Raw genomic sequence first — 56,751 nt, 5'->3', positions numbered from 1 at the left:
GCCGGTGCATCGCTGCCGGCATCGAGCGCCTCCAGCGTGAACAGCGCCTGCGGCAGGCGCTTGAACTGGTCGGCCAGGTCCATCAGGAAGTCGTTCATGGCCGAGCTGCGGCGCCAGATCATGGCGATGCGGCGGCTGGGACGGCCTTCGCCGGTGAAGTCGAGCAGGCGGATGTTGTTCGAGCGCGGCACTGGCGGCTGCACCGACAGACTCGGCAGCAGGGTGATGCCGACGTCGGCGGCGACCATCTGCCGCAGCGTTTCCAGGCTGGTGGCGCGGAACTCGGACTTCTCGTTGGCGCCGAACAGGCGGCAGACTTCCAGCGCCTGGTCGCGCAGGCAATGGCCGTCCTCCAGCAGCAGCAGCTTCTGCGTGGCCAGTTCCTGCACGTCCAGGTGCTCGCGACGTGCCAGCGGGTGGCGACCGGAGACGGCCAGCAGGAACGGTTCCTCGAACAGGAACTCGGCATGCAGCTGTTCGTCGATCACCGGCAGCGCCAGCAATGCAGCGTCGAGCTTGCCTTCGCGCAGGCGGTCCAGCAGCACATCGCTCTTTTCCTCGACCAGCAGCAGTTCCAGCTCCGGGAAGCGCTCGCGGATGCGCGGGATCACATGCGGCAGCAGGTACGGGCCGAGGGTCGGGAAGATCCCCAGGCGCACCGTACCGGCTTCCGGATCGCGGCTGCGTCGCGCCGCTTCCTTCAGCTGTTCCACTTCGGACACGATCACCCGCGCCCGTGCGGCTGCTTCCTGGCCGGCCGGGGTCAGCATCACCTTGCGCGGTGCGCGTTCCACCAGCGGCAGGCCGAGCTCTTCCTCCAGCTTGCGGATCTGCGTGGACAACGTCGGCTGGCTGACAAAGCAGGACGCGGCAGCCCGGCCGAAATGCTTGTGGTCGGCCAGGGCTACCAGGTACTTCAGATCACGTAGGTTCATCCTTACACCCCAGGGGTAACGGACCGGCTGACGGCGTGGTTACCCGACAGGCAGACAATGTTCCCGGTGATCTGGGAACGGTGGATCAGGCCGCTTCAGCAACGGCACCGCTGCTGTTGCTCACCGACGAGCGGATCAGGTGGTCGAACGCACTCAGTGCGGCGGTCGAGCCGGCGCCCATGGCGATGATGATCTGCTTGTAGGGCACCGTCGTGCAATCGCCAGCAGCAAACACACCCGGCAGGTTGGTCTGGCCGCGGTCGTCGATGACGATCTCGCCGCGCGGCGACAGCGCCACCACATCCTTCAGCCACTCGGTGTTGGGCAGCAGGCCGATCTGCACGAAGATGCCTTCCAGCTCGACGCGGTGGGCATCGCCGCCGATGCGGTCCTTGTAGACCAGGCCGGTGACCTTGCTGCCGTCGCCGAGCACTTCGGTGGTCTGTGCGCTGGTCAGCACGGTGACGTTGCCCAGGCTGCGCAGCTTCTTCTGCAGCACTTCGTCGGCACGCAGGCTGGAATCGAACTCCAGCAGGGTTACATGCGACACGATGCCGGCCAGGTCGATGGCCGCTTCCACACCGGAGTTGCCGCCGCCGATCACCGCCACGCGCTTGCCCTTGAACAGTGGACCATCGCAGTGCGGGCAGTAGGCCACGCCCTTGTTGCGGTACTGGTCCTCGCCCGGCACGTTCATCTGCCGCCAGCGCGCGCCGGTGGACAGGATCACCGAACGCGACTTCAGCACCGCGCCGTTCTCCAGCTGCACCTGCACCAGGCCGTCTTCGCCGGCCGGCACCAGCGCACTGGCGCGCTGCAGGTTCATGATGTCCACCTCGTACTCGCGCACGTGCTGCTCCAGCGCCGTGGCCAGCTTCGGGCCTTCGGTCTCCTTCACCGAGATGAAGTTCTCGATGGCCATCGTGTCCAGCACCTGGCCACCGAAACGCTCGGCGGCGATGCCGGTACGGATGCCCTTGCGCGCGGCGTAGATCGCCGCTGCAGCACCGGCCGGGCCACCGCCCACCACCAGCACGTCGAAGGCGTCCTTGGCGGCGATCTTCTCGGCATCGCGCTTGCTGGCATTGGTGTCCAGCTTGGCCACGATCTGCTCCAGGGTCATGCGGCCCTGGTCGAACACTTCACCGTTGAGGTACACGGTCGGCACCGACATGATCTCGCGCTTCTCGACTTCGTCCTGGAACAGGGCGCCATCGATGGCCACGTGCTGGATGCGCGGGTTGAGCACCGCGGCCAGGTTCAGCGCCTGCACCACGTCCGGGCAGTTCTGGCAGGACAGCGAGAAGTAGGTTTCGAACCTGTACTCGCCTTCCAGGTTCTGCACCTGCTCGATCAGCTCGGCGGTGGCCTTGGAGGGGTGGCCGCCGACCTGCAGCAGGGCGAGCACCAGCGAGGTGAACTCGTGGCCCATCGGCAGGCCGGCGAAGGTCAGGTGGATGTCCTGGCCCGGCGTGCCCAGGTCGAAGGACGGCACGCGGCCCTGGCCATCGCGCAGGACCTGCAGCGTGATCTTGTCCGACAGGCTTTCCAGGGTCTGCAGCAGTTCCAGCATTTCCTGCGACTTGGCGCCGTCGTCGGCGTGCGCGGTGATCTGGATCGGGCGGGTCACGCGCTCCAGATAGGTCTTCAGCTGCGACTGCAGGTTGGCGTCCAACATCGGGTCATCTCCTGGCTTCAGGCAAACAGGGGGCGTGGCACCGCTGTAGAAGGTAGCGGACCAGCAGGGGGTAGGGGTGAACCCAAGACAGCGACCGTGGAAGGGGCTGGCTGGCCAAAGCTGGCGCGCGTTGGCTGTCTTGGGTTCACCCCCACGCCGGCGGGGGGACCGGCACGGGGATGAAGGGCGCGCCGTGGCGTGGGGCCACGGCAGGCCGGTACTGCCTTAGATCTTGCCGACCAGGTCCAGCGACGGGGTCAGGGTCTTCTCGCCTTCCTTCCACTTGGCCGGGCAGACCTGGTTCGGGTTGGCGGCGGTGAACTGGGCAGCCTTCAGCTTGCGCAGGGTCTCGGACACGTCACGGGCGATCTCGTTGGAGTGGATCTCCAGGGTCTTGATCACGCCTTCCGGGTTGATGATGAAGGTGCCGCGCAGGGCCAGGCCTTCTTCCGGAATGTGCACGCCGAAGGCGTTGGTCAGCTGGTGGGTCGGGTCGCCGACCAGCGGGAACTGGGCCTTGCCGACGGCCGGCGAGGTTTCGTGCCACACCTTGTGCGAGAAGTGGGTGTCGGTGGTGACGATGTAGACCTCGGCGCCGGCCTTCTTGAACTCGGCGTAGTGGTCAGCGGCGTCTTCGATCTCGGTCGGGCAGTTGAAGGTGAAGGCGGCCGGCATGAAGATCAGGACGGACCACTGGCCCTTCAGGCTGGCGTCGGAAACCTTGATGAACTCGCCGTTGTGGTAGGCGTTGGCTTCGAACGGCTGGATCTGGGTATTGATGAGGGACATCATTTTTCCTCTGGTGAAGGGGAGTGGGTGAATCGACAGGAGCTAGGTTACCCATTCGCTCGCGATAAGAACAATCCATTGATTGCATCTATTTGATAGATGTAGTCTATCAAAAGGCCGTGAGCCAGCACTGAACCATGCCGCTCCCATCCTGCAACTGCTTGTGTGGCAAGGAAAATTGCCCGGGATGTGTGAAGAGGGCTGATAGCCCCTCCTTATACCCTCTGGCGAAACCTGAACGGATTCCAGCTTTTTTGTAGCGTCGAGCCATGCTCGACGGTGGATCTGTAGAGCCGAGCCGATGCTCGGCTGTTCCAGCAGCAGCCGAGCATCGGCTCGGCTCTACAATTGAGACATGTCTTTCCAACCCGAACCCACTCTGCGTCAGGTCGTAGCCGACGCCAGTGCCCGCTTGGGCGGTGTCGACGCCCGCCACGAAGCCGAACTTCTGCTGCTGCATGTACTGGACCGCCCGCGCAGCTGGCTGTTCGCCCATGCCACCGATCCGCTGGCCGCCAATGACCAGGCCGCCTTCGAAGCCTTGCTGGCTCGCCGTGTGGCCGGTGAGCCGGTTGCCTACCTGACCGGGCGCCGCGGTTTCTGGACGCTGGACCTGGAGGTCGACCCGGCCACGCTGATCCCGCGCCCGGAAACCGAGCTGCTGGTCGAGTTGGCGCTGGAGCGACTGCCGCCGGACCAGGCGTTGCAGCTGGCCGACCTCGGTACCGGCAGCGGTGCGATCGCACTGGCACTGGCCAGCGAACGGCCCCGGGCACAGGTGCTGGCCACCGATGCCAGCCCGGGCGCGCTGGCCGTGGCCGCGCGCAATGCCGCCCGCCATGAACTGGACAACGTCCGTTTCGCCGAGGGCGGGCACGACTGGTATGCGCCGCTGCAGGGCGTGCGCTTCGACCTGATCGCCAGCAATCCGCCGTACATCGCCAGCAACGACCCGCACCTGGAACAGGGCGACCTGCGCTTCGAACCGTCTACCGCGCTGGCCTCGGGCATGGACGGCCTGGATGACATCCGCCGCATCGTCGAGGGTGGCCAGGCCCACCTGCGGCCCGGCGGTTGGTTGCTGATCGAGCACGGTTGGGACCAGGGCGCCGCGATCCGGGCACTGTTCGAGGCGACGGGATTTGCCGAGGTGCAGACCGTGCAGGACCTGGAGCAGCGCGACCGCATCACCCTGGGCCGGCGTCCGGCCTAGAATGGAGGTTCTCCTGCCCCGGCAGGGCATCACCCTGGAGCTGCAAGCATGCGTACGCTGTACCCCGCCATCACCCCCTACGACGTCGGCACCCTGAAGGTCGACGACCGCCACACGCTGTACTTCGAACAGTGCGGCAACCCGGAAGGCAAGCCGGTGGTGATGCTGCATGGTGGCCCGGGTGGCGGCTGCAGCGACAAGATGCGCCAGTTCCACGACCCATCCAAGTACCGCATCATCCTGTTCGACCAGCGCGGTGCTGGCCGTTCCACCCCGCACGCGGATCTGGTGGACAACACCACCTGGGACCTCGTCGCCGATATCGAGAAGCTGCGCGAGCACCTGAAGGTTGATCGCTGGCAGGTGTTCGGTGGCAGCTGGGGCTCGACCCTGGCCCTGGCCTATGCCGAAACCCACCCGCAGCGCGTGACCGAACTGGTCCTGCGCGGCATCTTCATGCTGCGTCGCTGGGAGCTGGAATGGTTCTACCAGGAAGGCGCCAACCGCCTGTTCCCGGATGCGTGGGAGCACTACCTCAAGCCGATCCCGTCGGTGGAGCGTCATGACCTGATCTCGGCCTTCCACCGCCGCCTGACCAGCGACGACGAAACCACCCGCCTTGAAGCGGCCAAGGCGTGGGCGGTGTGGGAAGGCGCGACCAGCTTCCTGCACGTGGACGATGACTTCATCAACAGCCACGAAGACCCGCATTTCGCGCTGGCGTTTGCCCGCATCGAGAACCACTACTTCGTCAACGGCGGTTTCTTCGAAGTGGAAGACCAGCTGCTGCGCGACGCGCACCGCATCGCCGACATCCCGGGCGTGATCGTGCACGGCCGCTACGACGTGGTCTGCCCGCTGGCCAATGCCTGGGACCTGACCAAGGTGTGGCCGAAGGCGAAGCTGGAAATCACCCCAGCTTCGGGCCATTCGGCGTTCGAGGCCGAGAACGTGGACGCGCTGGTGCGCGCCACCGATAGCTTCGCCTGACCGGTAGTGCCGGCCGCTGGCCGGCAACGCCGCACCGGTAGCGCCGGGCATGGCCCGACGCTGCCAACCCCATCCACGCATGGCGTGGATCTACCGCAGTCCACACGTGAAACGTCTGGATTTGCAGGCGCCGGCCAGCGGTCGGCGCTACCAGTCCCCAGCCAGCAACGCGTCGGCCAGTACCTGCAGCTTCGGCGAATGCTGGCGCGACGGTGGGTAGATCAGTGACAGCGCGCGGCTGCGGCCTTCAAACGGCTGCAGCACGCGCAGCAGGCGGCCGTCGGCCAAGGCGTCGGCCACCGCGAAATCCATCACCTGCACGATGCCGATGCCGGCGATCGCCGCTTCCACCAGCGGATCGCCGCTGTCGAACACCATCCGCGCCGGTGGCGTGAAGTCGTGAAGCTGGCCGTCCTGCAGGAACTGCCAGTCCACTAGCCGGCCACTGCGCAGGTTGCGCACCGCCAGGCAGGCATGATCCCGCAAGGCGGCCACATCGTCGGGCGCGCCACAGCGGTCGAGGTAGTCCGGGCTGGCCACCGTCACCCAGCGCAGCGGCCGCAGTGGCCGCGCGACGATGCGCTGGTCGGCGATGACGCCGGTGCGCAGCGCGGCATCGAAGCCTTCCTCGACCAGATCGACCAGGCGGTCGTTGAGCACGGCTTCCACCTGCAGTTGTGGGTGCTGCTGCAGCATCGGCCCCAGCAGCGGTACCAGCACCTTGCGCCCGAACATCGAGGGCGCACTGATCTTCAGGGTGCCCGAGGGCGTGCACGGACGGTCGGCCAACTGGCGTTCGGCGTCTTCGAGACCGCACAGCAGGGGCGCGACCTGATCGACGAACTGGCGACCATCCGGGGTCAGTGCCACGTTGCGGGTGTTTCGCTGCAGCAGCTTCACCCCCAGCGTGGCCTCCAGCCGACTGATCGCGCGCGACAGGCCTGACTGGCTCAGGCCCAGCTGCCCGGCGGCGACGGTGAAACTGCGTGCTTCGGCCACCTGCACCAGCATGCGCACGGCATTGAGGTCCATCGAGGTTCCATTCATGCTGAAAATCATGACAGATATGGCCGGAAAGGGGTTTATTGATAGCTCTGCATCAATGAGACTGCGCTCCCCCACAGCACCGGACCGTCGATGCCTCCCCTCAAGTACCCGCGCTGGGCGCTGGCCCTGCTGGCCACCGCCCAGCTGATCATCGCCCTGGACGCCACCATCATCTTCGTCGCCCTGCATGACATGGGGCGCGCGCTGGAGATCAACGCACAGCAGCTGCAATGGGTGGTCAGTGCCTACACCGTGGCCTTTGGCGGCAGCCTGCTGCTGGGGGGCCGTGCCGCCGACCTGATCGGCCGTCGCCGCTTCTACCGGCTGGGCATGCTGCTGTTCGCACTGGCGTCGCTGCTCGGCGCGCTGGCGCCGAACGCCACCCTGCTGATCATCGCGCGTGCGGCGCAGGGCATCGGCGCGGCATTGCTGTTCCCGGCCACGCTGGCGCTGATCAACACGTTGTATGCGGAAGGTCCGGTGCGCAACCGTGCACTTGCGATCTGGAGCATGGCCAGCGCGGTGGGCCTGGCGCTGGGCACGCTGCTCGGTGGCGTGCTGACCCAGGCGTTCGGCTGGCCGGCGGTGCTGGCGGTGATCGTGCCGCTGGCCACCACCTGCGCGGTGGCTGCGGGTGCGTGGTTGCCGGCCGATGGCCCGCGTGCGCAGGGCCGCTCGTTCGATCTGGCCGGCTGCATCACCGTCACTGCCGGCGGCAGCCTGCTGGTCACTACCCTCGTGCAAGGGCCGGAGTGGGGCTGGACTGCGCCGGCCACGCTGGGCTGCCTGCTGCTGTCGGTGCTGCTGCTGGTGGCGTTCGTGCAGATCGAACAGCGCAGCCGCGATCCGCTGATGCAGTTCGCGTTGCTGCGGCTGCCCGGACTGCGCGCGGCACTGGGCCTGACCTTCGCCTTCATGAGCAGCTATGGGGTGCAGTACTACTTCATGGCGCTTTACTTCCAGGACGGCTACGGCTGGAGCCCGCTGCAGGCCGGCCTGGCGTTCCTGCCCGCCACTGCGGTGTGCACGGTCGGCATCCAGCTGGCCGAGTGGACGCTGCAGCGCTGGAGCGCGCGCAAGGTGCTGGTGATCGGGCAGCTGGCCGGCGCCATCGGTATCGCCTGGGTGGCCGCGACGCTGCCGCACGGCGCGAACTTCTGGCCGCTGCTGCCGGGCGTGGTAGTGCTGAGCATCGGCCAGGGCATGACCTGGACCTCGATGTGGATCGTGGCCGGGCAGGGCGTGCCGTCCGCACAGCAGGGTGTTGCATCTGGCATGGCGGCGACCGCGCAGCAGATCGGTGGTGCGCTGGGCCTAGCCGTGCTGGTGATGGTGGCCAATGCCGATGCCGGTACAGCCGGTTCGCCGAGTGCACTGGCCGGGCTGGTGCGCGCCGAATACGGTGCCGCCTTGTTTTCACTGTTCGGCGTGGTGATCGCGCTGGGCCTGCGCCCGGCACCGGCCGAATCGGCCGCCACCGTCTGCCCGGCCAACGAGGCATGATTGAAGGGGTTGCCGTGGGGGGATGTGCCGCGCCTGTGGTAGTGCCGGCCGCTGGCCGGCAATCTCGGGGTGGTTGGATCACTGAGGTTGCCGGCCAGCGCCCGGCACTACCGATACGGGATGGAACCACGCGCGTTCAACCCAGCGCCAGCAACTCCGGTTGCAGCGCGCCGAAGATCCGTGCCAACCGCTCGGCCCACGCCTGCTGCCCTGTCATATCGGCAATGAGGTCCTGGCGGATCTCCAGTTCCACGTGCACCAGCCCGCGGCCTTCGCCATGCACCGGCACCGCGTAGTCGCTGGTACTGCTGACCGAATACGGTTCGTTGTCCCCCACCACCAGGTCGCCTTCTTCGCGCAATGCCTGCAGCAGGGCATGGGCAAAACGCATGTCCTGGTGGTACAGCACGCCGGCGTGCCAGGGCCGCTGCGTGCCGTTCATCACGGGGGTGAAGCTGTGCATCATCACCAGCAGGGTGGGCTGGCCGGCATCACGGCGCGCATCAAGCTCGGTCTCGATGCGTGCATGGTACGGCGCGTGGATCGCATCGATGCGCTGCTGGCGCTGCGCCGCCGACAGCCCGGCATTGCCCGGCACCACGGTGTGGTCGCTCACCTCCGGAATCAGCGTCGGTGAGGCCAGTGGGCGGTTGCAGTCGATCAGCAGCCGCGAGTACGTCTGTTCGATCGCCCAGGCATCGAGCCGTTCGGCCAGTGCACGGGTGGTGCCGGCGATGCCGATGTCCCAGCCGATATGGCGGTCCAGCTCGGCCTGGGGCAGGCCGAGCCCGGTCAGCGCACGCGGCACCTGCTGGCCGGCGTGGTCGGCAAGCAGGAGGTAGGGCGAGACGCCCTGCGCCCGGTGGATCGTGTAGATCGCCGGGTCGTCGGCGCCGAGCAACGCAGGCAGCCTGTGCAGGTCAGCGTCAGCCACGCGGGCGCCCGTCCAGGTGGTGCTCGATCATCCACAGCCCGGCCCAGAGCTTGGCGTCCAGCTCGTAGCCTTCGCCCATCTTCTGCACCAGCCACGCTGCAGCCTCATTGCGTGGAATCTCGTGCACGGTGATGTCCTCGCTGTCATCACCGCCCCCTTCGCCGATGCGGCGCAGGCCGGTGGCGCGCACGAAGGCGATCTTCTCGCTGCTGGCGCCGGAAGACGTCGGGCCGATCATCAGCACTTCGGCGTGATCGGCGGTCCAACCTGTTTCTTCTTCCAGTTCACGCACCGCCGAGACTTCGATCGATTCGCCGGCGTGGATGTCGCCGACCAGGCCGGCCGGCATTTCGATGGTGGGCGCCTGCAGCGGTACACGGAACTGTTCGACGAACAGCACCTTGTCCTCCGGGGTGACGGCGATGATGATCGCGGCCAGGCCACCGGCATGGGTGCGTTCGCTGTATTCCCAGGTACCGCGCACCAGCATGCGCTGGTACTTGCCTTCGTAGACGACGCGCGGGGCTTCGGTATTGCGCTGGCTCATGCGGGCTCGCTGTGGGAGGGAAGAGGATCGGCCACGCCGGCGGCGTCGAACAGCCGGCGGCGGGTCATCGGGCCGAAGCGCAGGGTCTGGCACAGGCCACCGAGCAGCTCTGGATCGGCCGATTGGCGCAGCAGTCCGGGCTGGCTGCCCTCCAACGGCGCGTCCAGCGCGATTGTGGTCAGCTGGCGCCAGAGCTGGGCGTGCTCGCGCTGCTCGCGCAGCCGCACTGCCATCTGTGCAGCGCCACGCAGGCGCAGGAACGGCACTTCGTCCAGTCGTTCGAACAGCGCATCCATGCTGCCGAAATGGGCCAGCAGCACGGCGGCCGATTTGCTGCCGAGGCCACTGACACCGGGAATGTTGTCCACCGCATCGCCACACAGCGCCAGGTAGTCGGCGATCTGGTGCGCGTGCACGCCGTGCCGCGCCTTCACCCCGGCCACGTTCCAGCGCTGGTTGCGGGCGTAGTCCCACTGCTCGTCATGGTCGACCAGCAGCTGCGACAGGTCCTTGTCGGCGGAGATGATCACCCCGCGATGGCTGCCCCGGTGTACGTGCAGGGCGCTGCCGATCAGGTCGTCGGCCTCGTAGTCGTGGTGGGCCAGGACCGCAAGGCCCAGCGCCGCGCACAGCGCCTTGCAGTGCACGAACTGGCGCTTGAGCGCCTCCGGTGCCGGCTCGCGGTTGGCCTTGTAGGCCGGATACAGCCGGTGGCGGAAACCGCTGTCGAGCGCTTCGTCGAAGGCGATGGCGATGTGCCGCGGGCGCTCGCGCTCGAGCAGGTCCAGCAGGAAGCGGGCGAAGCCGTGCACCGCATTGGTGGGCCAGCCCTGTGCGTCCTGGAACTGGTCTGGCAGTGAATGCCAGGCACGGAACACGTAGATGCTGGCATCAACCAGGTACAGCGACGGCGGGGCGGCCGGCAGGGTCATGCCGGGGGCGTCCAGTCGCGCAGCAGGGCCGCCGGGTCGGGGCGCTCGCGCTCGGGTACGTCGGCCTTGGGCGTACCGATGTGGATGAAGCCGGCGATGCGTTCGCCGTCGACCAGGCCCAGGTGGGCCTGCACGGCTGGATCGAAGGCCATCCAGGCGGTCAGCCACTGTGCGCCGAAACCCAGCGCCTGCGCGGCCTGCAGCAGGGCGAAACAGACGCAGCCGGCGGTCATCAGCTGTTCCTGTTCGGGCACCTTCGGGTCCGGCCGCGGGCTGGCCACCACCACGATCACCAGCGGTGCGTGGCTGAAACGCTGGCGGTCCTTCTCGAACACGGCCTCGCCCGCATGTGGGTCGCGCTGGCGGCTGCGTTCAGCCAGGAACTCGCCCAGAGTGTGACGTGCATCGCCTGCGATTTTCAGGAAGCGGAACGGCACGCGCTTGCCGTGGTCGGGCACGCGCACCGCCGAGGCCAGCATCCGCTGCAGGGTGGCCGGGTCCGGCCCGGGCTCGCCCAGTTGCCGCGAGGGCACCGAGCGGCGGGCATCCAGGGCGAGCAGGGCAGCAGGATCGGGCATGGAGTCTGAACCGGTCATCACGGGCGTTTGATTATAGTCGGGGTGGTCAATGACGCCGTTTGTGTCGCGTCCGGCCCTTGAATACCAAACTGTGATGAACATCATGCCACTGGCGGGAAACGGACAGCCGCTTCCCCTCGCCTCGTGGGCCTTGCACGGCTTACGATATCTGTCTTGCCGGGCCGCCGGTCATGAGGTTTGAAGTGAGGACTGTTTCACTGTCCGTGACGGGCTGGCCGGCCTACCATCGACGTTCCGGTACATGGGGTGTGCCGGAAGCCGCGATGTCCATGCTGTCTGTCGTACCAGAGAAGGTGGGGAGCCTTCCCGAATGATGAGCGTGCCCACACCGATGGGATCGCCGGGCCGTGACCCGGCCCAGCTCCAGCGTGCCCGGGACATGGTCCTGCCCGCGCTGTGCCAGGCCTTCGGGGCGGCACTGGCGCGTTTCGACGATGCCCTGTTCGACCGCGCCGGCAATGCCGGCTCGTCGCAGTTGCTGTTCCTGGACGCGATGCGCGAACTGCGCCGGCGCCGTGAGGACATCGCGGCCGCTTTCGCAGGCCACCTGCAGCAGGCCTGGGCCGCATTGGAGGCTGGTGAGCCGCTGTCAGCCGAGGCGACCCTGTCCGGGCCGGCCGAGGATGGGCTCAGCCTGCTGGCCGAGCATGTGCTGGAATCCCGGTTGGCGGTGCGCAATTTCGCCACTGTGTTGCTGCGTGACTTCAAGCCGGTGCTGGCGCGGCTGGATCGCCGCCTGGGCCGGTTGATCGGCGGCGCGGAACTGGACGCCGACCACAATCCGATCAGCCCCGAACACCTGGGCGTGGCCATCCACGAGGCCTTTGCCGGCTGTGAACTGGCCCCGGAAGTGCATCTGGTGCTGATCAAGCTGTGCGAGCGCGACCTGCGTGCACCAGTCGGTCGCATCTACGAGAAGCTGGACGAGCAGCTGGCCGCAGCCGGCGTGATGTCGCAGATGGGGGCTCCGCAGCGCCCACAACCGCCGGCACCGGATCCGCGCATGGCCGGGATGCTGGATGACCTGGTCGAGCATCGCCACGGCGTGGGCGTCGATCCGGGGTTCAGCGATGACGAGCAGGCCGCACCGGCCTGGGCGCAGCGCTTCGCCGCCCGCTGGTCCGAGCGCCGCGGGCATATGCAGCAGCACCTGGGCGGCGATGACGGCGCCACCGGCGAGGCCTACGCTGGCCAGCAGGGCATGCTGCTGGAAGCGCTGCACGAACTGCTGCAGCAGACCCGCCACGTGCGTGAGGATGCCACGTCTGCGGCGCAGGTGGCGGTTGGCCAGCAGCGCCCGCTCAGCCAGCGCGAAATGATGTCGGTGCTGTCGCTGCTGCAGGCCACGCCCAGCGCCACCCTGCGCGCGGCCATCGGCGAGGACGGCGAATCGCTGGCCCAGCGCCTGAAGAGCGAAGTGCTGTCCAGCGCCACCCAGCTTGGCGTCGATCCGGGCCAGACCCGGCTGGACCCGCAGGATGAGGACGCCATCGACCTGGTCGGCATGCTGTTCGACGTGATGCTGGACGAGCGCGAACTGGAAGGCCGCTCGCGCGAACTGATCGGCCGCCTGGTGGTGCCTTTCGTCAAGGTCGCCATGCTCGACCGCCGCATGTTCGTGCAGAAGACCCACCCGGCGCGCAAGCTGCTCAACTCGCTGGCCGAGGCCTGCGAGGGCAACACCGGCGAGAGCCAGGCCGAGCGCATGCTGATGGCCAAGGTCGAAGAGATCATCGAGCGCCTGGTGGCCGAGTTCAACGAGAACCTGGCGATCTTCCTGACCCTGGAAGAGGAATTCCGCGAGTTCCTGGTGCAGCATCGTCGCCGGGTGGAAATCGCCGAGCGCCGTGCCGCAGAAACGCAGCGCGGCCAGGAAAAGCTGGAGATGGCCCGCAGCCGGGCCGGTGCGGAACTGGACCGCCGCATCGGTGACGCCACGCTGCCGCCGGCCATTGCCGAGTTCCTGCGCCAGCCGTGGCAGCATCATCTGACCCTGGCGCTGCTGCGCGAGGGAGAAGAAGGCGCGTCGGTGGCCGAGGCATTGAGCCTTGGCGATGGCCTGCTTGAGGAAGTGGCCGAGGCCCGCCGCCAGATCGTCGGCAAGCCGTGGCTGCAGGCCTGGCAGCCGGTGCTGGCCAAGGTGTTTGCCAGCGTCGGCGTGCACGGCGATGCGGCCACCGCCGCCATTGATGCCCTGCATGACACCCTGCAGGGCATCGCCGAATCGCGGCCGGAACTGCAGCGTGCGCTGCCGGAGCTGCCGCAGGTTGCCTTGCCGGCGCCGCCAGTGGCTGAATCGCCGGCGGTTGAGCTTGGCGGGCAGATTGACGCCGACGATTTCGACAACGCCGATGCCGACCGCTTCCGCCGCATGGAAATCGGCAACTGGCTGGACTTCATCGACAAGGATGGCAAGGTGCAGGCGGGCAAGCTGTCCTGGGTCAGCCCGATTTCCTCGCGCCTGCTGTTCGTCAACCGTCGCGGCGTGCGCTTCTGCGTGGCCTCGCCTGAAGAGCTGGCGGTGATGATGCGGCTGGGCCGCCTGCGTGCCCACGTTGATGATGGCGCCTTCGACAGCGCCATGCAGGGCGTGATCGATCGCCTCGACCCGGGCAGCGCCACGCTGCACTGAGCGGGTGCCGCCTGCTAGGATCGGGAAACTCACCGATCAGCGGGGATCTGCATGGCCGTGGCGTTGCTGGGGATCAAGGAGACCGCGCCGGGCGAACGGCGCGTGGCACTGACGCCGGAGACCGCGCGCAGGCTCGGGGCCTTGGGCATTGCCGTCTGGTATGAGGCGGGCGCGGGTCTGGCCGCTGGTTTCACCGACGCCGCCTATGACGATGCCGGTGCACGCGTCTTCGACGCGGGCCGCTGGGCTGAGATCGATATCCTGCTGTGCGTGCAGGCCCCCCCTGCGGCGGTGCTGGAACAGCTCAAGCCCGGCGCCAGCGTGGTCGGCCTGCTGGCCCCGGCCAGCGATCCGGCGCTGGCCGCGCTGGCGGCCGATGGTCGCCTGCAGCTGTTCGCGCTGCAGCAGCTGCCGCGCACCACCCGTGCGCAGGCGATGGATGTACTCAGTTCGCAGGCCGGCATGGCCGGCTACAAGGCGGCGCTGATCGCCGCCGAACGCGCGCCGCGCTTCTTCCCGATGCTGACCACTGCTGCCGGCACCGTGCGGCCGGCCAAGGTGCTGGTGATCGGTGCCGGCGTGGCGGGCCTGCAGGCCATCGCCACCGCGCGCCGCCTCGGTGCACAGGTGGAAGGCTTCGACGTGCGCCCGGAAACCCGCGAGCAGATCCAGTCACTGGGCGCACGCTTCCTCGACCTCGGGGTCAGCGCGGCGGGCGAGGGAGGCTATGCGCGGGCGCTGACCGATGACGAGCGCGCCGAGCAGCAGCGTCGGCTGGCCGACCACCTGCGCAGTGTGGACGTGGTGATCTGCACGGCTGCGGTACCGGGCCGCCCGGCACCGACCATCGTGACCGCCGCGATGGTGGAAGGCATGGCCACCGGCAGCGTCATTGTTGATCTGGCGGCGGAAAGTGGCGGCAACTGCGCACTGACCCTGCCGGGGCAGTGCATCGAACACCAGGGCGTGACCATCGACGGTCCGCTGGGCCTGGCCAGCCGCGGCGCGACCCAGGCCAGCGAGATGTATGCGCGCAACCTGCTCAACTTCGTTGCGCTGTTTGTGCGCGACGGGCAGCTCGGTTTCGATTGGGACGACGAGCTGCTGGCGAAGACGCGCTGGCAGGGGTGAACCTCATTGCCTCCTGTAGAGCCGAGCCCATGCTCGGCTTGCGCAGGCGCGATAGAGCAGCAGAGCGTGGGCTCGGCTCCACAAAGGGTTGAACGTTGCCTTTACCGCGGCTTCGCCGGCGGCGGATTCTCTCGCACCCAGTCCTTGCGTTGCTCCGGCGTCATCTGCGACCAGCGCTCGCGCAGTGCGTCGCGCTGCGCGGGCGGCAGATCCCGCATCTGACCGAACAGGGCCCGGGCCTGCTCACGCTGTTCCGGGCTCATGTGCTCGAAGCGGCGCAGGCCGCGGCGGGCCTTGTCGCGTTCCTCCGGGCTCATCGATTGCCAGCGCTGGCCATGCGAGAGCATCCGCTGGCGCTGGCCGGCATCGGCGCTGTTCCAGCGGTCGCGCAGTGGCGCCAGCAGCGATTCCCGCTGCGCTTCGCTCAACTGTTCCCAGGCCGGCAGCGGCGTGGCCGGCGCAGGGCGCGCCGCAGGGGCGGGCGCGGCGCTCTGCGCCAGCGCCGGGAGGGCCGGCAGCAGCAACAGGGTCATCAGCAGGGGCAGGGTGTGCAGTCGGGACATGATTCACTCCATCGCCAGGTCGGTATCGCCCAGCCACAGGTACAGATCGGGATTTTCGTCGTACAGCGCGCTGTTGTCTTCCATCGAGGCCAGCACCGGTGCCGGCACGGCGGGCGACAGGGGGCTGTGGCCGCTGAACTGCAGGCCGACCCCCAGCGCCACCACCAGAGAACAGGCGCTGGCCAGCCACCAGCGCCAGCGCCCGTGACGGGCCGCTCTGGCGCCGTGGCGCGCCAGGCGCAGCCGTGCCAGCGTGGCCGGCGACAGCGCCTGCAGCGACTGCGCGTGCAGGTCGCGCAGGGTGTCATCGGAAGGCAGGGAGCGGTTCACGGGTGGGTCTCCAGGTAGTCCTGCAGCGCCTGCCGGGCGCGTGCCAGATGGGTTTTTACCGCGCCTTCGCTGCAGCCCATGGCGCGGGCGGTGGTGGCCCCGTCCAGGTCCTGCAGCACGCGCAGGGTGAAGGCCTCGCGCTGGCGTGCGGGCAGGGTACGCAGCGCCTGCACCAGTTGCTGGTACTGCTGGCGCTGTTCGTGCGCCTGCGCCGGGTCCGGGCCGGGGTCGGCCCAGTCGATCCCGACTCCGTCGGCGTCCTGGTTGTCGCGCCAGAACGGCAGGCGGAAACGGCGCCGGCGCTGCAGGTCGATCACACGGCGGCGCAGGATGCTCCAGAACAGGGGCGCCCATTCGGCCGCTGGCTTGTCTGCGTAGTCCAGCATGCGCATCAGCGCGTCCTGCACCGCGTCCATGGCGTCTTCGCGCTGGCGCAGGCCGGCCTCGGCGAAACGGAACGCGCGCGGGCCGACGCTGGCCAGGAACGCCTCCAGCGATGCCGGCAGGGCATCGGTGTCGGCGCTCGGGGGGACGGGGCTGCTCACCAGCACAGGGTACGGTTCCTCGCTCGGGCTCACCATCGACAACGCGTGAGCGTCGCCGCGGTTGACGCCGGGTGCGCGCCGGGTTCAGCCCGTGGTTATGATGGGCCGACGAAGACAGAGCGGGAGCGTTGCCAGTGAGTGACGGGTTCGTAGCGCTGTACATCTTCATGCTGGCGGCCATCGCCGGCCACGTGATCATTTCGCGGGTGCCGGTGATCCTGCATACCCCGCTGATGTCGGGTTCCAACTTCATCCACGGCATCGTGCTGATCGGCGCGATGGTGGTGCTGGGGCACGCGCAGACGCCGCTGGAAAAGGCGCTGGGCTTCCTTGCCGTGGTGCTCGGTGCCGGCAATGCCGCCGGTGGCTACGTGGTCACTGCGCGCATGCTGGAGATGTTCAAGCCGAGCGCGCCCAAGGGCGGCAGGGACGAACCGAAGGAGCCACAGGCTTGAACATCAGCACCGTCGAACTGCTCGACTGGCTGGTCAAGGCCAGCTACCTCGTCGCCGCCACGCTGTTCCTGCTGGGTCTGCAGCGCATGGCTTCGCCGCTGACCGCGCGCAGCGGCATCCGCTGGGCCGGGCTGGGCATGCTGCTGGCCACGGTGGCGACCTTCTTCCTGCCTGAACTGCACAACGTGCCGCTGATCCTGGTCGCACTGCTGCTGGGCGCGGGCCTGGCCTGGTGGTCGGCCGGCAAGGTGGCCATCACCGACATGCCGCAGATGGTGGCGTTGTACAACGGCATGGGCGGTGGCTCGGCGGCGGCGATCGGTGCGGTGGAACTGCTGCGCTATGCCTTCCTTGCCAACCGCGATACCCGCCATTGGAGCGAGCAGGCGCTGGCCGACCTGGCCGCGCGCCAGCCCTCGGGCATGGTGCTGCTGCTGGCGGTGGTCGGCGCGGCGATCGGTGCGGTCTCGCTGTCCGGTTCGGTGATCGCCTGGGCCAAACTGGACGGACGCCTGGACAAGCGCGTGACCTGGCCCGGCCAGCAGCTGATGAACCTGATGGTGGCACTGGCGGTGGCGGTGCTGGCGATCATCGCGGCCAGCACGCTAAACACCTCGGCAATCGTCGCCTTCTTCGTGCTGGCGCTGGCACTGGGCGTGCTGATGACGTTACCGATCGGTGGCGCCGACATGCCGGTGGTGATCTCGCTGTACAACGCATTCACCGGCCTGGCGGTGTCCTTCGAAGGTTATGTGCTGGGCAATGAGGCGCTGATCATCGCCGGCATGATGGTCGGCGCGGCCGGCATTCTGCTGACCCGGTTGATGGCCAAGGCGATGAACCGGCCGATCCGCAACGTGCTGTTCTCCAACTTCGGCGGCGGTGCCGGAGGCGAGGCACAGGCGATCACCGGCGCGCAGAAGCCCATCGAAGCGTCGGACGTCGCGGCGATGATGGCCTTTGCCGAGCGCGTGGTGATCGTGCCCGGCTACGGCATGGCGGTGGCGCAGGCCCAGCACAAGATCTGGGAACTGGCGCAGCGGCTGGGCCAGCGTGGCGTGAAAGTGAAGTTCGCGATCCACCCGGTGGCCGGGCGCATGCCCGGGCACATGAACGTGCTGCTGGCCGAGGCCGGCGTGCCCTACGATCTGATCGCCGACATGGACGACATCAACCCCGAGTTCGCCAATACCGACGTGGTGCTGGTGATCGGTGCCAACGACGTGGTCAATCCGGTGGCGCGGACCGACCCGGCCAGCCCGATCTACGGCATGCCGGTGCTGGACGTGGTCAACGCGCGCAACGTGGTGGTGATCAAGCGTGGCAAGGGCACCGGTTTTGCCGGCATCGAGAATGCGCTGTTCTACGCCGACAACACCCGCATGCTCTATGGCGACGGCGCCGAAGCGGCGGCCTCGCTGGTGAGTGAACTGAAGGCGCTCGACGGCGGGCATTGAGTTGAGGACCGGGGTCGGATCCCTTTCCGCAGGAAAGGGCTCTGCCCCCCTTGCCGGCCAGCGGCCGGCACTACCCCATCCGCGCGTGGTGGCTGCAGCGGGTAGGTGCGGTCCCTGGTCCGCACGCCTTTGCCGGCCAGCGGCCGGCACTACCGAATCCAAGAATCTCTACGCGCTCAGCGCGCCAGCCAGGCACCTACGGCCACGGCCACGGCCAGCCACAGCCATTCCACCGCGCCGTTGGCCAGGCTGATCAGGGTCCAGGCCAGGTGCGGGCCCATCCGCGTGGTGGCATCCCACAGGTCCAGTCCGATCGAGCCGCCCATCCAGGCGCTGGCGATGGCCCAGTTGGCCACGGCGGCCACCAGCAGGGTGCCGAGCACGACCAGGGCGACGCGCAGCCGGCCTGGGCCCAGCGTGCCCAGGCGCAGCATGAACACCAGTTCCAGGGCGGCCAGCACCGCCATCCAGCCGACCTGCCGGCCGGTCATCAGCGCCAGGACCATCCAGGCGAGGGGAGCGACAAACAGGCCCAGCAGCAGCATGAGGGGCCAGAGCCAGGTCACGGTCCTGGCACGCGCGGCATTGGAGGACATCGAAGCTCCCAGAAGATCACCCACAGGATACTGTGGTTTGCCGCAGTGCACCGGCGGTGCGGGGGCGGCTGGGCTAGAATGCCGTCTTGCGTGGCCTCGGCCACGGCCCCATATCGGTCCCCATGTATTCCCGTAGCAGCGAACCTGTCCACTTCGAACGCGATTGCGAGGCCGTGATGGTCCCGCAGGGCGACACCGTGACCCTGCCTGCCGGCAGCTATGGGTACATCACCCAGGCGCTGGGCGGCAGTTATTCGGTGTTCGTCGAGGGCAACCTGTTCCGCATCGCCGGCAAGGACGGCGATGCCATCGGCAAGGAGGCACCGGCGCCGCTCGAGTTGCCGGCCGACGCCACCGATGAACAGGTGGAGCAGCTGGTGTGGCAGCAGCTGCGCACCTGCTTCGATCCGGAAATTCCGGTCAACATCGTGGAACTGGGCCTGGTCTATGAAGTCGAGATCAAGCACCTGGATGAGGGCAAGCGCGAGATCGACGTGAAGATGACCCTGACCGCCCCGGGCTGCGGCATGGGCGAGATCCTGGTCGACGACGTGCGCAGCAAGCTTGAAATGATCCCGACGGTGGCCGAGGCCGACGTCGACCTGGTGTTCGACCCGCCGTGGAACCAGCACATGATGTCCGAGGCGGCCCGGCTAGAGACCGGCATGCTTTGACCCAGGGCCCGCAGTGACGCGGGCCCGGCACTACCCGCAACCAGAACAGGAATCCTCCGGTGTCCCAGTCCATCCCCAGCTTCGCCGTCACCCGTTCGGACCACCCGCGCAGCGCTGAAGAGCGCGCCAAGATCCTGGAGAAGCCGGGCTTCGGCCTGCACTTCACCGATCACATGGTGGAAGTGCGCTGGGACAAGGATGCCGGCTGGCACAATGCCAATGTGCGCGCCTACGGCCCGCTGCAGCTGGACCCGGCCGCCGCCGTGCTGCATTACGGCCAGGAAATCTTCGAAGGCATCAAGGCCTACCGCCACGCCGACGGTTCGATCTGGACCTTCCGCCCGGATGCCAACGGCCGTCGCCTGCAGCGTTCGGCGCAGCGCCTGGCGTTGCCGGAACTGCCGGTGGAGATCTTCGTCGAATCGCTGAAGCAGCTGATCGCCGTCGACAGTGACTGGGTGCCTTCGGCCGATGAGTCGAGCCTGTATTTCCGCCCGTTCATGATCGGCGACGAGGCCTTCCTCGGCGTGCGCGGCGCGCACAAGGCCGGCTACTACGTCATCGCCAGCCCGGCCGGCCCGTACTTCGCCAAGGGTGTTGCCCCGGTGTCCATCTGGCTGTCCACCGAGTACGCGCGTGCGGCCAAGGGCGGCACCGGTGCCGCCAAGTGCGGTGGCAACTACGCTGCCTCGCTGCTCCCGCAGCAGAAGGCGCAGGCGCAGGGCTGCTCGCAGGTACTGTTCCTCGACCCGGTCGAAGGCAAGTACCTGGAAGAACTGGGCGGCATGAACGTGTTCCTGGTCTACAAGGACGGCACGCTGGTCACCCCGGAACTGTCGGGCAGCATCCTCGAGGGCATCACCCGCGAGAGCATCCTGCAGCTGGCCCGCGACCGTGGCATGAAGGTCGAAGAGCGCAAGGTCAGCATCGACGAGTGGAAGGACGGCGTCGCCTCCGGTGCGATCAGCGAAGTGTTTGCCTGTGGCACCGCCGCGGTGGTCACTCCGATCGGCCAGCTGAAGGGCGAGGGCTTCTCGGTGGGCGACATCAACGCGCCGGCCGGCGAAGTGACCATGTCGCTGCGCAAGGAACTGACCGATATCCAGTACGGCCGCCTGCCGGACCGCCACAACTGGCTGGTCAAGCTGGGCTGATCGCCCACATCGAATCGTAGAGCCGGGCCCGCGCCCGGCTGCGCTTCTGGAAAGCCCGTCCCCGCGACGGGCTTTCTGCGTTTCGAGCCAAGGGGGCAGATCCCTTTCCGCGTGAGAAAGGGATCTGCCCCGGATCGGTGGACGCCGATGTCGGCAAAGTCATTCCAGGACACGTGACGACCCAGTCAGGTCTGTGCAGGACACGAGAAAGTTCCTTCACCTTCACAAACCCTCGACCCAAAAAGTCTCAGAACGAACATTTCATCTTGCTGAAAAGACGCTGAAAATCTTGTGGTGTCCGGTTTCGGCCATTAGCGTCATATGTACGGCGGATCGTTAGGGGGATCCGCTGACTCATCGGACTTCGAACCTCGCCAACGCAAGCCAGCCCAGGGTTCGGGCCGGTGCTTCTGCCGATTCCGGCATTCACACCACAAGAAAGGGAAATACGATGTCCCAGGTAACGCAACCGCGTGTGCGTCGAGTGTGGGTGGTCCTTGGTGCGTCCGTTCTGTCATCGCTGCTGCTGGCCACGCCTGCGCTGGCCGGTGACGTCCAGCTCAGCGGCCTGCAGTCCGCGCCGACGCACCAGCGCTTCATCGTGAAGTACCGCGACGGCAGTGCGCCGGTGGCCAACACCACGGCACTGGCCTCTTCTCTGAAGACTGCCGCCGCCGGCCTGGCCAGCAGCCAGGGCCGCGCGCTGGGCCTGCAGGAGGTCCGCAAGCTGGCCGTTGGCCCGACCCTGGTCAAGACCGATCGCCCGCTTGACCAGGCCGAATCCGAGCTGCTGATGCGCAAGCTCGCCGCCGACCCGAACGTGGAATACGTCGAAGTCGACCAGATCATGCGTGCGACGCTGACCCCGAATGACACCCGCTTCAGCGAACAGTGGGGCTTCGGTACCTCCAACGCGTCGATCAACGTGCGGCCGGCCTGGGACAAGGCCACCGGCACCGGCGTGGTGGTGGCCGTGATCGATACCGGCATCACCAACCATCCCGATCTCAACGCCAACATCCTGCCTGGCTATGACTTCATCAGCGATGCCGCGATGGCGCGCGATGGCGGTGGCCGCGACAACAACCCGAATGACGAGGGCGACTGGTACGGCGCCAACGAGTGCGGCTCGGGCATCCCGGCCTCCAACTCCAGCTGGCACGGTACCCACGTCGCCGGCACCGTGGCGGCGGTGACCAACAACAGCACCGGCGTGGCCGGTACTGCGTTCAATGCCAAGGTCGTCCCGGTGCGCGTGCTGGGCAAGTGCGGCGGTTACACCTCCGACATCGCCGACGCGATCGTGTGGGCCTCTGGCGGCACCGTCAGTGGCGTGCCGGCCAACGCCAACCCGGCCGAGGTCATCAACATGTCGCTGGGTGGTGGCGGCACCTGCTCGGCCACCTACCAGAACGCCATCAACGGCGCGGTCAGCCGTGGTACCACCGTGGTGGTCGCCGCCGGCAACAGCAACACCAACGTGTCCTCGTCGGTGCCGGCCAACTGCGCGAACGTGATCGCGGTGGCGGCCACGACCTCGGCCGGTGCGCGTGCCAGCTTCTCCAACTACGGTGCCGGCATCGACATTTCCGGCCCGGGCCAGAGCATCCTGTCCACCCTCAACACCGGTACCACCACGCCGGGCAGCGCCAGCTACGCGTCGTACAACGGCACCTCGATGGCGGCGCCGCATGTGGCCGGCGTGGTTGCGCTGATGCAGTCGGTGGCGCCGAGCGCACTGAGTCCGGCGCAGGTCGAAAGCATCATCAAGAGCACTGCACGCCCGCTGCCGGGCGCCTGCTCCGGTGGCTGCGGCGCCGGCATCGTCGACGCCAACGCGGCCGTGGCTGCGGCGATCAACGGCGGTGGCAACCCGAACCCGGGTGGCAACGTGCTGCAGAACAACGTGCCGGTGACCGGCCTGGGCGCTGCGACCGGTGCCGAGCTGAACTACACCGTCGCCGTTCCGGCCGGTAGCAGCCAGCTGCGCGTGACGATCAGTGGCGGCAGCGGCGATGCCGACCTGTACGTGCGCCAGGGCAGTGCCCCGACCGATACCAGCTACACCTGCCGTCCGTACCTGAGTGGCAACAGCGAGACCTGCACCATCAACAGCCCTGCCGCTGGCACGTGGTATGTGCGGGTGAAGGCCTACAGCACCTTCTCGGGCGTGACCCTCAACGCCCAGTACTGAGCCCAAGTCCCTCTCCAAGGGCACGCCCTGGCTTCGGCCGGGGCGTTCTTGCTTCTGTGGGGCCGAGCCCATGCTCGGCTGCTCTGGCTGCGGACCGTTGTGCCGCGCTGGCACGCGGTTGCCGAGCATGGCTCGGCACTACAAGCGCAGCGCTCTGGCAGGTGCCGAGCTTGGTCGGCGCGCGGTTCCTCAGACCGACTCGAAGCGGTTCGCGGCCACGTTCTTGCGCACGTGCTGCGGGTCGAAGATCCGCCCGTTCATCGCGATGTACACGCCGCTCGGCAACGACTGCACCGCACCGATCGCACAGCCGATGTTGAACTCCGCATCCGAGCCGCGGAAGCGTGCCGGGCTCAGTGCACCGGTCATCACGATGGTCTTGTCGGGGATTGTCGCCAGCACCTTGCCGGTCTGCACCATCGAGTCGGTGCCGTGGGTCACCAGGACGTGCCGGGTCGGTTGCGCGGCGATGGTGGCGCGGATCAGCTCGCGGTCCTCATCGTTGATGTGCAGCGAATCCTTGCGCAGGATCGGAATCACGTTGAAGCGGAACGTCACGCCCAGCTCGCGCAGGATCATGCCGATCTGCGGATCGCCGATCTGGTAGTCCGACTTGTCGTCGAAGTAGATCTTGTCGATCGTGCCACCGGTGGTGACGACCAGGAGCTCTTCCATCATGTGCATGCGCGAAACCAGGACAGGTACTGCGGCGCGGGGCCAGGAATGCAGATGATACGACCCAGCGGGCGCAGCGTCAGCGTTGCTTGCCGAAGCGGGCGCGCAGGCCGGGCAGGCTGGCGCTGAAGATCACCAGGAGGGCCAGCGCGATCTCGATCAGCGCCAGCCAGCGCGTTTCCGGGTGGCTCCAGGCGCTCATCACGCCGTGGCTGAACCAGCCCAGCGCCAGTACCGAGGCCCAGAATCCGGCCTTGCGCCAGCCCAGGCGCACGGCGATGGCCAGCGCCAGCGGCGGCGCGGTGAACACCAGCTGGGTCGCCAGCCAGTGCTTGTCATTGATGAACCAGCCCGCGAACAGCGCGGCCAGCCCCATCAGGGCCAGCAGCAGGACCGTGCGCGGCGCGGCGCTCATCGGGCCAACCGCTGCGCGATGCCGGCCACCCGGCGCCCCAGCGCGCGCGCCAGCACGGCTTCGTCGTCGGTCGGCTGCGGGTCGTCGGCGGCACCGGCGACGTGGCTGGCGCCGTAGGGCGTGCCACCGCTGGTGGTGTGGCTCAGCGCCGGTTCGGTGAACGGAATGCCGACGATCACGCAGCCATGGTGCAGCAGCGGCACCTGCATCGACAGCAGGGTCGATTCCTGCCCGCCATGCATGGATGCGGTGGACGTGAACACGCCGGCCGGCTTGCCAGAGAGGGTGCCATTGACCCATTCGGCGCCCAGCCCATCCAGGAAATGCTTCACCGGCGCGGCCATGTTGCCGAAGCGGGTCGGGCTGCCGAGCAGCAGGCCCTGGCATTCGACCAGATCCTGCACGCTTACATAGGGGGCGCCATCGTCGGGTACCGGCGGCTGCGCGGTCTGGGTCACTGCGGCCACCGGCGGCACCGTGCGCAGGCGCGCGGTCATGCCCGGCACTTCGCCGATGCCCCGCGCGATCTGGCGCGCCAGCCGTGCCACCGAACCGCCCCGGCTGTAATACAGCACCAGAATCTCGCCCATCGTGCCCGCTTCTCCTCGTCGTGTGGCCACCAGTATGGCTATCCTGCGAGCATTCCGCATCGGGTACCCTTCCACCGATGGAACCTTTGGATACGCTCAACCTGTGGATGGAGCGCGCGCGGGATCGCGCACGGGCCATCAGTTTCGGCCGCTTCCTGTGGCATCGCTTCCTCGACGACCGCCTGTTCCAGGCAGCGGCGGCGCTGGCGTACACCACGGTGTTCGCGCTGGTACCGCTGGCCATCGTGGTGTTCGGCGTGCTCTCGGCCTTCCCCGTTTTCGACCGCTGGAGCGACCAGCTCAGCGACTACGTCTTCTCCAACTTCGTGCCCTCCGCTGCGCGCGCGGCCGAGGGTTACCTGCGGCAGTTTTCGGCCAGTGCCGGCCAGCTGACCGCCGCCGGCTTCATCGCACTGGTCGCCTCACTGCTGATCACGCTCAACAGCGTGGAAGAGACCTTCAACCAGATCTGGCGGGTCGGCTCGAGCCGGCCCAAGCTGACCCGCTTCCTGGTCTACTGGACCGTGCTGACCCTGGGCGCGATGCTCGCCGCTGCGTCGCTGGCGGTGTCGGCGCGGGTGTTCGCGATGCCGTTGTTCGGTACCCAGGAGGGCCGTTGGCTGGCCGAACTTGCGCTGCGGCTGGCACCGATCCTGATCGAGTTCGTCTGCATCACGCTGATGTTCCGTGTGGTACCGCACCACACGGTGAAATGGCGGCATGCCGTGCCCGGCGCGATCCTGGCGGCGGTCATCCTTGAACTGGTGAAGTGGGGCATCGGCGCGTATCTGGGCAGCTTCCAGTCCTACCAGAAGCTGTATGGCACGGTCGCCTTCGTGCCGATCCTGCTGCTGTGGATCTACCTGTGCTGGGTGGCGGTGCTGCTGGGTGCGTCGCTGGCCTCCTCGATGGCCGCCTTCCGCTACCAGCCGGTCGAGCTGCGCCTGCCGCAGGGGTACGAGTTCTATGGGCTGCTGCGCCTGCTTGGCCGCTTCCAGCATGCGCGGGCCAAGGGCAAAGGCCTGGCCGATGACGAGATCCTGCGGCTGGAGCCGATGCTGACCGATTCACTGCTGCAGGACCTGATCTGCAACCTGCAGGAGATCGACCTGCTGCGCCGCGATGAGCGCGGCGAGTGGCTGCTGTCGCGCGACCTGGACCAGGTCAGCCTGGCCGATCTGTACGAATGCACCCAGCTGCGCATCCCGGTAGCCGAGCAGCACCTGCCGTATCGCGACGACAGCCTGGGCCGTGCCGCCTTGGCGGCGCTGGATGACCTGCGACTGCCCCTGCGCGAACGCCTGAAGCGCAAGGTCAGTGATATCTATACCGACTCTGGAGACACCCCATGACCCGCAAGACGTCGTTGCCGCTGCTGCTCCCGTTGACCCTGCTGCTGGCCCTGGCGGCCTGCAAACCGGCCCAGGAGCCGGCACCGGCCAGCAGCCAGCCACCGGCGCAGGCACCGACGCCGAGCACGCCGGCACCGGTCGAGGAAACCCCGGCCGAGCGCACCACCGCCGAGTTCCCGACGCTGAAGATGAAGGCGGTGGATGGCAGCGACTACGACCTGGCCGCGCATCGCGGCAAGTGGGTGGTGGTGAACTTCTGGGCCACCTGGTGCGCGCCGTGCCGCAAGGAGATGCCCGAGCTGTCGGCCCTGCATGCGATGCGCAGCAACATCGAAGTGGTCGGCTTGGCCTACGAGGACATCGAAGTGCCGGAGATGCAGTCGTTCCTGGCCAAGCATCCGGTGACCTATCCGATCGTGATCGTGGACCCGTTCGATCCGCCGGCCGACTTCGCCACGCCACGTGGTCTGCCGCTGACGCATCTCATCGATCCGCAAGGCAAGCTGGCGCACACGTTCCTTGGCCCGGTGACCGCCGCCGACATCGAAAAGCAGATCGCTGCTGCCAAGTAGGTTGGGTATCGGCAGGGCTGCGCCCTGCACCCGCGGTAGTGCCGGCCGCTGGCCGGCAACCCCAGCAAAAGCAACAGCAACAGCAACAGCCCAAGAGGGTTTCCTGTGGGGAGGCGGGGTGGGTCCGGTTGCCGGGGACGCCGTAAATACGTCCCTGTAGGCTCGGTCGCCGCATCCATGCGGCTCACGCCCCCGCAACCGGACCCACCCCGCCTTTGACAGTTCTCCGCGATCTGTCGGAATGGGATGGCCTGCTCTTGGTGGGTGTCGACCTTGGTCGACACGTAGATCCACGCCATGCGTGGATGCTCTTCGTTCCATTGTCGAAATGTTCGATTTCAATGGAGATTCATCCACGCATGGCGTGGATCTACCAGATCGCCGGAATCTGTCAGAGGTGGGGCGATGCCGGAGTGCGGGGTGTTGCTGTTGCTGTTGCCGGCCAGCGCCCGGCACTACCGCAGGTGCAGGGCCGCAGGCCCTGCCGACCCACCCTAATCCTCGACCGGGAAGTCCTCGATCGGCTTCAGCACATCGAAGTGCTCGCGATGCAGCTTGCCCTTCAGCTTCGGCAGCTCCGGCAACGGTGCATCCACCCGCGTATCCGGCAACCGGTCCAGCAGGTTTCGCACCAGGGTCAGCCGGCCCAGCCGCTGGTCGTTGAAGTCCACCAGCGTCCACGGCGCCGCCTCGCGATGCGTCGCGCGCAGCATCGCCTCGCGGGCCTCGGTGTACGCGCTGTACTTGCTGCGCGATTTCAGGTCGACCGGTGAGAGCTTCCAGCCCTTCAGCGGATCGAGATGGCGTTCGGCGAAGCGCTTTTCCTGCTGCTCCTGGTCCACGCACAACCAGTACTTGAACAGCAGGATGCCGTCGTCCACCAGCAGCTGTTCGAACACCGGCGCCTGGCGCAGGAACTGCTGGTACTCGGTTTCGCTGCAATAACCCATCACCCGTTCAACACCGGCACGGTTGTACCAGCTGCGGTCCATCAGCACGATCTCGCCGGCGGCGGGAAGATGCGCGGCGTAACGCTGGAAGTACCACTGCGTGGCTTCACGGTCGGTGGGCTTGGGCAGCGCCACCACCCGGCATTGGCGCGGGTTGAGATGCTGGCTGATGGCCTGGATCGCACCGCCCTTGCCGGCTGTATCGCGGCCTTCGAACAGCACCAGCAGGCGTTGCCCGCTGTACTGAACCCAGCGCGCCATTGCAGTCAGTTCCAGCTGCAGCGGCAGCAGCAGTTCGTCGTAGTCCTTGCGCTTGAGCTTGGCCATCGTCACGCCACGCGGGGAGGAAGCCGGAGCGTAACGCAGCGGTTGCTCAGGGGGTGTCGACGCCGCGCCAGCCCTGCTCGCCCGCCAGCGTCTGCAGCAGGGCGGAAAGGTCCTGGGCAAAACCTGCCATGTCGAATACACCACTGTCTTCGCGTGCCTGCGCCAGTTCGGCACGCAACGCTGCCAGCGCCGCCGGCTTGTTGCCCAGCGCGCTGGCAGTGGCGATGAACGCCGCATCGTCGGCAACGTTCATCCGCGAAAGACCCAGATGATGGTTGAGGCTGCCGGCCACGCGCGCGGCGAAGGTATCACCCGGGCAGGTCAGCACCGGGCAGCCGGCCCACAGCGCATCGGAGGCGGTGGTGTGCGCGTTGTACGGATGCGTGTCGAGGAACAGGTCGGCCAGCTGATAGCGGGCCAGGTACTGCGGATGCGGCAGCTTGGCCATGAACACCAGGCGCGCCGGGTCCAGGGCTGCGGCCTGCGCGGCCGCACGCAGGCGGGCGTCGGCCTTGCCGGGCCCGGACAGCAGCCACAGCACGCTGCCGGGCACGGCCTGCAGCACCGCGAAGGCGCGGCCCATGCTGCGCGGGTTGAGCTTGTAGCTGTTGTTGAAGCAGCAGAACACCACGCCGTGTTCGGGCAGCCCGCACTCGGCGCGGGACGGTGCCGGTTCCAGTACGCGGGTGTTGTCCGAGGGCTGGAAGGCACGTGGCAGGCGCAGGACGCGTTCGCTGAAGTGAGGTTCCAGCGATGCCGGCAGCACGAATTCGTCGGCGACCACGGCATCCAGCCAGCGCGCACCTGATGTGCCGGGGTAGGCCAGCCAGTTCAGCTGCAACGGGGCCGGGCGCATGGCCAGCACTTCGGGCGTGCCGCCGCCCCCCCAGCCGCGCAGGTCGAACAGCAGGTCGATGCCCTGTGCACGGATGCGGGCCGCGATGTCGGCATGCCGCAGTGCGGCCACGTCATGCAGGCGGGTGGCGGCCTGCAGGCGTTCGCGGATGCGGCTGCCATCGGCGCGGTTCAGCGCGAACAGGTGCAGTTGCAACGCCGGGTCATGGCGCAGGTGTTCGAGCAGGGCCACGGTCAGCAGCCCGGTGGGATGGGCGCCGAAGCCATTGGAGAGGAAGCCGACGCGCAACGCGCCGTGCTCGCGAACCTTCACTGCAGGAAGGGGGCGCACCGCCGACGCAACGACCGCGGCGCGTGCGCGCGCACAGGCCAACTGCTCCGCAGCGCTTACGTCTTCACTGAGGAAGGCGAAGGGTTCCACTGCACCCTGACCCGCGGCGAGCGCGTTGCGCACCTGCGCAGCCAGCGTGTCCACGTCCTGCCAGTCGCACAGGCGGCGCTGCCAGGCCAGGCGCTGGGCGGCGATGTAGGGTTCGCCCGGCATCAGCGCGTGCGCGCGGCGATAGGCCGCTGCTGCGCCTTCGGCATCATCGGCATCTTCCAGCGCGTGGCCCAGCCACAACGCGATGCCCGGGTGCTGCGGGGCCAATGCCGAGGCCTGGCCGAGCAGCTTCGCCGCGTCGGCGTGCGCGCCGGCCATCCACGCCACGCGCCCCAGCCGCGCCAGCGCTTCGGGGTGGTTGGGGCGCAGCTGCAGGGCACGTCGTGCGGCCTGCTCGCCGGCAGCGATGTCGCCGGCTTCCAGTTCCAGGTCGGCCAGCATCACCCAGGCGACGAAGTCGCCGGGCTGGCGTGCGATCGCCTGCTGCAGGTGCTGCCGCTGCTGCCAGGCCGTCATCGTGCTCAGCCCGCCGACAGCTGGGCCAGGGCGTCGACCTGGTGTTCGTGGCTGAGCCGCTGCAGCAGCGGGTCGAGGTCACCGGCCAGGATGTTGGGCAGGTCGTACAACGTCAGGCCTTCCACGCGGTGGTCGGTGATCCGGCCCTGCGGGAAGTTGTAGGTGCGGATGCGCTGGCTGCGATCGCCGCTGCCGACCTGCAGGCGCCGCGACTCGGCCTGTGCCGCGTCCTGGCGCTGGCGCTCGGCATCGAGCAGCTGCGCCTTCAGGCGCTTCATCGCCTTGTCGCGGTTGGCGTGCTGGCTGCGCTCGGTCTGGCACTCCACCACCACGCCGGTCGGCACGTGGGTGATGCGGATCGCGGACTCGGTCTTGTTGACGTGCTGGCCACCGGCGCCGGACGAGCGGAACGTATCCACCTTCAGGTCGGCCGGGTTGATGACGATGTCATCGACTTCGTCGGCCTCGGGAATGATCGCCACGGTCGCGGCCGAGGTATGGATACGGCCCTGCGATTCGGTGGCCGGCACGCGCTGCACGCGATGCGTGCCCGATTCGAACTTCAGGCGCGAGAACGCACCACGGCCGACCACACGCGCCACCACTTCCTTGTAGCCGCCATGCTCGCCGGGGTTGTCCGATTCGATCTCGACCTTCCAGCCCTGGCGCTCGGCATAGCGGGCGTACATGCGGAACAGGTCGCCGGCGAAGATCGCGGCTTCGTCGCCGCCGGTGCCGGCGCGCACTTCCAGGAACAGGTTGCCTTCGTCGCGCGGGTCACGCGGCACCAGCAGCAGCGCAAGCTCCTGCTCCAGTTCCTGCAGGCGCGCCTGCGCGGCGGCGATTTCCTCGTCGGCCAGCTCGCGCAGGTCGGGGTCGGCGCGCATGCCTTCGGCGGCGGCCAGGTCGGCCTTGGCACGGGCTTCATCGGCCAGTGCAGTGGCGACCGGTTCAAGTTGGGCGAATTCGCGCGAAAGGTCGCGGAAACGGGTGTTGTCGGCGACCACGTCGGGTTCGGCGAGCAGGCGTTCCAGTTCTTCGCGGCGCTCGGCCAGCGCTTCCAGCTTACGGCGCAGGGTCGGCGTCATCGGGTCTCACGGGTGGGTGGTGGTAGCCCGGCGTGGCCGGGAACAGGCGCTCGGCGGCGCGGGTCAGGTCGGCATCGCCACTCAGCGCGGCGGCGCGCAGTGCGGCGGTCGGCGGATGCAGCAGGCGGTTGGTCAGGCCGTGGGCCAGCAGTTCCAGCACTTCGTCGGCGGGCTTGCCGTTGGCCAGCTGCTGGCGTGCGCGCTCCAGCAACTCGGCGCGGGTGGCCTCGCCGAACGCACGCAGCTGCCGCAAAGGCGCCTGATGGGCACTGGCCTGCTGGGTCTCGACGTAACGCGATACCTGCAGGTCGATGATCGCCTCGGCTTCGGCGGCGGCCTCGCGGCGGCCACGGCGGTTGTCTTCCACCGCGCGCTCCAGGTCATCGACCGTGTAGAGGAAGGCATCGTTGAGCGTGCCGACCTCGGCTTCGATGTCGCGCGGAACGGCCAGGTCGAACAGCAGCATCGGCTTGTGCCGGCGTGCACGCAGGGCCTTGGCCACCATCTCGCGATGGATCACCGGCTCGCGCGCCGCGGTGGCCGAGAACACCACGTCGGCCTCGCCCAGGTGACGGTCCAGTTCGGTCAGCGGCAGGGCCACGCCGCCATGGCGGCTGGCCAGTTCCTGCGCGTGGGCCAGGGTGCGGTTGGCGATCAGCAGCCGCCGCACCTTGCCTTCGCTCAGGTGCCGTGCAGCCAGCTCGATGGTCTCGCCGGCACCAACCAGCAGCACAGTGGAGTCGTCCAGCCGGGCGAACGCGTTCTGCGCCAGGCGCACCGCCGCCGACGCCACCGATACCGGGTTGGCACCGACCTGGGTATCGGTGCGCGCCCGCTTGGCCACCGAGAAGGTCTGCTGGAACAGGCGGTCCAGGCGCTGGCCGAGCAGGCCATGGTCGCGCGCGGTCGACCAGGCGTCCTTCACCTGGCCGAGGATCTGCGGTTCGCCCAGCACCATCGAGTCCAGCCCGGTGGCGACCCGGAACAGGTGGCGCACAGCCTCGGCATCGGCATGCTGGTACAGATAACCCTGCAGGTCACCGGCCTGGCTGCGCAGCCACTGGTCCAGCGCCTGTGCCGACTCGGCCACGGCGTACAGCTCGGTGCGGTTGCAGGTGGACAGCAGGACCGCCTCGGCGATCTGCGGGGTATCGCGCAGCGAGCCCAGCGCACGCGGCAACGCCTCACCGGCGAAGGCCGCGCGCTCGCGCAGCTCCACCGGTGCGGTCTGGTGATTCAGTCCGAGCACCCACAGGGTCATTGTTCAGTTGCTTGCGATAAGCTGCTGGCCATTGGACGACATTTTAAGGCCCCGATGCCGACGATGCCCGCATTGATTCGCATCCCCAGTGTTCTGCTGCTGTCCCTGGCCTGCGCGCAGGCCCTGGCGGCGGTGCCGCCCAAGGCCCCCGTGCGGGCCGCGGCCACCGGGGAACTGGCGCTGGAGCCGGTGATGGCCGGTGAGTTCGCCCTGCAGGCCGGCAAGCTGGCCGAGGCCGCGCGCTGGTACCTGCAGGCCGCGCAGCAGACTGACGGCGATGCTGGCCTGGCCGAGCGCGCGACCCGTATCTCCATGCTTGCCAACGATGACGCCAGCGCCGCCAAGGGCCTGGCCCTGTGGCAGCAGCGCGCCCCGCGTTCGTTGACCATGCGCAGCGCCGCCGGTGCGCTGGCCATGCGCCAGGGTGATGTGAAGGCCGCCCGCACTGAATTGCAGGCGCTGCTGGCCGACCCCGACGAGCGCGGCTGGAAGTTCGCCCTGGCCGCGCTGATCGGCGGTGGCCGCGACCCGGCGGTGCCGGCGCAGGTGCTCGGCGAGCTGGTCGATGCCAATGCGATTCCGCCGAAGATCGAGGCCTGGCAGGAGTTCGGCCGCCTCGCCCTGCGCATGGACAAGCCCGACCTGGCGCGTCGCATGATCGATGAAGTGGTCAGGCGCTTCCCCGAAGAACCGCGCGTTGCCTTGCTGCGTGCCAGCCAGCTGCAGCAGGCCGGCGAGACCGACAAGGCCTTGTCGCTGCTGCACGACGTCGAGCCGAAGACCCGGCAGGACCCCGAGCTGCGCAATGCGGTGGCCATCGCCTACGACAGCCTGGGGCAACCGGCTGCTGCCGAGCGCGTACTGGCATTCGGCCCGCAGGATGTGCAGACCTGGGGCATGCGCGCTTCACTGTTGGCCAAGCAGGGCGACAAGGCGGCGCTGTCCAACCTCTACAACGAACTGTCGCGGCAGGCGGCCAAGCCGGACCCCGCGCAGCGCCTGTTGCTGGGCAAGATCGCCGAATACCTGAAGCGCTATCCCGAGGCGGTGCAGTGGTACCACAGTGTGCCCGGCGGTGATGAGCTGAGCGAGGCGCGCCTGCGTGCGGCCAACGCCCAGGCGCTGGCCGGACGGCTGCCGCAGGCACTGGATGAAGTGCACGCGATCCAGTCCGACGCGGTGGTCGACGATGATGTGCGCCGTGACGCGTATCTGCTGGAGGCCGAGCTGCGCCAGCGCGGCGATGACAGTGCTGGCGAACTGGATGCGCTGGCCCGCGGCCTGGCCGCCTACCCGGATGACAATGGCCTGCTGTACGCCCGCGCGCTCACCTGGGAGCGTCGGGACGATATTCCGCGCGCCGAGGCCGACCTGCGCAAGATCCTGGTGACCGACCCGGAAAACGTGCCGGCCCTGAACGCCTTGGGCTACACCCTGGCTGACCGTACCGGGCGCCTGCAGGAGGCGCTGGAGCTGATCGACCGCGCCCGCGTCGCCGAGCCGGACAACGCCGCTATCGTCGACAGCTATGGCTGGGTGCTGTATCGCCTGGGCCGCAAGGACGAAGCGCTGGTGCAGCTGCGCCGGGCCTGGACCCTGGCCAAGGACCCGGAGATCGCCGCCCATGTCGGCGAAGTGCTGTGGGTGCTGGGCAAGCATGACGAGGCCCGCCACTTCTTCGACGAAGCGGCCAAGCTCGATCCTGAAAACCGCGCGCTGCTGCGCGCCCGCGAGAAATTCAATCCATGAGTGTTTCCCTGATCCGGCCGCTGCTGTTGGCGGCTGCGACCTTGGCGGTGACCGCCTGTACCAGCGTGGGCACGCAGAAGACCCCGCCACCGGCGGTGGTCGAGACGGTTTCGGCCGAAGCGGCGCAGGCCGAAGCGGCGCGCGTGGCCGCCCTGCATGCACAGCCGGACTGGGCCTTCCAGGGCCGGGTCGCGGTCAGCAAGGGCAAGGACGGCGGCAGCGGTCGCATCGACTGGAAGCAGGAAGGCCGCCGCTACGTGGTGGAGTTGAGCGCGCCGGTGACCCGGCAGAGCTGGAAGCTGACCGGCGATACCCATTCCGAAGCTGGCCGCCTGGAAGGACTGACGGGCGGCCCGCGCGACGGCGAGGACGCCCAGCAGCTGTTGCTGGAGGCGACCGGCTGGGACATTCCGGTCAACCAGTTGCCGGAGTGGATCCGCGGGCTGGTCGCCGGCGACGCCGCCGGCCCCGAGACGGTCGAACGCGACGGTGAAGGCCGGCCGCGCCGGATGCAGCAGATGGGCTGGCAGGTACAGTACCTGGACTGGTACCCGGCCGACGCCGGACGGCCGGCGCTGCCGCGCCGGATCGAGGCCAGCAATGGTGACGCCAAGGTGCGCCTTCTGGTGGACCAGTGGGGGCAGGGCACGCCATGAGCGGGGCAGTCGACGACGCGGGCTGGTCCTGGTGGCCGGCCCCGGCCAAGCTGAACCTGTTTCTGCACATCACCGGGCGCCGGGCCGACGGCTACCACGAACTGCAGACCGTGTTCCGCCTGCTGGACTGGGGCGATCGCATCGGCCTGCGCCTGCGTGAAGACGGCCAGGTGCGCCGGCACGGCGAGGGCCTGGCGGGCGTGGCCGAGGGCGACGATCTGGCGGTACGTGCCGCGAAGCTGCTGAAAGAGACGACCAATGTCGCGCAAGGTGCGGACATCATCGTTGAAAAGCATGTTTCAGCCGGCGGCGGCTTCGGTGGCGGCTCGTCCGATGCGGCCACGGTACTGGTGGTGCTGAACCGGCTCTGGCAGGCCGGGCTGGACGAAGAGGCGCTGGCCGCGCTGGGCCTGCGCCTGGGCGCCGACGTGCCGGTGTTCGTGCGCGGTCGCAACGCCTGGGCAGAAGGGGTGGGCGAGCGCCTGCAGCCGATCACGCTGGCGCCGGCCTGGTATGTGGTGGTTGAACCGGGCGTTCATGTTCCCACGCCGGCCCTGTTTGCAGACCCGGATTTGACGCGCGACAGCCCAGTGGCGAAAATAGAGGACTTCGCTTCCGGGACCCTGGTCGGGAACGCGTTCGAACCGGTGCTGCGCCGCCGTGAGCCTGCCGTCGAGGCAGCGCTTGCCGCGTTGAGCGACATCGGCACGGCGCGGCTGACCGGTTCGGGAAGTGGTTGTTTCGTCGAATTCGCGTCGCAGTCTGCTGCAGAGCAGGGACGGTCGAAATTGCCGAAGGAGTTGCGGGCAAGGGTGGCAGCGGGCGTTGCGCGTTCGCCACTGCTGGATGCACTCGAGCAACACTGATTTATCAATGCAGGGGCGTCGCCAAGAGGCCCAAGGCACCAGGTTTTGATCCTGGCATTCGTAGGTTCGAATCCTACCGCCCCTGCCAATAGCGGCTGTGTCCGCGCCTTCCAGCGCATCGCCCGCGCGGGACGTGGAAACAACCGCGGTGTTGTCAGCAGCAGGGGTCCATCCGGGTCCTTGCCGCCCCCGGATCCCCGCCACTCGTCCCCGCCCGAGACAATCATGATGCAAGAGTCCCCGAACCTGCTGGTCTTTTCCGGCAACGCCAACAAACGTCTGGCGCAGAACATCTGCAAGGAACTGGGGGTTCGCCCGGGCAAGGCGCTGGTCTCGCACTTCTCCGATGGCGAAGTGCAGGTGGAGATCGAAGAGAACGTCCGCAAGCAGGACGTGTTCGTGATCCAGCCGACCTGCGCGCCGAGCGCGGAAAACCTGATGGAACTGCTGGTGCTGATCGACGCGCTCAAGCGCGCATCGGTGGCCAGCGTGACCGCGGTGGTGCCGTACTTCGGCTACTCGCGCCAGGATCGCCGCATGCGCTCCTCGCGCGTGCCGATCACCGCCAAGCTGGCGGCGAAGATGTTCAGCACCGCGGGCGCTGATCGCGTGCTGACCGTCGACCTGCACGCCGACCAGATCCAGGGCTTCTTCGATATTCCGGTGGACAACGTGTACGCGTCCCCGCTGCTGCTGGCCGACATCTGGCGCGCCTACGGCACCGAGAACCTGATCGTCGTCTCGCCGGACGTGGGCGGCGTGGTCCGCGCCCGTGCGGTGGCCAAGCGCCTGGATGACGCCGACCTGGCGATCATCGACAAGCGCCGCCCGCGCGCCAACGTCTCCACCGTGATGAACATCATCGGTGACGTCGAAGGCAAGACCTGCGTGATGGTCGATGACATCGTCGATACCGCCGGCACCCTGTGCGCCGCTGCCGCTGCCCTGAAGGCGCGCGGTGCGCTCAAGGTCGCCGCCTACTGCACCCACGCGGTGCTGTCGGGCCCGGCGGTGGACAACATCACCAATTCCCAGCTCGACGAGCTGGTGGTGACCGACACCATCCCGCTGAAGGACGCCGCGCGGGTGTGCAGCAAGATCCGCCAGCTGAGCGTGGCGGAGATGCTGGCCGAAACGATGCGCCGCATCGCCTTCGGCGAGTCGGTCAGCTCGCTGTACGTCGACTGAGTTTTTCGTCCCTGCCGGCAACGGCGGGGACATACCCCGGGTGCTTCTGGTCGCGGAAGCATCTTCAACCGCCACGCCGCAGGGCGCGGCAACAACCTGAGTAGTCGAAAATGTCGAAGACCCATGAAATCAAGGTCACCAAGCGTGAACTGCAGCGTAAGGGTGCGAGCCGCCGCCTGCGTCACGCCGGTGTGATCCCGGCCATCGTGTACGGCGGCAACGCCGAGCCGGTCGCCATCAGCCTGGACCACAACGAAATCTGGCTGGCCCAGCAGAACGAGTGGTTCTATGCCTCGATCCTGGACCTGAACCTGGACGGCCAGGTGCAGAAGGTCCTGCTGCGTGACATGCAGCGCCACCCGTACAAGCAGCTGATCATGCACCTGGACTTCCAGCGCGTGAACGAGAACGAAGCCCTGACCGCTTCGGTCCCGCTGCACTTCGTCAACGAAGACACCTCGCCGGCCGGCAAGGCTGCCGACGTCGTGGTCACCCACGAACTGAAGGAAGTGACCATCACCTGCCTGCCGAAGGACCTGCCGGAGTCGATCGAAGTCGACCTGGGTGAGCTGAAGGCCGGTGACGTGGTGTACCTGTCCGACATCAAGCTGCCGAAGGGCGTGGAAATCCCGGCCCTGGCGCTGGGCAAGGACCACGACGACGCCATCGTCACCGCCAAGGCCGGCAAGGCCGACGCGGCCGACGAAGAAGCGGCTGCCGCCGAGTAATACCGCTGCGGTGCCTGCCTCCGGGCAGGCACCGTACTGGAAGGAACCATGGCAGGACTGCGACTGATCGTCGGTCTGGGCAACCCCGGATCGGAACACGCCCGGACCCGGCACAATGCCGGGTTTCATTTCGTTGAGGCCCTGGCGGAAAAAGCCGGTGCGCGATGGAATGTGGACAGCAAGCTGTTCGGCGAGACCGCCAAGGTCGAGATCGCCGGGCAGACGGTGTGGCTGCTCAAGCCCGCCACCTTCATGAACCTCAGCGGCAAGTCGGTCACCGCCGCGCAGCGGTTCTGGAAGATCGAGCCGGAGGAAACCCTGCTGGCCCACGACGAACTGGACCTGCCGCCCGGCGCGGCACGGCTGAAGTTCGACGGTGGCCACGGTGGCCAGAACGGCCTGCGCGACACCATGCGTCTGCTCGGCCACGGCAAGTTCCATCGCCTGCGCGTGGGCATCGGCCATCCCGGCCACAAGGACCGCGTGGTGGGTTGGGTGCTGGGGCGCCCGTCGAAGGACGACGACGTGCTGATCGCACGCGCCATCGATGATGCGATCGACGTGATGCCGCTGGCGGTGCAGGGCGATTTCAACGAAGCGATGAAGCGGCTGCACACCCCGAAGTAAACCGCTTTGGGTAGGTGCCAACCTTGGTTGGCACACAATGATCGACACCGAGATGGATTGGCCAAGCAGCGCGCGCGCTGTTTCACCAATCACTTTCACCCCAGAGAGCTGTCACCCATGGGTATCAAATGCGGCATCGTCGGCCTGCCCAACGTCGGCAAGTCGACCCTGTTCAATGCGCTGACCAAGGCGGGTATCGCCGCGGCGAACTTCCCGTTCTGCACCATCGAGCCGAACGTCGGCATCGTGCCGGTACCGGATCCGCGCCTGAACGAGCTGGCGGGCATCATCAACCCGCAGAAGGTCATCCCGACCGCGGTCGAGTTCGTCGACATCGCCGGCCTGGTGGCCGGTGCCGCCAGCGGTGAAGGCCTGGGCAACAAGTTCCTGGCGCACATCCGCGAAGTCGATGCGATCACCCACGTGGTGCGCTGCTTCGAGCACGGTGACATCGTGCACGTGGCCGGCAAGGTCGATCCGATCTCGGACATCGAAACCATCGATACCGAGCTGGCGCTGGCCGACCTGGACAGCGTCGAGAAGGCGCTGAACCGTGCCGAGCGCGCCGCCAAGGGCGGTGACAAGGACGCCGCGGCGCGCAAGCCGGTGCTGGCCAAGCTGCAGGCGGCGCTGTCGGAGGGCAAGGCCGGTCGCTCGGCGGGCCTGGACGAGGAAGAGAAGGCGCTGGTGCGCGATCTGTTCCTGCTCACCCTGAAGCCGGTGATGTACATCGCCAACGTGCTGGAAGACGGTTTCGAGAACAACCCGCACCTGGAAGCCGTGCGCGCGCATGCCGCCGCCGAGGGCGCGCAGGTGGTGCCGGTGTCGGCCGCGATCGAAGAAGAGCTGTCCCAGCTCGACGACGAGGACCGCGATACCTTCCTGGCCGACCTGGGCCTGAGCGAGCCGGGTTTGAACCGCGTGATCAACGCGGCCTACAGCCTGCTCGGCCTGCAGACCTACTTCACCGCTGGCGTGAAGGAAGTCCGTGCGTGGACCGTGCGCAAGGGCGCCACTGCCCCGCAGGCCGCCGCGGTCATCCACACCGACTTCGAGAAGGGTTTCATCCGCGCCGAAACCATCGCGTATGACGACTTCATCAAGTACAAGGGCGAAGCCGGCGCCAAGGAAGCCGGTCGACTGCGCCTGGAAGGCAAGGAATACCGCGTGCAGGAAGGCGACATCCTGCACTTCCGCTTCAACGTCTGATCCAGCGGCATCGGATCGACCCCGGACGCCCCGCCTTGTGCGGGGCGTCTGCGTTTCTGGCGATGGACAAAAAATCACCACGCTGCGAAACGCTTGCGGCGTGACGTTCGCCGGCACTTGTCCACAGCAAACTCCCATCGCTTTCCACGCCGCATGTGGAAAACCGTGCAGCTCCCCTGTAGCGCCGAGCCCACGCTCGGCTTGGGGGGCATCAGCCGAGCGTGGGCTCGGCTCTGCCAGGCTTGCCTGTGCAATGTGGACAAATTTTCACCACGCTTCGAAATGCTTGCGGTGCAATGCTCGCACCCACTTGTCCACACCAAATCCCAACCACTCTCCACGGCGGATGTGGAAAACCGCGCATGGGCGTGGACAAAAAAACGCCACTCCCTGAAACGCTTGATGCGTGGAGCTCACCGCCACTTGTCCACATCAAACTCCCATCGCTTTCCACGCGGCATGTGGAAAAAGTGCCCGGCACTCCCTTGCCGGACACTTCCCGCATCACCAGGTGTACGACACGCCCAGCTGGGCACCGACGTCGCGGAAGCCCATGCCGCCGCTCTGCCGGCTCACTTCGCCCCAGCCGCGCCAGCCGCCGGACAGATCCACCTGTACACCGGCCTTGGCTTCGTAGATGTCGCGCGGCAACTGCCGCTGCAGCCGTTCACCGTCCATCGCCAAGCCCGCGCCATTGCCGCCGGACCACCAGTTCACTGCCATGTACGGATGCACCTGGCCCTGCGCCGGGCTCAACCCGCGGCTGTAGAGGCGCAGGCCGAGGCGGGTGCTGGTCTCGTCACCACTGCGGTCTTCGACCACCGTGCCGTTGGCCTCGACCACGCGGTCGCTGTCATAGCGGCTGTGCACCACCTGCAGTTGCGGTTGCAGGTAGATGCCGCGCTGCGCGGTGCGCCGCAGGGGCAGCACATAGCCGGCTTCGGCCGATGCACTCCAGTTGCGGGCGTCATAACGTTCCTTCTGCAGGCCATCGCCCTGCACGCTGTTGCGGAAGCGGCCGTACTGCAGCCAACCATCCACATAGGCGCCGCCCTGCATGCGCGCATCCTGCAGCCACGTGGCATAGGCACCCACACTGGTGCCGGTGACCACGCCACGCGCGGTATAGCCGGTCACCTGCGAGCGGCTGTCATTGCGCGCGCGGCCGTGGCCGAGCATCGCACCTGCCTGCAGTTCGCCCGCGCCGCCCACCTCGAAGCGACGGCCGACGCCGACCAGCACGCTGCTGATCTGCCCATCGACCTGGATCTGGCGGCTGCGGTCGTGGCTGTCGGGCTGCGCGCTCCGAAGGTGCATCCAGGCCACGGCATCGCTGCTGGTGCCGGCCTCGGCGGCGGGGTCACCGGCGCGGTCGTGCAGGCTGTGCCGGAACATGCCCAGCGCGGCGCTGCGGTTGGCCAGGTAGGCCGCCGGTTCCGGGCGTTCCACCTGCGGGCGCGGTGGATCGATCGGCGGCTCCGGCGGCAACGGTGGATCGACCGGCGGTTCCGGCGGTGACGGTGGATCGACCGGCGGCTCCGGCGGCTGCGGCGGATCAATCGGCGGTTCCGGCGGATCGACGGGTGGCACGTATTCCGAACGCAGGTACCAGTTGCCATCATCCGGGGTCGACACGCCGCCCTTGAACAGGAAGTAGTCGTAGGCACCGGCGACCGCGCGTCCCTGCAGGCTGAACTGTGCATCGGACTGGCCGCCAACGGTGATCAGGCGGATACCCTCCTGCGTCAGTGCACCGGCACCGCCGGCATTGCGCACGCTCACGCTGGCAGTGCCGCTGCTGTTGCCACTGATGACCAGCTGGTCGCCCAGCGAAGTGTCGTCACCCAGTGCACGGTTGAAGATCCACTGACCACCGTTGCCCACATAGTCGCCGCTGACAGTGACGGTCTTGAAGCCGCTTGCCCCCGGGGCATCGAAGGCGATGGTGCCGGCGTGTTCGAGCGCGCCGACGCTGGAACTGGCACGCACGTTCCACTGGCTGCTGCCATCCAGCGCAAGCTGTGCGACCTGGTAGCCTGAGCTGTTGCGCAGGGCACCGCTGAACGTGGTGCCGTTGCCCAGCACCATGCGTACGTCAGCCGTTGCGCTGTCGACCACCACGTCACCGCGCAGCGTGCTGGCGTCGGCGCTGAAGTCGATGCGGCTGGTCGCCACGCTGCTGCCATCGGTGAACACCGTGTCGCTGACCCGCAGCAGGCGCCCGCTGCCGTCGCCTGCGGTCACGTCGCTGCCATTGACGGTCAACGCATGGTTGCTGCCCTGCAGCCAGAACGCGGCGCCGCTGGCGGTCTCGATGTGGCTGTCATTGAAGGTGGCCCGGTTCCAGTACGGGCCGAACGCGGTCAGGTAGGAGCGGTAGCCACCACTGTTGCTGCCGGTCATGCGGATGTCCAGGCGATCGGCCTGGGTCAGCCGCGCGGTGTTCATGTGCACGATGCCGAACGCGTTCTCGCCGTCGCCGCGGATCGCAACGGTGTCGAGCAGCGCGGTGGCGGTGGAGCCACCGATGAACACGCCGCCACCCCCGTTGCCGCGCACGTCGATCACGTTGCCGGTGGCTTCAATACGGCTGGCGGTGCTGCCGGTGGAACCGGTCACGCGTACGCCATAGGTCGTATCGCCGTGCGTGGTGATCCGGCCGCCCTGCACGGTGGCGACCCCGCCGGCGATCTCGACACCGTAGCCGTAGGTGTCGGTCCAGGTGTCGATGGTGCTGTCGGTCAGCTGCAGGCGCGACTCATCGCTGGCCAGCCAGAATCCGGAGTAGCCATCACGCACATCGAACGCGGCGTCGCGGGCGGTCAGCTGCCCCCAGCTGTTGATGTTCACGCCATAGCCGCCGACAGTGTAGAAGCTGCCGCCGTTGATCACTGCGCTGGAATAGGTCTTGCTGATGCGGCTGCCGAGCAGGCGCATGCTGCCACCCACCGAGTGCGCTTCCACGTTCTCCAGCAGCACGCTGCCACCACTGTCGATATCGAACCAGCCGCCTTCCATGTAGGTGTCATACAGCTCGGCGCGGCTGCCCGCGCCATCGACGGCAACGCCGGCGAGGATGCCACCGGGAGCGAGGGTGATGCGGCTGTTGCGGATCGTCAGCAGGCCCGCGCTGTCGGCGCGCAGACGGGCACCACCGTCGGCGCTCATCTGCAGATCGGCCAGGTGCAGTTCACTGCCCTTGCCGGACGCACCGGCCAGCGCCGCACCGGTACCTGTCACTGAAAGGCGGCCCCCGGTGTAACGGATCACGCCACCGTTGTAGGCCTGCACGCTGCCGAATCCGCTGCCGTTGCGCGTGGCATCGATATCGACATCGCGCGCATCGATCACGCTGCCGGCACCATTGGCATACAGTGCGTAGAAGCCCACGCCGGTAGCGGGTGCGATCGACAGGGTGGCACCGCGCAGCTGCACCTGGCCGCCACTGGCAGCAGACACGGCGCTGCCATTACCGGTCACGTTGATGCGGCTGCCGTCGATCAGTGCGCTGCTGCCAGCGCCGGTGACGGTCAGTGCGAAGCTGCCCGCGCCATGGGTGAGGACATCATCGGCACCCAGCTGCAGGTTGTTGCCATCGCTGACCTGCAGGGGCCCGGTCAGATCGGCGGCGTGGACTGGCAGTGCCGCCCACAGGGCGGTTGCCAGCAGGCTGGGAAGGAGGGGAGCAGGCGCGAGGCGCGCGCGCCCGGACGCTCGGCGGCGCCGAGTGGGGGAGGCGTACATGCTGTTGGACTTCCTGTGGCAGGGCGCAGCAGGGCTGCGCGGACTGGCGCGGCAGGGCCGCGTCGCTGCGGAAGCCACACGCGATGGCAGCTGCAGGCGCCATCGGGCTTCCGTCCCCCACGGCGACGCGGTTGCTGCCGGCAGGCGCACCATGGCGGGATGCGTCCAGCCTAGAAATCGGCACTGTCCTATGGAATCAGGCGTTTCCTAAAGCCGTCGCAGGCCCCCGCACGGGGCCTGCAGGATTCAGCCTGGAGTGGGCCTCAGGCGAACAACGAGGCCTGCAGGCAGTACTCGATCAGTGCCTGGTCACTGTCCACGCCGAGCTTGCGCATCGCACTGATCTTCTGCGTGCTGACCGTCTTGGCGCTGCGCTGCAGCTGGCGTGCGATGTCGCCCACGCTCATGCCGCCGGTAAACAGTCGGATCACTTCCAGTTCGCGCGGCGACAGGCGTGCACGGACCGCATCGGCATCGGCTGGTTCGCTCGCCGCGACCGGCAGCAGGCCCGGTGGCCGGTAGACGCGGTCGGCCAGCACCACGCGCAGGGCCTGTACCAGGCTGCCCAATCCATGGCTCTTGAGCACGACGCCGCCGGCGCCGGCGGCATACATGGCTGCAACCAACGACGGATTGGACACCATCGTCAGCACCAGCAGGCGCGTCTCCGGGAAGCTGCGGCGCAGGAACGAGATCAGCTTGATGCCGTCACCGAAGCGGTCGCCCCCCGGCATGCTGTAGTCGGTGATCACGACCTGTGGGCGGGTGCGGGTCATCAGTTCGATCAGCGTCGCCGGGTCGGCCGCCTCACCCACCACGTCCAGATCCAGTTCCCCGGCCAATACGTCGCGGATGCCGGCAAGCACGATCGGGTGGTCGTCGGCGATGAGGATCCGTGTGGTCATGGCAGGGTCGGGTCGTCAGGTGGGGAAGGGGAGGCCGCATCAAGCAGCGGATGCAACAGCTGTTCGAGGCGTCGCTGGAAGCGGGCAAGCGACGCCGCCTGGGTGGTCAGGTCATCGCCGCTCGCAAGGCTGTGCTCGATCTGCAGGCCGCTGTCCACCAGGGCGGGTGCGCCCACGATGACCAGTGCGCCACGGATGCGATGCAGTACCTGCACCACGCGCGCGGGATCGGCGCTGGCAATCGACTGGCGCAGGCTGTCCAGGTCGGCCTGCATGGTCTGCACGAACAACGCCTGCATCTTCGCGGGAACCTGCAGCGGGAGATCATCATCGCCCGTATCGGTGGATTCCGGTGCTTGCGGTGGCGCGGCAACCGCTGCATCGCCCCGGGTGATCTGGATCAGCAGGCGTTGCAGCGCTTCCAGCGTGATCGGCTTGACCAGCACGCCCTGCATGCCCGATTCCTGGCAGCGCTGGCGTTCGGCCGGGTCGGCATTGGCGGTGGCGCCGTGGATCGGCACGCTGACACCGCGCGCCCGCAAGGCGCGCGCCAGGCCATAGCCATCCAGCCCGGGCATGTTCAGGTCGGTCAGCACCAGCGCGAACTCGTCCTGATGCCAGTAGCCCAACGCTTCATTGCCGTCGCTGGCGACCACGGCGCGGCAGCCGAGCTGTTCCAGCTGGTCGCGCAGGATCGCCTGGTTGATCGGGTTGTCCTCGGCCACCAGCACCTGCAGGCCGAAACGGCGCGTCGCCGGCAGGCGCCCTTCGGCGCTGGCCGCCAGCGGCTGGCCACTGGCGGCAGCCAACGCGAGCACGATCGCGTCGAACCGGTGCAGGCCAACCTGCCAGGCGCCATCGATCTGCCGTGGCCGCACGCCGCCGTCGCGGCAGGCAACCGCACGCGGTCCATCCACCCACCCGGGCAACGCGTCGTCCAGGACCAGGTCGAGCAGCACGGTGGACGACGGCAAGCCCGCCGCGCTTTCATCGCGGTATACGCTGGCCAAGGCACCGCGCTGCTGCAGGCGCTCGCACAGCGATTGGACCAGCTCGCGCACACCGCCCCGCACCTGTACCTGCAGGCCCGCAGGCAACTGCGGCGCAGGAGATTGCTGCGGATCGGCCGGCGCCGGGGGCAGCGGCAGTTCTACGCTGAAGCTGCTGCCCAGGCCGCTCTCGCTGACCACGCGCAGCTGGCCTTCCATCAACGCCACAAGATGCGCGCAGATGGAAAGGCCCAGGCCGGTGCCGCGCATCGCATCGGTGCCCGGGTTGGCCTGGAAGAACGGCTCGAACAGGTGTGCCTGGTGCTCGCTGGCAATGCCGATGCCGGTATCGGCGACCTGCCACTGCAGCCAGCAGCGCTGCTCTTGCCAGCGTGCCGAGACGCGCACCACCACGCGTCCGCTGTCAGTGAACTTCAGCGCGTTGCTGATCAGGTTGTTGAGTATCTGGCGGATCCGTGCCGCATCACCGCACACCACGGACGGCACGTCGGCATCGATGCAGGCGTAGAACTGCAGCCCTTTGCTGGCGGCCGCGGCAGCATACGAGTCGAGCGCATCCTCGGTCAGATGCACTGGATCGAACGGGCTGGGTTCCAGGCTCAGTTGCCCGGCCTCGGCCTTGCTGACATCGAGGATGTCGCTGATCAGTTGCATCAGCGTCGAGGACGAACGCTGGATCGTCCCCAGGTAGTCCCGCTGACGCGCATCCAGTGGCGTGAGTCCGAGCAGTTCGAGGGTGCCGAGCACGCCGTACAGCGGCGTGCGGATCTCGTGGCTCATGGTGGCCAGGAACTGGCTCTTGGCCCGGTTGGCCTGGTCGGCGGCACGGCGCGCCTGCTGCAGCACCTGCTCGGCTTCGTGCTGGCTGCTGAGATCGATGAACAGACACAGCACCGCCGGCTCGCCGCGATAGCGCGCCGGCGTCGCGGTCACCAGCAGGTGGCGGCCTTCGGGCGTGGTGTAGGCCAGCCCATCGCCGAGCGTGGTGCCTCCAGCGGACAGCACGCTGCGCCGCCAAGGGCCATGCCAGCCTCCGCTGTGGTGGTCTTCGCCCAGCCAGCGGCGGGCGAGGGTGTTGTCCAGCAGCACATTGCCATCGGTACGGTGCAGCAGGCACAGCCCGATCGGCGCGTTGTCCAGGATGGTGCGGCTGAAGGCTTCGCTTTCCAGCAGCCGCGCGTGGTTGCTGCGCAGCGGCTCGATGACCGAACGCCGATACGCGCGCAGCACCAGCGTGCCACCCAGTGCCAGCAGCAGGGCCACCACGGTCGCACCGAGCAAGGGCCCCTGTGGGTGCTGGAACACCTGCCGCCAGCTGACGTGGTACACCGCCAGCCAGCCGCGCTCGCTGCGCATGCGGAACTGCAGGCCTGCAAGGCCAGCCTTCCAGGAGGTGCCAGCGTCACTGGCGTCTGCTGCATCGCCCAGCAGGCGCTGGCCATCGGCATCGAACAGCGACAGCCGCTGGAACACCGGAACACCCAGCACCTGCCGGTAGTCATCGACACGTGCCGGATCGAGCAGGCACGCCAGCGCGGCCTGCGAATCCTTGCCGTCCTCACCCCACAGGCGCGCATCCTGCGGGGTGTGGGCGATGGCGAGCAGCCAGGTCTGCCGGTCGCGCCACGGCACGCTTACCCAGGCGATGCCGCCGCGCTGCAGCGTGGGCCGCGTACCCAGTGCGCGGTGGATGTCGGCGATCGCCGGTCGCAGGTGATGCGGGCTGTTCTGGCTTGCATCGGTACCGACGGTCTGTACCGGTGCCAGCAGCCCGCGTGTGCCCTGGCCATCGACCAGCAGGCATTGCGGTGGTGGGTAGCGCGAAGCGGACCAGAACGTGCCGTAGAAGCGCAGGAACCGGTCGCCCAGCTCGGTCGGTGGCGAACGACCGGCCCCCTCGCTCCCGATCACCGCGAAGTTGGCATACAACGGACCGCGTTGCAGTTCCACGCTGGCATCGGCAACCGGCTGGCCTCGTACGCCGACATCATGCAGCCGCCACTGGCGCAGGAAGCGCTCCTGCTCGCGCAACGTACCGTCCAGGCGGCGGAAGTGGTACTCGATCTTGCTGCGCTCTTCGTTCAACAGTTGCGAGCCGGCCGACAGCAGCAGTCCGGCCTGCAGGGTCGCCAGCACCACCACGCCGATCAACAGGGCATGGACGCGGAGCGAGCGGCGAGCGAGTCGGCGTACAGGAGCGGCCTCGGCCGGCATGGCAGGTCTCAGGGCATGGGGCGGACATCGGCACCGGTGGCGGCGCGAAGTCCGCCGCTACTGCATAGACAGGATCATCAATGCCGCTTGATGTTTTTGTGAAGCCGTCGTGGAATCCGCGTCAGCGCAGGGCGGCCCGCGGTCTTTCGTCCAGTTGCGGTGCTTCCTCGTCCAGCAAACGGTTGAATTCGTCCGACGGCAGCGCCTGCGAGATCAGGAACCCCTGCACCTGGCTGCACCCTAACTGCCGCAGTGCGGCCAGGTCGGCATCACTTTCCACGCCCTCAGCCACGATGATCAGGCCCAGCTGGTTGGCCAGTGCGATCACCGTCGACAGGGTCAGGTGCAGGGCCGGGTCTCGGGCGCAGCCACTGACCAGCGCGCGGTCGATCTTGACCTCGGTGAAGGGGGTATTGACCAGGTTGTGGACCGAGCTCAGGCCCTGCCCGAAATCATCCTGGGCCAAGCCGAAGCCCTTCATGCGCAGCCGGCAGGCACCGGCATAGAAGTCGCTGACGTGCCGCGTGGTGCTGTTCTCCATCAGTTCGAAGCACAACTCGCCGGGCGTCCCGCCGTGGGCCAGGGTCAGCGCCAGCAGCTCATCGGGCAGGTCCGACTGCTCCAGCAGATGAGGCGGCAGGTTGATCGACACCGGTACCCGGAAGCCCTGCTTGCGCCAACGCGCCTGTGCGCTGATGCTGGCCTTGAGCATCATCCGCAGCAGGTCGCCCTCCAGCCCGTAGCGGCAGATCGCCGGCAGGAAGCTGCCGGCGGCCAGCGTGCCCAGCTGCGGGTGGCGCCAGCGCACCAGTGCTTCGGCCGCCACCACCCGTCCGGACTGCAGTGACTTCTTGGGTTGGAACCACGCCGTCAGGCTGCCATCGGCCATCGCCTGGCGCAGCTGCGACGCATCCGGTTCGGGGACTGCCGCTGCCGCGAGTGAGGGGGCCTTGTCGGTGGCCGGGCGCGCCTGCGCCAGCGCCTCGAACAGCGCGTCCACGTCGGCGGCCGCCACCGGCTTGGGCAGCAGGCCGATCACATCCAGCCCCAGCGATTCGGCCATCAGCCGTGCCGAGGTCATCATCCGCCGCGGGGCCGCGCTGACCACGGCAAGGCGCGGCGGGCGTGGTTGCGCCGCCAGTGCCTGGATGAACTGGATGCCGTCCTGCCCGGGCATCAGCAGGTCACTGACCACCAGGTCGTAGGGCTGGCAGGCACACAGTGCGATGGCGGCATCCACGTCTTCGCAGGCATCGACCTGGACACCGGCGCGGCTGCCGAACAGATTGGCCAGGAAACCACGCTGGAAGGGCTGGTCTTCCAGGATCAGGACGCGCTGGGTCATGCGGGGTCTCCTTGGCGCAGGGCGGTGAGCGCCTTGCGCAGGCGGGCGATGTCGACGGGTTTGCTGAGGTAGCCCTGCATGCCACTGGCCAGGCAGCGCTCGCGCTCCTCTGCGGTGGCATTGGCGGTGGCGCCGATCACCGGTACCGGGTTGCCGTCATCGCGCAGCTGGCGGGCCAGCGCGTGGCCGTCCATGCGCGGCATGTTGATATCGGTCACCACCAGATCGAAGCACTGCTCACGGCACCGCTGCAACGCTTCCATGCCATCCTGTGCCAGCTCCACGTCGCAGCCGAGGGTGCGCAGCTGCTCGGCCAGGATCACCCGGTTGATCGGGTTGTCCTCGACGGCCAGCACACGCAGGCCCAGAGGCATCGGTGGTGCCGTACGCGTGGCCACCGGCTGCGCTGCACGCTGGTGCTGCACGCTGGCCAGCGCCTTGCCGATCGCGGTCATGCTGTGCAGGGTCACCACCAGGCTGCCATCACCGGCAGTGATCGGCTGGTCACCGCCCTCGATCGAAGCCACCACGCGCGGGCCCGACCAGGCCAGCGGCATCCCGGCTTCGCCATCCATCAGGATCGCACCGTCATGGTCCAGCAACGCCGGGTCGCCAAGCAGGGGCTGCGCGTTGGCGCCCCAGCGACACAGCCAGCCACAGGCACTGTCGACCAGCTCGCGGTCGCGGCCGCGCACCAGGATCGGTGGTTCCGGCAGTAGTGTGGGGCCATCCTCGGCAGCGGCCAGCACCGGCAACGGCAGGCGGACGCTGAAGCTGCTGCCCAGCCCGGGTTCGCTCACCACCTGCAGCTCGCCGCTCATCAGACGTACCAGGCGGTCGCTGATGGACAGGCCCAGGCCGGTGCCCTGCGCGCTGGCTGCGCCGCGGACCTGGCGGAACGGTTCGAACAACCGCGCCTGTTCCTCCGCAGCGATGCCCACGCCGGTATCGGTCACCTGCCAGGCCAGCACGCTCGATTCAGCTTCGCGCTGCACCTGGCGCACGCGCAATACCACCCGGCCATGCTCGGTGAACTTGATTGCATTGCTGAGCAGGTTGCCCAGCACCTGGCGGATGCGGTCGGCATCACCGAGCACCCGTGTCGGCAGGCTCGGATCGGTACAGACCAGGATCTGCAGGCCCTTGCAGGTGGCCGACGCGGCGAAGCTGCGCAGCACGCTCTCGGTCAGCTCGCGCGGCGAGAATGCCGTCGGCTCCAGGCTGAGCTGGCCTGACTCGATCTTGGAAACATCCAGCACATCGCTGATCAACTGCAGCAGGACCGACGAGGAACTCTCGATGGTGCGCAGGTACTGCGACTGCCGGGCGTCCAGCGAGGTGTGCCCCAGCAGCTCCAGCGTGCCCAGCACGCCATACAGCGGGGTGCGGATCTCATGGCTCATGGTGGCCAGGAACGCGCTCTTGGCCTGGTTGGCCGCATCGGCGGCCTGGCGTGCCGACGACAGTGCGGCCTGTGCCTGGCGGTGCCGGGAAATATCATGGAAGACGCATAGCAGCACGTCATCGCCCTGGTAGCGGCAGGCCGCGTGCAGCACCTGCAGCTGGCGCCCATCGCGGGCGGTGAATTCAAGTCCACGCCCGCGTTCGCCGGCATGTCCGCGCCATGGTGCCTGCCAGTCGCTGTGTTCGCCTTCTTCGCCGAGCCAGTCGCGCAGCAGCTGGTTGGAGAGCAGCAACGCGCGGTCGCTGCGGCGCAGGACGCAGATGCCGACCGGCGCCATGTCGATCACCGTCGAACTGAAGTCCAGGTTCTCCAGCAGGCGGCGGTGCTGCTGCAGGGCCGGCTCGATCAGCTGGAGCTCCACGCGATGCCGTATCAGGCGCAGCGCAACACCGGCCAGCAGCAGCAAGAGCACGCAGACCAGCAGGGGCACGGCCAGGTCGCCCAGCAGCAGCTGTGGCGGCAGGTGGTAGACCAACCGCCAGCCGTCATTGCCGACACTTTTCACCAGCGCTACGCCGCGCGGCAGGCCGCCGCTCCACAACGTGCCGAAGCTGTCGTCCTGGCGCTCCCGCAGGGTCTTCCAGCCCGCACCATCCAGCCGCGGTGCCTGGCTGGATAATGCAGGCTGCCCAGCACGGTCGAGCAGCGCATAACCGCCAATGCCCTGGCCGTCGATCATGCTCGCCGCCGCCGCGCCATCGAGCAGCAGCACCAGCCACTGCGCCGGTTGGGGGCCCGCCTGTACCGGCTGCGCCAGCGCAACGCCACTGTCACCCGGCCGCAGCCAGTACACCGGGTCTGCACCCTCGAGGCTGCCGCTGCGTGCCTGCAGCGCACGCAGCGATGGCAGGTGCACCAGGTCGACGTCGACCTCGCCCCCGGCCAGCCAATGCGCGCCGTGTGCATCGATCAGCAGCAGGTGCGTCTGCAGTGCCTGCAGCGTGTGCTCAGCGCGCGCTGACAGCAGCAGCCGCTGGCCCGGCTGGCCACCGGGACCATCCAGCGGCAGCTGTCGCACGCCCTCGCTGTCTGCGGCCGGTGCATCCGGGTTGCCGGCCAGCACCGAATCACCCAGGTAGCGCAGCAGGGCTTCGCGCTGGTCGAAATAGATCTGTGCCTTGTAGGCCGCTGCATTCATCTCGCGGCGATGGGTCGAGATGTCTTCGGTGAATGCCGTGAGCAGGTAGAATCCGGCCGCGGCGGCCAGGCAGATGAAGACGCAGACGGTCAGGCAGCGCAGCAACACCGACGCGGTGGTTGATGGCACGGCCTGCTGCAGCGAAGGGCGGGGAAAGCGGAGCATGCAACGATGCTAGGGAGCGGCGCTGATGGCGCGGAATCAGCTGTTTCCTAAAATCCCCCGCTGGCCGGTCAGGCCGGAGCCTGCGCGTGGGTACCGTTCAGGCGGCAGAAAAGAGAACCCCCGCCAAAGCGGGGGTCCCCTGTATCGGCGCTGGCCAGGCACTTACAGTGCGCTGCCACCGAACTTGTGGGTGTACTGCAGGTTGATCGTGCGGCCGACACTGTCGAACCAGGACACGTCGTAGTACGGGTAAGCGGTGTACGTACGGTCCTTCGGCGGCATCTTGTTGAACACATTGACCACCGACAGCGACAGGCGCGAGTGGTCGTCGAAGCGGTACTGCAGCGAGGCGTTGTAGCGATAGGTCGCCGTCACGTACGGGCTGTCGCCGCTATCCCAGTCGAACACCTGGTCGTAGCTGTCCGAGGTCGGCAGCTTGCCCAGGCGCGAGCCGTACACCGTTGCCGACCACGCATCCTTCTCCCAGGTCACGCTCAGGCTGGTCTTGGTGCGCGGAATGTCGAAGCCACTGTTGACCGCGAACTGGTCTTCGGTGCGGTCGCCGGGGTAGCGCTGGAAATCATGCTTCTTCACCCAGGTGTGCGTGCCGTTGAAGATGAAATCGCCGATGCCCGTCTGCAGGCGATAGCGCAGGCCGACGTCGATGCCGGAGGTGGATTCGCGGGCGACGTTGATCGGCTCCACGTGCACGCCATACAGGCGTCCGTCGTTGCTGCGGGTGATGCGGGCGAGCGCGTCCACGCAGGTCGGCGAATTGATGTCGGCGCTGCCCAGGCGGCAGTTTGCTTCGTTGGCCAGGAGCGTGCGCACGTCCATGTCCTGCACCTGGTTGCGCATGTCGATGTCGAACCAGTCCACCGACAGGTCCAGGCCGATCGCCGGCGACCAGACGATGCCGGCGCTCCACGAGGTGCTGGTTTCCGGTTCGAGCTGGCGGTTGCCGGTGCGACTGCGGATCAGGTTGCGCTCGTAATCGGAACAGTCGCTGGCTTCCTCAAGGCGGCAGGTGTACAGATCCTCGGCGCTGGTCTCGTCGTTGCCCGGTCCGGCAAACACATAGTGCAGGTCCGGTGCACGGAATGCGGTGCCGTAGGAGCCGCGCACCAGCAGGGTATCGATCGGGCGCCATTCCAGGCCGCCGCTCCAGGTCGCCTTGCCGATGCTGTGTCCGGAATAGCGGTACTGGTCGTAGCGGCCCGCCATGCTCAGGTTGACCGTGTCGTGCAGCGGCATGCGCAGCTCCGCAGCCGTCGCCCAGCGGTTGCGCGAACCCTTGCCGTCCGAATCCTTCCAGCTGTAGTAGTAGTACCCGGTCGCCAGCGGATCGGGGTTCAGCGAATAGGCCTGCTGGCCCACTTCCACGGTCGCGGCAAACGCGGCGTCGCCCCCCGGCAGAGCGAACAGGGCCGAGTTGGTCAGGGTGAAGGCGGCAGTCTCCGTGCGCGACTTCGGAGTGTAGGTGGTACGCGCGGCGATCGAGTCGTACTCGGCGCGGGTCAGTGGACGGTACAGCCGTGACGGATCGGCGTTGTAGACCGGGAAACCGTCGTCATCCACGCCCAGCTGCGGGCCGAGGAACAGGTCGTTGGCCTTGGCGGCAATGATCTGTGCCCAGCTGATGCGCGACTGGTACTGCGAATGGCTCAACGCCGCTTCGTAATCCCAGTTGCCAATCAGGTTGCCCTTGAAGCCGGTGGTCACGCTGAAGGTCTTCTGCGTGCTGCGCACCATGGCGTTGCGCAGGCCACCCATTTCCTCGGGCGAGAACTGGCGCTGCCAGAACTCGATCTCGCCAGTGGCTTCGTTGTTGAAGTAGCCCGACTCATCACCGTTGGCATCCATGCGGCCCCACTGGGTGACGTCGCGCATCAGCGACATCGTGTGGTAGCCGAGCTGCGCGTCGGCGAACCACTGCTGGCCATTGTCGAAGTCGTAGCTCAGCGACGCGTAGCCGTTGGCACCGCGGCGCTTGCTGAGGATGGTGCCGTAGCCGATCGAGCTGTCGCTGCCGCAGTAGTAGCCATACTTCGGGCGGTAGGCACGATAGGTGCTGCCCTGGTTCTGGCCGGACAGCGCTTCGCAGGTGGCGGCGCCCGGGTCCAGGTAGTCATCGTTGTAGTCGGTGCGCAGATAGGCACGGCGCGCGATGCGCGAACCCTCGGTGGGGCCATCCCGGGTCGAGTCCTGGATGTCACGGTCATAGGCCCACAGCGGGGTCTGCGACTGCAGCTCGACGCTGTACACGGCGTTGAAGTTGCCACGGCTGAAACCGCTGGCCAGGCTCATGTCGAACGACTCGCCGCCGCCTTCGGTGGTGGTGCCCATGCGCATGTCGATGGTGGTGCCGTCGGCCTTCTTCTTCAGGATGAAGTTGACCACGCCGGCGATCGCGTCCGAGCCGTAGATGGCCGAGGCGCTGCCGGTCAGCACTTCGATGCGCTCGATCATGCCCAGCGGGATGTTGGAGACATCGGTGAAGTTGCTGCGGCCCTTGAAAGGCATCGGGAAATCGGCAATGCGCCGACCATTGACCAGCACCAGCGTGTGGTTCGGGCCCAGGCCGCGCAGGTCCACCTGCTGGGCGCCCGGCGAGAAGTCGGCGCCACTGGAAGACTGCTGGCTCTGCGTCTCACCGCCGTTCTGGGTCATTGCACGCAGTACGTCCGGCACGCTGGTGAAGCCACTGGAGCGGATCTGCTCGGCATTGATCACCGTGATCGGAGCGGGGCCTTCCACCTGGGCGCGCGGAATGCGCGAGCCGGTGACCTGCACCGCATCCAGTTGTTGCACCGAAGAGGAAGCCGGTGCCTGGGCCGCCGCGGAAGCAGCCACGCCCATCAACGCCAGCTGGATCGACCACGCCATCGCCTGTCTAGGCATGAGGAATTCTCGGAAATGAAGCCGGCCCGCAGAGGAGGGGCCCTGTCCCCCATTCAGACTTCGGAATGGGCGCGCGCATTTAACGCCTTTTTCATGTCCTTGACTACTGGGCCCCTATCTGGCAAAGAGTGAAAACGCTTGCAACTCGATTTTGTTCAGGGAGATCAAGATGCGACGCCTCGACCGGACCCTCCCTGGCCCCTTCGCTTGGCTGGCGCTGCTGGTGCTGGGCTGGCCATTGGCCGCGCCCGCGCAGGACCTGCAGGGCCCCGGCTTCGCCTATTACGAAGTCGGCGATCTGGAATCTCCGCGTCCCGGTTCGCGCGCGCCCGCCATGATGCTGATGGGCGGTGGCGAGTGGGTGCCGGAGGCCTTCCAGTGGTGGCTGAAGCAGGCCGGCAATGGCCGTGTGCTGATTCTGCGTGCCTCCGGTGGCGACGAACTGCAGGACCGCCTGTACCGCGAGATCGGCGGCACCACCGCAGTGCAGACCCTGGTCTTCGACAGCCGCCGCGGTGCCGATGATCCGGCGGTGCTGCGCGTGGTCGCGGCGGCCGATGCCATCTTCATTGCCGGCGGCGACCAGTCCCGCTATATCCGCTTCTGGAAGGGCACCGCACTCAACCGTGCACTCAACGCCCATGTGCGCGCCGGCAAGCCGATTGCCGGTACCAGCGCTGGCCTGGCCATCCTCGGCGGCTATGCCTATGGCGCCATGGATGGCGGCAGCATCACCTCGGCCGGTGCGCTGGCCGACCCGATGGGCAGTGCCGTGACCCTGGACAGCGGCTTCCTGCAGATGCCCTACCTGCAGCGCGTGGTCACCGACACCCATTTCGACAAGCGGGACCGGCTCGGCCGCCTGATCGTGTTCGTGGCACGTGCCGCCCAGGACAGCGGCGACCCTGACATCGTCGGCATCGGCGTCGATGAGGACACCGCCCTGTGCGTTGAGCCCGATGGCCGGGCCCAGGTCTACAGCGCAGATGGCGAAGGCAAGGTCTGGGTGGTCAGCCCCGGCCGCGACGCCGATCGCCTGGTCGAGGGGGAACCGCTGCGCTTCCATGCAGTGCCGGTGACGGTGGTCGCCAGCGGCAGCCGCATGCGGCTGGATGATTTCCAGGCCGAGGCCGATTACCAGGCCGTGGCCGACGTCAGTGACGGCGAGATTGAGTTCACGCTTCGGTAGTGCCGGCCGCTGGCCGGCAACCCACCTTCCTGATGCGACCGGTGCCGGCCAGCAGCCGGCACTACCGGTGCAATCCTTTCACTACACCTGCTGGAGATGTGCCCGATGAAACTGCGCCTGGTGCTGTCCGCGCTGCTGTCCCTGCCGTCGCTTGCCCAGGCCGCCCCGGCCGCCTCGCCGTTGCTGGTCATCCACGGCGGCGCCGGTGTCGAGCGCAAGGACCTGTCGCCGGCTGAAGAGAAGACTGCGCGCGACGCGTTGCGCGCGGCGCTGCTGAAGGGCCATGCCGAACTGGCGGCCGGTCGCCCGGCGCTTGCAGCCGTCACTGCGGCAATCACCGTGCTGGAGGACGATCCGACCTTCAACGCCGGCAAGGGCGCGGTGTTCACCCATGACGGCCACAACGAACTGGATGCCGCAGTGATGGATGGCGCCACCCAGGCTGCAGGTGCGGTGGCCGGCGTGCAGCGGGTGCGCAACCCGATCCTGCTGGCCCAGACCGTGATGCAGAAGTCCAGGCACGTGATGATGGTCGGGCAGGGGGCCGAGGCGTTCGCGGTGGAGCAGGGCATCGGCCTGGTCGATCCATCCTACTTCCGTACCGACAAGCGCTGGCAGCAACTGCAGCGCGCATTGAAGGAAGAGGCCAGTGGCCAGGCGCACGCCGACCTGGAGACCGCAAGGCACTTCGGCACGGTGGGCGCGGTTGCGCTGGATGCGCAGGGGCAGCTTGCTGCCGGCACCTCCACCGGTGGCATGACCAACAAGCGCTATGGCCGTGTGGGCGATTCGCCGATCATCGGTGCCGGTACCTGGGCCGACGCGGGCTGCGCGGTATCGGGCACCGGGTGGGGCGAGTACTACATCCGGACTGCGGCCGCGCACGAGATCTGTGCGCGCATGCGCTACCAGCGGCAGACGCCGGAGCAGGCCGGCAAGGGCGTGATCAACGAGATGATTCCGAAGATGGGCGGCGACGGCGGCGCGATCGTGCTTGCCGCAGACGGAAAAATGGCCATGCCGTTCAACACCCAGGGCATGTATCGGGGCTGGATCGGCGCCGATGGCGTCCCCCATGTCGCAATTTTCGCCAGCGAGACCCTGCCGGTCCCTGGGCAATAACCTTGCGTATCAATGGGTTTGCGACAACGTGTGAAAAAGATGGAAAAAAGCGTTGACAGCCCCCCGCCTGATCAGCAGAATAAGCGGCTCACCACCACACACCGCAACGCTTCGGCGGCAACGGGTTGGGGTGGTAAGGAGGGATACCCAAGCGGCCAACGGGGGCAGACTGTAAATCTGCTGGCTTACGCCTTCGGTGGTTCGAATCCACCTCCCTCCACCAGTTTCACGTTGTGACATTCCCGACGCGGGAGTAGTTCAATGGTAGAACCTCAGCCTTCCAAGCTGATGGTGCGGGTTCGATTCCCGTCTCCCGCTCCATTGAATGAACTTTGAATATTATCGAGTTCATGTCATAATGCAAAACTCGGCTCACGTAGCTCAGTCGGTAGAGCACTTCCTTGGTAAGGAAGAGGTCGAAGGTTCGATTCCTTTCGTGAGCACCATCTTAAGCATCACCTCTCAGACGAATTCGAGATAAGCAGCCATGGCCAAGGGTAAGTTCGAGCGCACCAAGCCGCACGTCAACGTCGGCACCATCGGTCACGTCGACCACGGCAAGACCACGCTGACCGCCGCACTGACCAAGATCGGTGCCGAGCGCTTCGGTGGCGAGTTCAAGGACTACTCCTCGATCGACGCCGCGCCG

47 protein-coding genes and 4 tRNA genes (1 of these 51 only partly in view) are annotated in these 56,751 nt (G+C 67.6%); 26 read left to right on the top strand and 25 right to left on the bottom strand.

Annotated elements, in window-relative coordinates; translation table 11 throughout:
• From AC5P8U_RS18120 to ahpC, 3 genes are all read right to left on the bottom strand, one after another.
• Positions 1-935, bottom strand: the 5' portion of a protein-coding gene (locus AC5P8U_RS18120; protein ID WP_111008012.1) for a LysR substrate-binding domain-containing protein. Its footprint begins 28 nt before the window's first position; 935 of the gene's 963 nt are visible here — the first part of the coding sequence; it begins with the start codon at positions 933-935; the stop codon falls past the left edge of the window.
• Between the two features lie 85 nt (positions 936-1,020).
• Positions 1,021-2,613: an alkyl hydroperoxide reductase subunit F gene (gene ahpF, locus AC5P8U_RS18115; protein WP_088497416.1), complete on the bottom strand. Its 1,593-nt coding sequence runs from the start codon at positions 2,611-2,613 to the stop codon at positions 1,021-1,023.
• Positions 2,614-2,838: 225 nt separating this feature from the next.
• Positions 2,839-3,402, bottom strand: coding sequence for an alkyl hydroperoxide reductase subunit C (ahpC, locus tag AC5P8U_RS18110; protein ID WP_005408159.1), 564 nt, complete (start codon positions 3,400-3,402; stop codon positions 2,839-2,841).
• A gap of 355 nt (positions 3,403-3,757) precedes the next feature.
• On the opposite strand from ahpC, the gene prmC reads away from it, so the two are divergent.
• Together prmC and pip are read left to right on the top strand one after the other, a co-directional pair.
• Complete coding sequence (gene prmC, locus AC5P8U_RS18105; RefSeq protein ID WP_111008010.1) at positions 3,758-4,615, top strand: peptide chain release factor N(5)-glutamine methyltransferase; 858 nt, start codon at positions 3,758-3,760, stop codon at positions 4,613-4,615.
• A gap of 48 nt (positions 4,616-4,663) precedes the next feature.
• Positions 4,664-5,605, top strand: coding sequence for a prolyl aminopeptidase (pip, locus tag AC5P8U_RS18100; RefSeq protein WP_088497418.1), 942 nt, complete (start codon positions 4,664-4,666; stop codon positions 5,603-5,605).
• Between the two features lie 147 nt (positions 5,606-5,752).
• Here pip and AC5P8U_RS18095 read toward each other — a convergent pair whose 3' ends face one another.
• The gene (locus AC5P8U_RS18095; protein WP_111008009.1) at positions 5,753-6,637 is read right to left on the bottom strand and encodes a LysR family transcriptional regulator; all 885 of its coding nucleotides are present in this window, start codon (positions 6,635-6,637) and stop codon (positions 5,753-5,755) included.
• Positions 6,638-6,742: 105 nt separating this feature from the next.
• Between AC5P8U_RS18095 and AC5P8U_RS18090 the strand changes: the two genes are divergently transcribed.
• The gene (locus AC5P8U_RS18090; protein WP_072167902.1) at positions 6,743-8,155 is read left to right on the top strand and encodes an MFS transporter; all 1,413 of its coding nucleotides are present in this window, start codon (positions 6,743-6,745) and stop codon (positions 8,153-8,155) included.
• Between the two features lie 136 nt (positions 8,156-8,291).
• Here AC5P8U_RS18090 and AC5P8U_RS18085 read toward each other — a convergent pair whose 3' ends face one another.
• Genes AC5P8U_RS18085 through AC5P8U_RS18070 form a run of 4 tightly spaced genes read right to left on the bottom strand, consistent with a single transcriptional unit; the run spans position 8,292 to position 11,146 of the window.
• Positions 8,292-9,089 (bottom strand): N-formylglutamate amidohydrolase, encoded by a 798-nt coding sequence (locus AC5P8U_RS18085; RefSeq protein WP_495214248.1) that lies wholly within the window; start codon positions 9,087-9,089, stop codon positions 8,292-8,294.
• Positions 9,082-9,636, bottom strand: coding sequence for an NUDIX hydrolase (locus tag AC5P8U_RS18080; RefSeq protein ID WP_061480126.1), 555 nt, complete (start codon positions 9,634-9,636; stop codon positions 9,082-9,084). The genes AC5P8U_RS18085 and AC5P8U_RS18080 overlap by 8 nt, the downstream gene beginning before the upstream one ends.
• Positions 9,633-10,568, bottom strand: coding sequence for a 5'-3' exonuclease (locus AC5P8U_RS18075; protein ID WP_072167904.1), 936 nt, complete (start codon positions 10,566-10,568; stop codon positions 9,633-9,635). Before AC5P8U_RS18075 ends, AC5P8U_RS18080 begins: the two co-directional genes overlap by 4 nt.
• Complete coding sequence (locus AC5P8U_RS18070; RefSeq protein ID WP_061480136.1) at positions 10,565-11,146, bottom strand: nitroreductase family protein; 582 nt, start codon at positions 11,144-11,146, stop codon at positions 10,565-10,567. The genes AC5P8U_RS18075 and AC5P8U_RS18070 overlap by 4 nt, the downstream gene beginning before the upstream one ends.
• Before the next feature lie 331 nt (positions 11,147-11,477).
• Here AC5P8U_RS18070 and pacR point away from each other — a divergent pair, with 331 nt between their 5' ends.
• Together pacR and AC5P8U_RS18060 are read left to right on the top strand one after the other, a co-directional pair.
• A complete protein-coding gene (gene pacR / locus AC5P8U_RS18065) occupies positions 11,478-13,799 on the top strand; it encodes a PacR family protein (RefSeq protein ID WP_088496470.1) in 2,322 nt (773 codons plus the stop codon).
• Positions 13,800-13,850: 51 nt separating this feature from the next.
• Positions 13,851-14,930: an NAD(P) transhydrogenase subunit alpha gene (locus tag AC5P8U_RS18060; protein WP_334271841.1), complete on the top strand. Its 1,080-nt coding sequence runs from the start codon at positions 13,851-13,853 to the stop codon at positions 14,928-14,930.
• A gap of 101 nt (positions 14,931-15,031) precedes the next feature.
• On the opposite strand, the gene AC5P8U_RS18055 is transcribed toward AC5P8U_RS18060, so the two are convergent.
• The 3 genes from AC5P8U_RS18055 to AC5P8U_RS18045 are packed head-to-tail and all read right to left on the bottom strand — an operon-like array spanning position 15,032 to position 16,404.
• Complete coding sequence (locus AC5P8U_RS18055; RefSeq protein WP_447897534.1) at positions 15,032-15,493, bottom strand: DUF3106 domain-containing protein; 462 nt, start codon at positions 15,491-15,493, stop codon at positions 15,032-15,034.
• 3 nt (positions 15,494-15,496) lie between these two features.
• Positions 15,497-15,823, bottom strand: a complete 327-nt coding sequence (locus AC5P8U_RS18050; protein ID WP_088496468.1) for a hypothetical protein — start codon at positions 15,821-15,823, stop codon at positions 15,497-15,499.
• Positions 15,820-16,404: an RNA polymerase sigma factor gene (locus AC5P8U_RS18045; RefSeq protein WP_082783364.1), complete on the bottom strand. Its 585-nt coding sequence runs from the start codon at positions 16,402-16,404 to the stop codon at positions 15,820-15,822. Before AC5P8U_RS18045 ends, AC5P8U_RS18050 begins: the two co-directional genes overlap by 4 nt.
• Before the next feature lie 98 nt (positions 16,405-16,502).
• On the opposite strand from AC5P8U_RS18045, the gene AC5P8U_RS18040 reads away from it, so the two are divergent.
• Together AC5P8U_RS18040 and AC5P8U_RS18035 are read left to right on the top strand one after the other, a co-directional pair.
• Positions 16,503-16,823: an NAD(P) transhydrogenase subunit alpha part 2 gene (locus AC5P8U_RS18040; protein WP_005415382.1), complete on the top strand. Its 321-nt coding sequence runs from the start codon at positions 16,503-16,505 to the stop codon at positions 16,821-16,823.
• Positions 16,820-18,280: an NAD(P)(+) transhydrogenase (Re/Si-specific) subunit beta gene (locus tag AC5P8U_RS18035; RefSeq protein WP_072167909.1), complete on the top strand. Its 1,461-nt coding sequence runs from the start codon at positions 16,820-16,822 to the stop codon at positions 18,278-18,280. Before AC5P8U_RS18040 ends, AC5P8U_RS18035 begins: the two co-directional genes overlap by 4 nt.
• 176 nt (positions 18,281-18,456) lie before the next feature.
• Here the strand turns inward: AC5P8U_RS18035 and AC5P8U_RS18030 are convergent, their stop codons facing one another.
• Positions 18,457-18,876 carry a membrane protein gene (locus tag AC5P8U_RS18030; RefSeq protein WP_032953950.1) on the bottom strand — a complete coding sequence of 140 codons (420 nt, stop codon included), beginning with the start codon at positions 18,874-18,876 and terminating at the stop codon, positions 18,457-18,459.
• Positions 18,877-18,998: 122 nt separating this feature from the next.
• Between AC5P8U_RS18030 and sufT the strand changes: the two genes are divergently transcribed.
• The 3 genes from sufT to AC5P8U_RS18015 all read left to right on the top strand — a co-directional run bounded on the left by sufT (position 18,999) and on the right by AC5P8U_RS18015 (position 22,898).
• Positions 18,999-19,550 carry a putative Fe-S cluster assembly protein SufT gene (gene sufT / locus AC5P8U_RS18025; RefSeq protein WP_005415385.1) on the top strand — a complete coding sequence of 184 codons (552 nt, stop codon included), beginning with the start codon at positions 18,999-19,001 and terminating at the stop codon, positions 19,548-19,550.
• 59 nt (positions 19,551-19,609) lie between these two features.
• Positions 19,610-20,704: a branched-chain amino acid aminotransferase gene (locus AC5P8U_RS18020; protein WP_005412326.1), complete on the top strand. Its 1,095-nt coding sequence runs from the start codon at positions 19,610-19,612 to the stop codon at positions 20,702-20,704.
• A 451-nt stretch (positions 20,705-21,155) separates the two neighbouring features.
• Positions 21,156-22,898, top strand: coding sequence for a S8 family peptidase (locus AC5P8U_RS18015; protein WP_447897533.1), 1,743 nt, complete (start codon positions 21,156-21,158; stop codon positions 22,896-22,898).
• Between the two features lie 189 nt (positions 22,899-23,087).
• On the opposite strand, the gene AC5P8U_RS18010 is transcribed toward AC5P8U_RS18015, so the two are convergent.
• The 3 genes from AC5P8U_RS18010 to wrbA form a co-directional block, all read right to left on the bottom strand.
• On the bottom strand, positions 23,088-23,573 hold the full coding sequence (locus AC5P8U_RS18010) for an asparaginase domain-containing protein (protein WP_010481766.1): 486 nt from the start codon (positions 23,571-23,573) through the stop codon (positions 23,088-23,090).
• A gap of 79 nt (positions 23,574-23,652) precedes the next feature.
• Positions 23,653-23,988 carry a DUF2069 domain-containing protein gene (locus tag AC5P8U_RS18005; protein ID WP_005415388.1) on the bottom strand — a complete coding sequence of 112 codons (336 nt, stop codon included), beginning with the start codon at positions 23,986-23,988 and terminating at the stop codon, positions 23,653-23,655.
• Positions 23,985-24,578, bottom strand: a complete 594-nt coding sequence (gene wrbA, locus AC5P8U_RS18000) for an NAD(P)H:quinone oxidoreductase (protein WP_049438254.1) — start codon at positions 24,576-24,578, stop codon at positions 23,985-23,987. The genes AC5P8U_RS18005 and wrbA overlap by 4 nt, the downstream gene beginning before the upstream one ends.
• Positions 24,579-24,655: 77 nt before the next feature.
• Here wrbA and AC5P8U_RS17995 point away from each other — a divergent pair, with 77 nt between their 5' ends.
• Positions 24,656-25,930, top strand: a complete 1,275-nt coding sequence (locus AC5P8U_RS17995) for a YihY family inner membrane protein (RefSeq protein WP_005415390.1) — start codon at positions 24,656-24,658, stop codon at positions 25,928-25,930.
• Positions 25,927-26,502 (top strand): TlpA family protein disulfide reductase, encoded by a 576-nt coding sequence (locus tag AC5P8U_RS17990; protein WP_072167911.1) that lies wholly within the window; start codon positions 25,927-25,929, stop codon positions 26,500-26,502. Before AC5P8U_RS17995 ends, AC5P8U_RS17990 begins: the two co-directional genes overlap by 4 nt.
• Before the next feature lie 494 nt (positions 26,503-26,996).
• On the opposite strand, the gene ppk2 is transcribed toward AC5P8U_RS17990, so the two are convergent.
• Genes ppk2 through hemA form a run of 4 tightly spaced genes read right to left on the bottom strand, consistent with a single transcriptional unit; the run spans position 26,997 to position 31,881 of the window.
• A complete protein-coding gene (gene ppk2 / locus AC5P8U_RS17985; RefSeq protein WP_072167912.1) occupies positions 26,997-27,779 on the bottom strand; it encodes a polyphosphate kinase 2 in 783 nt (260 codons plus the stop codon).
• A gap of 46 nt (positions 27,780-27,825) precedes the next feature.
• Positions 27,826-29,532 carry an O-linked N-acetylglucosamine transferase, SPINDLY family protein gene (locus AC5P8U_RS17980; RefSeq protein WP_072167913.1) on the bottom strand — a complete coding sequence of 569 codons (1,707 nt, stop codon included), beginning with the start codon at positions 29,530-29,532 and terminating at the stop codon, positions 27,826-27,828.
• Between the two features lie 5 nt (positions 29,533-29,537).
• On the bottom strand, positions 29,538-30,620 hold the full coding sequence (gene prfA / locus AC5P8U_RS17975; RefSeq protein ID WP_014036080.1) for a peptide chain release factor 1: 1,083 nt from the start codon (positions 30,618-30,620) through the stop codon (positions 29,538-29,540).
• Positions 30,598-31,881 carry a glutamyl-tRNA reductase gene (gene hemA, locus AC5P8U_RS17970; protein WP_065178970.1) on the bottom strand — a complete coding sequence of 428 codons (1,284 nt, stop codon included), beginning with the start codon at positions 31,879-31,881 and terminating at the stop codon, positions 30,598-30,600. The genes prfA and hemA overlap by 23 nt, the downstream gene beginning before the upstream one ends.
• A gap of 63 nt (positions 31,882-31,944) precedes the next feature.
• On the opposite strand from hemA, the gene AC5P8U_RS17965 reads away from it, so the two are divergent.
• The 8 genes from AC5P8U_RS17965 to ychF all read left to right on the top strand — a co-directional run bounded on the left by AC5P8U_RS17965 (position 31,945) and on the right by ychF (position 38,904).
• On the top strand, positions 31,945-33,630 hold the full coding sequence (locus AC5P8U_RS17965) for a tetratricopeptide repeat protein (protein WP_172412111.1): 1,686 nt from the start codon (positions 31,945-31,947) through the stop codon (positions 33,628-33,630).
• Entirely contained in the window at positions 33,627-34,286 is a 660-nt protein-coding gene (lolB, locus tag AC5P8U_RS17960) for a lipoprotein insertase outer membrane protein LolB (RefSeq protein WP_072167915.1), read from the top strand. Before AC5P8U_RS17965 ends, lolB begins: the two co-directional genes overlap by 4 nt.
• Positions 34,283-35,152 (top strand): 4-(cytidine 5'-diphospho)-2-C-methyl-D-erythritol kinase, encoded by an 870-nt coding sequence (gene ispE, locus AC5P8U_RS17955; RefSeq protein ID WP_072167916.1) that lies wholly within the window; start codon positions 34,283-34,285, stop codon positions 35,150-35,152. The genes lolB and ispE overlap by 4 nt, the downstream gene beginning before the upstream one ends.
• 11 nt (positions 35,153-35,163) lie before the next feature.
• A tRNA-Gln gene (locus AC5P8U_RS17950) sits at positions 35,164-35,240 on the top strand.
• A gap of 140 nt (positions 35,241-35,380) precedes the next feature.
• Positions 35,381-36,340 carry a ribose-phosphate diphosphokinase gene (locus AC5P8U_RS17945; RefSeq protein WP_005415400.1) on the top strand — a complete coding sequence of 320 codons (960 nt, stop codon included), beginning with the start codon at positions 35,381-35,383 and terminating at the stop codon, positions 36,338-36,340.
• A 110-nt stretch (positions 36,341-36,450) separates the two neighbouring features.
• Entirely contained in the window at positions 36,451-37,068 is a 618-nt protein-coding gene (locus tag AC5P8U_RS17940) for a 50S ribosomal protein L25/general stress protein Ctc (protein WP_005415401.1), read from the top strand.
• Positions 37,069-37,116: 48 nt separating this feature from the next.
• On the top strand, positions 37,117-37,695 hold the full coding sequence (gene pth / locus AC5P8U_RS17935; RefSeq protein WP_072167917.1) for an aminoacyl-tRNA hydrolase: 579 nt from the start codon (positions 37,117-37,119) through the stop codon (positions 37,693-37,695).
• Between the two features lie 117 nt (positions 37,696-37,812).
• On the top strand, positions 37,813-38,904 hold the full coding sequence (ychF, locus tag AC5P8U_RS17930; RefSeq protein WP_005415403.1) for a redox-regulated ATPase YchF: 1,092 nt from the start codon (positions 37,813-37,815) through the stop codon (positions 38,902-38,904).
• A 504-nt stretch (positions 38,905-39,408) separates the two neighbouring features.
• On the opposite strand, the gene AC5P8U_RS17925 is transcribed toward ychF, so the two are convergent.
• The 6 genes from AC5P8U_RS17925 to AC5P8U_RS17900 all read right to left on the bottom strand — a co-directional run bounded on the left by AC5P8U_RS17925 (position 39,409) and on the right by AC5P8U_RS17900 (position 53,791).
• Positions 39,409-42,648 (bottom strand): autotransporter family protein, encoded by a 3,240-nt coding sequence (locus tag AC5P8U_RS17925; protein WP_495214247.1) that lies wholly within the window; start codon positions 42,646-42,648, stop codon positions 39,409-39,411.
• Positions 42,649-42,911: 263 nt separating this feature from the next.
• On the bottom strand, positions 42,912-43,553 hold the full coding sequence (locus AC5P8U_RS17920; protein ID WP_049416983.1) for a response regulator: 642 nt from the start codon (positions 43,551-43,553) through the stop codon (positions 42,912-42,914).
• On the bottom strand, positions 43,550-46,777 hold the full coding sequence (locus AC5P8U_RS17915; protein WP_088496491.1) for a hybrid sensor histidine kinase/response regulator: 3,228 nt from the start codon (positions 46,775-46,777) through the stop codon (positions 43,550-43,552). The genes AC5P8U_RS17920 and AC5P8U_RS17915 overlap by 4 nt, the downstream gene beginning before the upstream one ends.
• A gap of 121 nt (positions 46,778-46,898) precedes the next feature.
• Positions 46,899-48,122: an EAL domain-containing response regulator gene (locus tag AC5P8U_RS17910; protein ID WP_088496492.1), complete on the bottom strand. Its 1,224-nt coding sequence runs from the start codon at positions 48,120-48,122 to the stop codon at positions 46,899-46,901.
• The gene (locus tag AC5P8U_RS17905) at positions 48,119-50,890 is read right to left on the bottom strand and encodes a response regulator (protein ID WP_088496493.1); all 2,772 of its coding nucleotides are present in this window, start codon (positions 50,888-50,890) and stop codon (positions 48,119-48,121) included. The genes AC5P8U_RS17910 and AC5P8U_RS17905 overlap by 4 nt, the downstream gene beginning before the upstream one ends.
• Positions 50,891-51,052: 162 nt before the next feature.
• Entirely contained in the window at positions 51,053-53,791 is a 2,739-nt protein-coding gene (locus AC5P8U_RS17900; RefSeq protein ID WP_495214246.1) for a TonB-dependent receptor plug domain-containing protein, read from the bottom strand.
• Between the two features lie 169 nt (positions 53,792-53,960).
• Here AC5P8U_RS17900 and AC5P8U_RS17895 point away from each other — a divergent pair, with 169 nt between their 5' ends.
• The 6 genes from AC5P8U_RS17895 to AC5P8U_RS17870 form a co-directional block, all read left to right on the top strand.
• A complete protein-coding gene (locus tag AC5P8U_RS17895) occupies positions 53,961-54,980 on the top strand; it encodes a cyanophycinase (RefSeq protein WP_134972560.1) in 1,020 nt (339 codons plus the stop codon).
• A 105-nt stretch (positions 54,981-55,085) separates the two neighbouring features.
• The gene (locus AC5P8U_RS17890) at positions 55,086-56,102 is read left to right on the top strand and encodes an isoaspartyl peptidase/L-asparaginase family protein (RefSeq protein WP_353761871.1); all 1,017 of its coding nucleotides are present in this window, start codon (positions 55,086-55,088) and stop codon (positions 56,100-56,102) included.
• A 137-nt stretch (positions 56,103-56,239) separates the two neighbouring features.
• Positions 56,240-56,325 (top strand) — tRNA-Tyr (locus AC5P8U_RS17885).
• A gap of 24 nt (positions 56,326-56,349) precedes the next feature.
• Positions 56,350-56,423: transfer RNA gene (locus tag AC5P8U_RS17880), tRNA-Gly, on the top strand.
• 49 nt (positions 56,424-56,472) lie between these two features.
• A tRNA-Thr gene (locus AC5P8U_RS17875) sits at positions 56,473-56,548 on the top strand.
• Between the two features lie 41 nt (positions 56,549-56,589).
• The coding region (locus AC5P8U_RS17870; RefSeq protein WP_353761873.1) for a GTP-binding protein at positions 56,590-56,751 on the top strand (162 nt) is incomplete at its 3' end.

It is taken from the genome of Stenotrophomonas sp. YJH_SMC_81 (assembly GCF_059370875.1).
This window is presented reverse-complemented; position numbering and strand designations above follow the sequence as displayed.

Coding starts and splice junctions, on each gene's coding strand:
- ahpF (WP_088497416.1), bottom strand. CDS start 2,613: ATGTTGGACGCCAACCTGCAGTCGCAGCTGAAGACCTATCTGGAGCGC.
- ahpC (WP_005408159.1), bottom strand. CDS start 3,402: ATGTCCCTCATCAATACCCAGATCCAGCCGTTCGAAGCCAACGCCTAC.
- prmC (WP_111008010.1), top strand. CDS start 3,758: ATGTCTTTCCAACCCGAACCCACTCTGCGTCAGGTCGTAGCCGACGCC.
- pip (WP_088497418.1), top strand. CDS start 4,664: ATGCGTACGCTGTACCCCGCCATCACCCCCTACGACGTCGGCACCCTG.
- AC5P8U_RS18095 (WP_111008009.1), bottom strand. CDS start 6,637: ATGGACCTCAATGCCGTGCGCATGCTGGTGCAGGTGGCCGAAGCACGC.
- AC5P8U_RS18090 (WP_072167902.1), top strand. CDS start 6,743: ATGCCTCCCCTCAAGTACCCGCGCTGGGCGCTGGCCCTGCTGGCCACC.
- AC5P8U_RS18080 (WP_061480126.1), bottom strand. CDS start 9,636: ATGAGCCAGCGCAATACCGAAGCCCCGCGCGTCGTCTACGAAGGCAAG.
- AC5P8U_RS18075 (WP_072167904.1), bottom strand. CDS start 10,568: ATGACCCTGCCGGCCGCCCCGCCGTCGCTGTACCTGGTTGATGCCAGC.
- AC5P8U_RS18070 (WP_061480136.1), bottom strand. CDS start 11,146: ATGCCCGATCCTGCTGCCCTGCTCGCCCTGGATGCCCGCCGCTCGGTG.
- pacR (WP_088496470.1), top strand. CDS start 11,478: ATGATGAGCGTGCCCACACCGATGGGATCGCCGGGCCGTGACCCGGCC.
- AC5P8U_RS18060 (WP_334271841.1), top strand. CDS start 13,851: ATGGCCGTGGCGTTGCTGGGGATCAAGGAGACCGCGCCGGGCGAACGG.
- AC5P8U_RS18055 (WP_447897534.1), bottom strand. CDS start 15,493: ATGTCCCGACTGCACACCCTGCCCCTGCTGATGACCCTGTTGCTGCTG.
- AC5P8U_RS18045 (WP_082783364.1), bottom strand. CDS start 16,404: ATGGTGAGCCCGAGCGAGGAACCGTACCCTGTGCTGGTGAGCAGCCCC.
- AC5P8U_RS18030 (WP_032953950.1), bottom strand. CDS start 18,876: ATGTCCTCCAATGCCGCGCGTGCCAGGACCGTGACCTGGCTCTGGCCC.
- sufT (WP_005415385.1), top strand. CDS start 18,999: ATGTATTCCCGTAGCAGCGAACCTGTCCACTTCGAACGCGATTGCGAG.
- AC5P8U_RS18015 (WP_447897533.1), top strand. CDS start 21,156: ATGTCCCAGGTAACGCAACCGCGTGTGCGTCGAGTGTGGGTGGTCCTT.
- AC5P8U_RS18010 (WP_010481766.1), bottom strand. CDS start 23,573: ATGGAAGAGCTCCTGGTCGTCACCACCGGTGGCACGATCGACAAGATC.
- AC5P8U_RS18005 (WP_005415388.1), bottom strand. CDS start 23,988: ATGAGCGCCGCGCCGCGCACGGTCCTGCTGCTGGCCCTGATGGGGCTG.
- wrbA (WP_049438254.1), bottom strand. CDS start 24,578: ATGGGCGAGATTCTGGTGCTGTATTACAGCCGGGGCGGTTCGGTGGCA.
- AC5P8U_RS17995 (WP_005415390.1), top strand. CDS start 24,656: ATGGAACCTTTGGATACGCTCAACCTGTGGATGGAGCGCGCGCGGGAT.
- AC5P8U_RS17990 (WP_072167911.1), top strand. CDS start 25,927: ATGACCCGCAAGACGTCGTTGCCGCTGCTGCTCCCGTTGACCCTGCTG.
- ppk2 (WP_072167912.1), bottom strand. CDS start 27,779: ATGGCCAAGCTCAAGCGCAAGGACTACGACGAACTGCTGCTGCCGCTG.
- AC5P8U_RS17980 (WP_072167913.1), bottom strand. CDS start 29,532: ATGACGGCCTGGCAGCAGCGGCAGCACCTGCAGCAGGCGATCGCACGC.
- prfA (WP_014036080.1), bottom strand. CDS start 30,620: ATGACGCCGACCCTGCGCCGTAAGCTGGAAGCGCTGGCCGAGCGCCGC.
- hemA (WP_065178970.1), bottom strand. CDS start 31,881: ATGACCCTGTGGGTGCTCGGACTGAATCACCAGACCGCACCGGTGGAG.
- AC5P8U_RS17965 (WP_172412111.1), top strand. CDS start 31,945: ATGCCCGCATTGATTCGCATCCCCAGTGTTCTGCTGCTGTCCCTGGCC.
- lolB (WP_072167915.1), top strand. CDS start 33,627: ATGAGTGTTTCCCTGATCCGGCCGCTGCTGTTGGCGGCTGCGACCTTG.
- ispE (WP_072167916.1), top strand. CDS start 34,283: ATGAGCGGGGCAGTCGACGACGCGGGCTGGTCCTGGTGGCCGGCCCCG.
- AC5P8U_RS17945 (WP_005415400.1), top strand. CDS start 35,381: ATGCAAGAGTCCCCGAACCTGCTGGTCTTTTCCGGCAACGCCAACAAA.
- AC5P8U_RS17940 (WP_005415401.1), top strand. CDS start 36,451: ATGTCGAAGACCCATGAAATCAAGGTCACCAAGCGTGAACTGCAGCGT.
- pth (WP_072167917.1), top strand. CDS start 37,117: ATGGCAGGACTGCGACTGATCGTCGGTCTGGGCAACCCCGGATCGGAA.
- ychF (WP_005415403.1), top strand. CDS start 37,813: ATGGGTATCAAATGCGGCATCGTCGGCCTGCCCAACGTCGGCAAGTCG.
- AC5P8U_RS17925 (WP_495214247.1), bottom strand. CDS start 42,648: ATGTACGCCTCCCCCACTCGGCGCCGCCGAGCGTCCGGGCGCGCGCGC.
- AC5P8U_RS17920 (WP_049416983.1), bottom strand. CDS start 43,553: ATGACCACACGGATCCTCATCGCCGACGACCACCCGATCGTGCTTGCC.
- AC5P8U_RS17915 (WP_088496491.1), bottom strand. CDS start 46,777: ATGCCGGCCGAGGCCGCTCCTGTACGCCGACTCGCTCGCCGCTCGCTC.
- AC5P8U_RS17910 (WP_088496492.1), bottom strand. CDS start 48,122: ATGACCCAGCGCGTCCTGATCCTGGAAGACCAGCCCTTCCAGCGTGGT.
- AC5P8U_RS17905 (WP_088496493.1), bottom strand. CDS start 50,890: ATGCTCCGCTTTCCCCGCCCTTCGCTGCAGCAGGCCGTGCCATCAACC.
- AC5P8U_RS17900 (WP_495214246.1), bottom strand. CDS start 53,791: ATGCCTAGACAGGCGATGGCGTGGTCGATCCAGCTGGCGTTGATGGGC.
- AC5P8U_RS17895 (WP_134972560.1), top strand. CDS start 53,961: ATGCGACGCCTCGACCGGACCCTCCCTGGCCCCTTCGCTTGGCTGGCG.
- AC5P8U_RS17890 (WP_353761871.1), top strand. CDS start 55,086: ATGAAACTGCGCCTGGTGCTGTCCGCGCTGCTGTCCCTGCCGTCGCTT.